Origin of the sequence: Streptomyces viridiviolaceus, from assembly GCF_014650995.1 — a bacterium.
Taxonomy (GTDB): domain Bacteria; phylum Actinomycetota; class Actinomycetes; order Streptomycetales; family Streptomycetaceae; genus Streptomyces; species Streptomyces viridiviolaceus.
This window is the reverse complement of record NZ_BMWA01000015.1, coordinates 113,781-168,179: the sequence shown is the minus strand read 5'-3', so window position 1 is coordinate 168,179 and position 54,399 is coordinate 113,781. Positions and strand designations below refer to the sequence as shown.

Genomic DNA, 54,399 nt, shown 5'->3' with positions numbered 1-54,399 from the left:
AGGTCGCTGCGGCCGTACAGCAGGTCGTCGATGAACTCCCGGCGCGCGGCCTCCTCCTGACGTACGGCGAGCTGCTGCGCCCGTTCGTAGCCCTCGGCGAAGGCGTCGACGGCCTGGGCGACGGCGGCGAGCACGCTCTCCGTGGTGCCTGGGCCGTGTGCACCGCCGGGCCAGTGGGCGCGCGTGGCGTCCAGATGCCCGCGGACGAGGCCGCGCAGAGTGTGGCCCGCCTCCGCGGCCTGCTCGCCGAGCAGCCGCCGTTCCTCCAGTTCGTCGCGGTTCAGCCGCCGCCCCGTGCCGGCGACCTCCGCGAGGATCTCGGCGTACCCCGTCAGATACGTCTCGTGCCGCTGTGTCACCCCGCGCCTCCCCTGCCGGTCCCGCCCGGTGCGCGGCCTCCGGCAACGGGAGGGTAGTCAGGGCTGCCGGAAACCGGCAATGCGGAACCTGCGGACTGCCGGGTCGGGCGGGCCCTGTGTGTCACCTGTGACGTTTCCGGCTGGCGGTGCGCTGGGGCTTGCATGGACCTGAAAATCGAACTGGTGCCCGATATGGCCCGTCGTCTCGCCCTTGTTCTCGCCGTCGCCGCCGTCCCCGTCGCCGCCCTGCCCCCGGCCGCCCACGCCGAGGAGACGGTGGACCCCGCGGGCCTCGTGCTGTCCGCCCCGGACCGCTACACGCCGGTGCAGGACGTGCTCTACGCGGCCGGTGACACCGGCTACCTGCACCGCAGGGACACGAGCGACGGTTCCACCGCGCCGTACCAGTGGCGGGGTTACGACGGCATCGAACGCACCGTCGAGGGCTTCACCGGCCGGCTGCCGGGACAGCAGGGTCACTACGCCGCCGGTACGGACATCCTGCCGGTGCCGGTCGACGCGAGCGGGGTCGTGCAGCTGCGCGACCCGGCCACCGGGGAGTCGACTTCGCTGACCGTGCCGGAGGGACAGTACACCGTCGCGTCGTTCGGGCGGACGGTGCTGACGGTCTCCTACAACGACGTCTGGCAGGTGGACCGGCTGCACATCCTCCGCGTCCAGGACGGGACGACCACGGACACCCCGGTCGCCCCGCCGGAGGGGCTGCGGTTCGAGCGGTACCCGGTCGCGGCCGGGGACGGGCGGCTGGCCGTCGTGAAGTTCACCCGCGGGCACACCCTCGGCGTCGTCGACCTGACCACCGGTGTGCTCACGCCCGTCGGCACCGGTGTGTCGGTCGACGATCCGGCGCACCTCCAGGCCGCCGTCTCGCCCACCCACGTCGCCTGGTACCAGGAGGGCATGAGCCAGGCCCGGGTGCTCCGCCGCGACGACCTCGCGGGCACGGCCGTCTCCGTCCCCGTGCCGACGTCCGCCGAGGGCACGCCCGTCATCGGCCTGGCCGGCGACTGGCTGCTCACCACCCACCGGCCCACCGCCCCCACCGAGCAGAACCCGCCGCTGCGCCGTGGCGGCCCGCTGCGGGCCACCCCGATCGGCGGCGGCTCACCGGTCACGCTGCTGAACGCCGCCCAGTCCGACCTGTCCCAGATCCCCGGCGGCGGCGCCATCACCGTCGGCGGCGCGGACGCCGGTGACTGGGCGGTGCGCCGGATCGAGCTCGGGGCGGACGGCCGCCCGGTGCTGCGCACCCTCGCCGAGGTGCCCGCGCGACCCGCCCAGCTGCGCGGCATCGCGCTGGCCGGCGGCCAGTTGGTCACCAAGGAGGAGGACAGCGCACCGCGCCCCGCCTACCAGACGCGGAAGGTGACGCTCACCGGCGCTCCGTCGGCGGGGGAGCGCACCGAGGTCACCACCGCGCCCCTCGGCACCGCCTACGGCCAGCCGCTGGGCGCCGGGGACGGCTCCGTCGTGCACGTCCGGTACGACGAGGCCACCCAGCGGGACGTCCTCGTACGCGCCACGGCGACCGGCGCCCGCACCGAGGTCGTGCCGTTCGACCGCGCCGCCCCGTCGAGCTCCGGCCGCGGGCTGCGCGACGCCGCCGGCCGGTACGCGGTGTACGGCGGCGGTGACGAGCGGGTGGTCGTCGACTTCGATGCCCCCGGTGGCGGAGCGGTCGTGAGCCGGCTGAACACCCCGGCCGCCGCGCTGTCGGGCTCCACCCTGTGGACCACGGACGGCACCGGCGGCCGGATCGAGGCCCGCGACCTGGCGACCGGCACGGTCACGTCGTACTCGGTGGGCGCCTCCTGCGTGATCCGGGACCTGCAGACCGTCGGGCGCTGGGTGTACTGGGACTGCCTGGGCCAGGACATCGTCGGCGGCGACCCGGCCACCCCGTTCGGCGTCCACGACCTGGAGACCGGGACGAACATCGACCTGCCGGCACGCGGAAAGCTCGGCGACGGCTTCGTCGTCAACCACGACACGAGCGCGGGCAAGCTGCTCCTCACCGACTTCCACACCGGCACCGCGACCGCTTCCCGGGCGCTCACCGACCTGCCCGCCGTGTCCTTGTGGAAGAACTACGACGTGGACAAGTTCGGCGGCGGCGTCGCCTGGCTGGACGCCGCCGGGTCGGCCCACGTCGTCCCGAGCGGCGTCCCCGCCCAGCCGCTCACGGCGACCGCCACCTCCGCCGACACGGCCTGGACCCGCACGCCCGGCACCACCTGGAACCCGGTCTGGCAGCTGTCCAAGCCGGCCGCCGGCGGGGCCCGACTCGTCATCAGCAGCAAGAAGAAGACCGTCCGCACCCTCGACGCCACGTCCCTCGGCGCCACCCTCTCGGCACACTGGGACGGCACCCTCACCGACGGCACCCCCGCCGCCCCCGGCACCTACACCTGGCACCTGACGGCCGCTCCGGAGGACGGCACGGGCCCCGCCCTCACCCTGACCGGCAGCGTGACGGTGACCGACGGGGCCTGACGGCCGTCCGGGACGGGGCGGGGCCGCAGCGGGTCCCGTGCCAGGCCGCCGGCGTCACCCGCCGGCGGCCTCCCCGTCCTGACCGGCCTCCCAGCGCAGCAGATCCCCCGGCTGGCACTCCAGTACTTCGCAGAGCGCGGCGAGCGTCGAGAAACGCACCGCCTTGGCGCGGCCGTTCTTGAGCACGGCCAGGTTGGCGGGCGTGATGCCGACGCGCTCCGCGAGCTCGCCCACGGACATCTTCCGCTTGGCCAGCATCACGTCGATGTCGACGGCGATCGGCATCAGATCACCTCGGCCAGCTCGGCCTGCATCCGCGCCGCCTCGACGTCGCGGGCGACGGCCTGGGCGAGCAGCATCCGCAGGACGAGGACGACGAGCGCGACCCCGAGGACCGCCACGACGACGCCGCCGACCAGCAGGACCACCCCCGGGGCGACGGCCTCGCCCGGGGCCAGCATGACCCCGAGGGCGAACACCAGGAGCGCGGCCGCCACGAAGGCACCGATCATGATGTGCACGTACCGGAAGGCGCCGTGGGAGAACACGGTCCCGCGTCGCACCATCGTCAACAGCCGCCATACGCAGACGAGAACGACCTGGGCCGTCACGACGCCCAGGATCACGACCACGAGGAACGCGGCGACCGGGTACGCGAGGTCCGCGTCGATCCCCTCCAGATCCGAGCCCAGCAGCGGCACCATCACCGCCTGCACGAACAGGGAGCCGGCGAGCAGCACCCCGAGCACGATGCGCAATGCCACCACGGTCAGCTTGCCCATCACCCCTCCTCCAATCGAGCGACGATGGAAATCTATCGAAACTCGATAGGTGTGGCAAGCGTTGAGCCGATCGGTCGCTCAGGTGACACTCATGGCACGCGGTGCGCTGGAAGTGGTGACCCGACAAGCGGGTCGGGGCGCCCGCTCTCTCGGGGAGGCACGCGGGAGCCTGTCGCGGCTCGGGTGTCCCACGTGGCAGTGGCGCCCGAGCCGCCGAAGGGGCGGCACGGACGCCACTGTCTCGCGTCAGCGGCTCGGCCGGGTCAGCCGAGGCACAGGACGAGCAGGCAGACCTGCGTCGGCGAGGTGTCCGCCCGCGACGGCTCCGTACCGCTGGTGCCGCCGGTGGGACTGGTGTCGCCGGCCGGGGCGGGCGTGGACGCCTGCGTGTCCGTCGTGTCCGTCGTGCCCGCCGTGTCCGCCGTGTCGGTGGTGCGGTCGGGCGCCGTCTGGCGGGCGGCCGGCGCGGTGCTCTGCCGCGGCGGGGCCGACGTCACCGTCGCACGGGGTGCGGCGGCGGCCTCCTGCCGGGCGGGCGGCGGCGTGGCGCGCTGCGACTCCGCGGCGGGCTGCCGGTGCGGGAGGCCGGGCGCGGGCGTCCGGGCGGGCGGCGTGGACGGCGAGCGGTGCGCGTCGGTCCGCACCGGACCCGGAGGGCGTACGTCCTGCGCGGCCCCGTCCTCGGCTTCCGCGACGGCGTTCGCGCCCGGGTCCTGCGGGGCCGTGGCCGCCTGGGCCCGGTCCCCGGACTGCCGGTCCACGGCGGACAGGGTCAGACCGCCCGCGACGAGCGCGACCGCGGTCGCGACCACGGCCCGACGCTGGTTCTTCTTCCAGCGAGCGCGCTGACGCCGTCGTGCCGCCCGCCCCTGCGGTGCCGGCGGCACCTCCCCGGGATCACCGTTCTCGTGCCAAGCGGCCGGGATCGCCGACTCCGCCGCGGTGACCGCGCCCACCGGCGTGGCACCCGAGGCCGGGCCCACGCTCCCACCGGCGGCGGCCGGGTCGATGTCGGGGGCGTAGGCGCCGCACCCGGGGCACACCAGGGCGCCGTTGAGATGCCGACGGCACGACGAGCAGTAGTCCATGTCCGGTCTTCCTGAGTCGACACACCGCGGCCCCACCGGACCCACGGCCCGGTCACGTTCGCACACGGAATCGAGCGGCCAGCAACGCTAACGAGGCTTTCGAAAGACTGTGTGCAGCACGTGTGAGGCTCTTGCGGGAATTCCCCGGCAGCCCCTCCAGCCGACCTGTGAACGCCGCCCAGGACCCGCTTCAGCCCTGCGGCTCGATGATGTTGACCATCCAGGGGATGCCGAACCGGTCCGTGCACATGCCGAACACGTCGCCCCACATCTGCTTCTCCAGCGGGACGGACACCGAGCCGCCGGCGGACAGCTTCTCCCAGTAGCCGCGCAGCTCGGCATCGTCGTCGCCGCTCAGGCTCACGGAGAAGTTGTTGCCGGTGGTGTGCTCCATGCCGGGCGGTGAGTCGGAGCCCATCAGGGTGAAGCCGCTCGGAGTCTCGAGCATGCCGTGCATGATCTTGTCGGCCTCGGGCGCATCCGGTCGGCCGAAGTCACCGTAGGTGTTGAGGTTCAGCGTGCCGCCGAAGACCTCCTTGTAGAACTCCATCGCCTGCCGGGCGTCACCGCCGAAGCTGATGTACGGATTGAGTCGTGATGCCATGGAGTCCTCCCGGAACGGGATGAAGGTCGATTGTGCGGAGGTTAGCCCGCGACACCGACGACGGCACTCCGGGCGGCGCCGCTCAGCGCCTGGATGACGGGAGTCCACCTCGGTGCCCGGTCAGGCGGGGGTGAACTGCTTCCAGACCTGGGCGCCCGTGCCGTTGCACTCGTGGATCTGGACCCGGACCCCGTTGGTGAAGTCGCCGTTGGGCACATCCAGGCATTTCCCGGACCGGGGGTTGGTGAAGGCGGCCGGGGTCGGCTGGTCGTAGCGCCATTGCTGGGCGCCGGTGCCGTTGCAGCTGTAGATCTGCACCTTGGTTCCGTTGGCGGTTCCGCCGTCGGCCACGTCCAGGCACTTGCCCGAGTTGGGGTTCACCAGGGTGCCCTCGGGGGTGGCCTTCCAGGTCTGGCCCAAGGAGCCGTTGCAGTCCCACAGCTGCACCGGCGCGGCATTCTCCTTGCTGGCACCGCCCACATCCAGGCAGTGCCTGCCCCCGTCGGGGCTGTAGGTGAACTCCGTGGGCGTGGACGCCGAGCCGGTCACCGTGAACGTGCACCACGCGGACCACGCGGACGGGCCGTCGGGACCCTCGGCGCGGATACGCCACTGGTAGTCGCCCACGCTGAACGTGCTGGTGGGGATCTGGATGCCCCACTCGTGGCCGACCGGCCCCGTGTTGACCGAGTAGGAGCGGAACGGCTGCTCGTTCGCGCGGGCGAGCTCTATCGTTCCGTCCAGATCGGGCTGAGGGTCGATCCCCTTCACCGAGGCGGCGAACAGCGGCCCGAATTCGTTGGCGGTGCTGAACGTCGGCGGGGTCGCGGCACCGCAGAACTGGAAGCCCGCCATCGGCCCGTCCGAGATCCGCAGCGTCTCGGGGACGTCGGGGGTCGCGGCCCACGCGGGCGTCGGGACGCTGAGGAGGGCGGCGGCCAGGCCCACGGCCGTGGCGCCCATGGAACGAATCCGTGTCATGTCGACTCCGTCGCGAGATCGATAATTCGGACGCCCATGAGTCCACACCGCCGAACGCCCCCACGTCAGTCCACAGACGTCGACGTAAGCATTACGTCACATCTACGGGTCCCGTCCTGTTCGGGCCCGGTGACCGTGCCCGCGAGCGGTTCGGCCGGCGGATCGAACGGCCCGATCGCGAGTGAAGACCCCCCAAACGATCACCTGAAACGCGCGATGGGCCTGATCCTCACTGAGGATCAGGCCCATCGCGTGGTGTTTCTCTGTCGGGGTGGCGGGATTTGAACCCACGACCTCTTCGTCCCGAAGCAACTTGGGTGGGCGCTCGACCTTGGGCCAACGTGCCTCTCACCTGCGGCGACAGTCCGCAGCCGTCCGCGCTCGTCCGCCGCTGTCCGTCGGCGTTGTCACGCAGTTAGACACTCATCGGTTGCTGTTCGAGTCGAGCCCGGGAGGGTCCGCCTCGATGACTCTGAGATGACAGTCCGGCTCATTCACTGCGTTCGATCGGCTACTCCGCTGTTCCTTGCCTCGTCCCGCCGCGCACACGGTTACGAAGCCTCCGAGCACGGCCGCAGCTGTACTGAGGGGAGCCGCGAGGTCGGGGACCACCCACACACCTAGTACGACACCGAGCGCGAGGCCCGCGAGGAGGGCCCAGGGCGGGCGGCTAGCGGCCTGGGATGTCCTACCCCCGAGGCGTACATTCATGGAGACACCTTCTTCGTGAGATGCGTTGACGAACTTGGGTGTGAGAGCGGCCCCTCGTTGCCCCGGGGGGCCGCTCGCCGTTCGGTGCTGCCACTTTGCTGTATCTGCCGCAGATTTGAGGGTTCGTCCATCAAACCCTTTGGCCCGCATGTAGCTTGTAGCGGCGTACGAGGCTTTCGCAGATGAGGGGCTGGGCCCTTTGCGGGCCAGAGGGTCAGATGACACTGACTCCAAGATCCGAACCCTTTGGCCCGCATGTAGCTTGTAGCGGCGTACGAGGTTTCCGCAGGCCGAGTGGCAGATGCTTTGCGGGCCAAAGGGTCGGGGAGGAGATGACGTGCCCAGGAACGCAGAGCGCCGCGCCCGCCGTGTGCAGGTCCTGGACGCTTTATCGGAGCGGATCGAGCAGACCTCGCGCACTGTTCGCGATCTACATGGGCGCGGTGGGCCTTGGCCGGCACAAGTTCGGGTTCGAGCTCCACTCTTCACTGGCCCCCCGTTCGCTCCGCCGCCAATCGCTCGCATCTCCGCGCCGCGCGGGGTGAATCTCCAGGTGTACCTCTTGGCAGTATTTGAAGCGCAGAGCAGAAAACGGAGTGGAGTGGCAGGACCATGCCCGATTCCGGTTTCAGGAGGTGAGATATCCTGGACGGATCTGATTGTCTCAGAGGCCAAGCAAAACACGCAGGCCAAGGTGCCGGTCACTGCAACCCAAAACCGAGTTCGCCAAGTAAAGTCAGCCATCAAGAGGCTCGCTGATGAAAATCTAATTTTGAGGAATGTCGGGGAGCCGGGTAATACATTCTCCCTCATGTTGCTGCATGAATCCGGGTCGGCCGAATCAGAGAAGCGCGGATACCTCATCCCCGAGTATTACGAAGGGGCGCGAACTGTAGTAACTCTTCCGGTGCAGTTCTTCACCAACGGCTGGGTCTACGCCCTAACGGATTCCGAGATCCGGATGTATATGATCTTGAAGCACCTAGCTGCTAGATTTCCCGACTCTCATGCTCTCCGTGGCGTCTACTTATCGGAGAGGGACCGGGAATGGCTCTATGGCATCTCGCGTGACGTTTATGAGGCCCACTTGATGTTGGCGAAATTCGGCCTTATCCAGTTGGTGCCCAATCCGCTGCGGCACCGCGATGGCAAAGTGGTGGAGTTCGATAACTTCCTAAAGAAGGGAGGCGTCATTCCGCCGCATCGGTTCTTCGTTATGGGCGATTCCCCCTTCTTTGAATCTCCGCTCGGGAAGATGCGAAGGGCGTTGCTCAACTACCCTCCTAGTAGGGACCAAATGATGCGCCAAAAGAGCTGACGCTATCCGTTGTTGGGCAGTTTATGCCTGGGGCGTTGTGTCGCAGAGAACGGCAAAGGGGAGCGGACGTGGGGTCAAATCCTGATATTGGCGAGCTGGCTCTTGTATTCGAAGAGATGGCGCAAAACCCGATCACCGGGGAAGTGCGGATCAAATACCGGAACGGGCGAGTGGTAGAGGCTCGTTTAAGTGATGGCGATCGGGAAAGCATGCTTAGAGAGGTTGCGTTTAGCTTCACTAGCGGAGTGATCCGACTTGAATCGTTAAGGGGTGATCGATTCGAGGTGGAAGCAGAGCTAAAGAGTTCGATCCCGGATCACCGACCTGTCGTTTACCTGGATCAATGCCACTGGAGCACTGTATCTAACTCGATCTTTGATCGCGCGCGGGTGAATGGGCGGGACTATGATGCCGCAGTGCAATTGGTCGAACTGGCCGAGAGTGGGAGAATAATAATTCCAGTCTCGTCGGCGCATGCGCTTGAAACTTCGGCGCTTTTTGACGCCAAGCGCCAGAATCTTGCTGCCACCATTCTCAAGCTTTCTCGTGGATGGCAGATGCGGAGTCCGGTCACAGTCAGAATGAACGAGATGGCCACTGTGCTTTCGCGCCGATACGGCATTTCGGTAACTCCGCCCGAACTGGATGTCTTCAGCTTGGCCGCGGGCGCCATGGAGACAGACAGGCGTGCTTACGATACCTCCGGCCTTGCGCCCGGTATAGCTGCACTCGTCGACAGGATGACGTCATTTTCTGCGATCTATGACGTGCTAATGAATCCAGAGAAAGTTCCGTCCCCTAAGCCCGGTTGGCATGAGCACTTTAACAAGGTGTCTCAAGATCCGGAGTTTCAGGCTCGGAAGGCTAGGCAAAAAATAATTGATGGGCGTGCCATGGCGATCGTAGATGTAGCGCCTGAAGCTCTCTCAGTTTCCCAGCGCCTCGGAATACCTGCCCCGGAATATGTCTCAGTTGCACTCTATGAAGAGATCGATTCCATGCCGTTCATGCGGTTGTATGGGGACGTGATTGGCCACCGCCTGGCGAATCGTGCAAGGTGGGAGGCGAATGACCTGGTAGATATATTGTTCCTGGGATGTGCTGCCGCGTACGCAGACGTTGTTGTGGCGGAAAGAGCGGCGACGAACTACCTGCAAAGGGCGTGGGGAGAAAGAGAAACGGAATGTCCTGTGGTTGCCAAGCTCCCGGATGCCATTGGTGCCGTCTCTCAATTGCTGGCGTGACCTTGTTAGGTCGGCGGAGCGGCTTTGGGCTGGAGCTGCTTTGGGGCGAGTGATCTTGGCCCCGTAAGCTGATGGCGAGTCGGGCAGTCTGTGGACCTGCCCGTTAAAGCACGACGTTGGGGCCAAGATCTTAGAGGCTCGCCCCAAAGTGGCTGCCTAAAGCCGTGGAGCCGACCGCCCCAGCCACAGAGGGTTTCCTACCTCAGCCCGCATGCACGCAGCGCGCCGCCGGGCGCGGCCAGCCGGGGCGAAGACAGGAGGCAGGCCGCGCCGCAGAGGCGGCGCGCGCCCGCGCCGTGCGCGGGCCTTGATGAAGTAGGGAAAGTCTTACCGCGCTCTGGCCGGCGACCGCTCGATCGTGGCCTGTCGGCTCACTGCTCGGCTCGGCTACCGTTCCATCCATGCCTTCTGCACTGGACACGCCCCAGGGAGCGGCCGAACTCGCCGAGTCCCTGCTTCCTCCGCTCGGGAACCGCTGGCTGCACACCCAGGCCGTGGCCGCTCGGGCTCGCGAGGCTTCCACGGCTGTGTCCGAGGCGGACCGGGATCTCCTCGTCGCTGCCGCCTGGCTGCATGACATCGGTTACGCACCCGAGCTGCGTGACACCGGGTTCCACCCCCTCGATGGTGCCCGGCACCTCGAATCGCTGGGTGCGCCGGCGCGCCTGGTGCAGCTGGTCGCTCATCACTCCGGAGCCGTGTACGAGGCGGAGCAGCGTGGACTCTCAGCAGAGCTGGCCGTCTATGAGCGGGAAGACTCGCCGGTGCTGGACGCCCTGATCTTCGCTGACATGACGACCGGCCCTGCCGGGCAGTCCTTCGACTTCGACACCCGGATCGACGAGATCCTTGTTCGCTACGAGCCGGGCAGCGAGGTGCACAACGCGATCAGCAAGGCGCGGCCGTACCTCCGGGGCGCTGTCGAGCGGACCCGCGACCGCATGGCGCATCAGCCGATGTAGGGCTCTGCCCGGTCGGCCAAGCCGTGCTCGATCCGCATGCGCATCGACGGGTGGATGTTCAGCTCGTCCAGTTTGCTCGGGTTGACGAAGGCCACTTCCTTGCTCTCGCTGCTCGTCCGCAGCTCGCCGCCGGTGATGCGGGCGTGGAAGCAGATGGAGAACTGCTGACGGACCTCGCCGTCGTCGTACGCCATGACGTGCCCGGGGTTGGTGTAGATGCCGACGAGGCCGGTCACCTCCACGTCGAAGCCGGTCTCTTCCTTCGTCTCCCGTACGGCTGCGTCGGGCGCTGACTCGCCCAGGTCGATGCCGCCTCCGGGCAGGGCCCAGAGGCCGTTGTCGGTCTTGTGGATCAGTAGGACTTCCCCGGCCTCGTTGCGGGCCACGGCGGTCACGGAGGGGACGAGGCTGTTCGCCTTCGGAGCGTTGGGATCGTTGAAGTAGTCAACACGGGCCATGTGTTCAGCGTTGCACGTCCAGGGCTTGCTATGCCGTCCGGCCCCGCTCCCATGCGTAGTCGAAGCTCCGCATGTAGTGCCGGAAGGTCCGCGCTCCGGGGAGGTAGCGGAAGTGCATCACCGGGTTCTGGCCGGCGGGAGCTCCGAGGACGTGCGGGTTCACGAGAACGTCCTCGTCGAACCGGTAGATCGAGTTGTAGAGGATCGTGTCGTGCAACCGGACTTCGACACCGGGCGTCGACATGGCGGGCTCGAGGTAGCGCCGGGTGATCCGGGCACGTGCGGCCAGGTCGCCGCCGATGCCCTCCTCTTCGCCACGCTGACGGACCGCTTCGGAGTCGGGATCGCCGAGCAGGATGCGGACCTGGGCGCCGGCCTTCGCCTTCTCGGCTAGATGGTCGGGCAGGTCCGGATTGCTGTCGAAGAGGAACAGTCCGGCGTACACGAGGATGTCGACCTGGTCCGTCGCCTTCTCGATCAGGGATGACCAGAGCGGGGCGGGCACCGCGCCACGGTGCGGGTAGTACGTGATCAACTCGGACGTGCTGGCCTTCTCCGCCTGCTTCTCCACGGCCGGCCAGAGGTAGACCTCGTCGACTCCGAGGAGGCTCGCCGCCTTCCAACGGTGCCCGCGGTGCGGAGTGCGGCCGGTGGTGATCCACCGCTCGACGCTCTTGGGGTCCACCCCGACGTGCTCGGCAACGGACTGGATCGTCTCGCCCCTCGCTGAAATCGCCGCGCGCAGACGCTCGTTCGCCATGACGTGCCCTTCACTGGGACCGCTAGGGACGTTTTGACGGTAGCTCAGACGTCCCTAAACGTCCATACGGACGGTGATGCGTCCACCCTCCCTCACGGTCTCCTGATCTCACCGACGGGATGTCGGTCAACACCTCACCTCAGCAGGAGACAAGACGATGCGTCAGATCCCCGTGGACACCGCAAACGCCACCGTGATGGTCGCCAAGGCACCGCAGCCCAAGGTGAAGGACCGCCGGACCGGTGAGATCGCCCTCGACAAGGACGGCGCCACCCTGATGGTCGTGGAGGTCATGTTCTCCACGCCCGACGAGGTGGAGATCCTCAAGCTCACCGTTCCGCAGTCCGGCGTCTCCGAGGACCTGGCCATGGGCACCCCGGTGGTCCTGACCGGTCTGGTCGCCTCGCCGTGGGAGAACGAGTTCAACGGCCAGAAGCGGCACGGGATCGCCTTCCGCGCGGTCGCGGTGACCTCGCTGGCCGCTGCGGGCTCGGCCTCGAAGGCGGTCTGAGCCATGGCGTGGCTGATCGTCGCTCTGGTGCTGGTCGTCGCCGCTGCGGGTCTCCTGCTGTGGCGGCGTCCCGCCTGGTACTGGCTGACCTTCGGGGTCACCCTCGCCGCGGTGCGGGTCCTGGTCCGCTACGGCTCGGTCATGGACGCCTGCGGCCTGACGGTCCCGGCGCCGCGCTGGCGCTTGACCGTGGCCCGGATGACCAATCGGCCGGTGCCTGGCCCGCGGGCCCCGCGCATCCTGCGGCTGCGGGTCACCCGCACCGGTCTGGTGTTACGGCTGAAGCTCCGGCCCGGTCAGGACGCCTTCGACGTGGCGGCCTCGTGTGACCGGCTGCGGCACTCGTTCGCGATGTACGGCGTCACCTCGCGTGAGCTGCGCTCGGGTGTGGTGGAGCTGCGGATGACCGGCTATGACGTGCTCAAGCGGGTGCAGATGCCGGCGCACGTGGACTCTCGGCCGATGCGGGTGCCGGTGGCTCTGCGCGAGGACGGTGCCGTGCACTACCGCGACTACCGTGCCGTGCCGCACGGGCTGGTCATCGGTGCCACGGAGTCCGGCAAGTCGGTGTATCAGCGCAACCTGGTGGCCGCGCTCGCGCCGCAGCGGGTTGCCCTGGTGGGGATCGACTGCAAGCAGGGGGTGGAGCTGTTCCCGCTGGCCCGTCGGTTCTCTGCGCTGGCCGACAACCCCGACACCGCTGCCGAACTCCTCGACGCCCTCGTGTCCCACATGCAGGACGTCTACCAGCTCATCCGGGCTGAGCAGCGGATCACCGCGGATGTGCCGGATGCGGAGATCGCCGCCGACATCTGGGACCTGCCCGAGGACCTGCGCCCGGTGCCGATCGTGGTCTTGGTCGACGAGGTTGCCGAACTCGCCCTCTTCGCCACCAAGGATGAGGAGAAGCGCCGGGACCGGATCATCACCGCCCTGGCCCGCCTCGCCCAGCTTGGCCGTGCCGCGGGGATCTATCTGGAGGTCTGTGGGCAGCGCTTCGGCTCGGAACTCGGCAAGGGCATCACGATGCTCCGTGCCCAGCTCACCGGTCGCACCGCGCACCGGGTCAATGACGAAGCCTCGGCGAACATGGCCTTCGGGGACATCGCCCCGGACGCTGTCCTCGCCGCGATCTCGATCCCCACCGACACCCCCGGCGTCGCCATCGCCGCCGACTCCGCCGGCGGCTGGGCCCGCGTCCGGACCCCGCACACCTCGCTGCGGCACGCCGTGAACGTCTGCAACCGGCACGCCGACCTGACCCCGGATCTGCCCGCCCTGGCCCCGTTCCGGCCCGCCCTCGGCACCCTCGCCCCGGTTCCGGCCCCGGCTGTCGAGTCGACCCCGGCCGCCGCCTGACTCCGGAAAGGAGGACACCGCGATGCGCACCGCCCTTCGCCCGGACGCCGTGCTCGTACAGGCTGTGATCGCCGGTGCCCTGTCCTTCGCCCACCTGCACGACCTCGCCGCCGCCGCGGGACAGGACGGCTGGAAAGCCTGGGCCTATCCGATCTCGGTGGACCTGCTCTTCGTCGCCGCCTGGCGCCGACTGCGCACCGACGGGCCGTCCCGGCTGGCCTGGTGCTGGTTCCTGATCGCCCTGGCCGCCTCGCTCGGCGCCAACATCGCCACCGCTGGACTCCTCGACCTGAGCGACGTCCCGGCCTGGCTGTGCATCCTCGTCGCCGGATGGCCCGCCCTCGCCTTCCTCGGCGGCACCCTTCTCGCCCACTCACCCACCGGCCACACCCCGGCATCGGCTACCCCGGACCCGGATCCGGCGACCGAAGTCGAGCGCGAACCGGAGTCCGTGCCCGAATCGGAGCCGGAACCTGCGGCCGTCCCGGCACCCCAGGAAACCCCGGCTCTGCCGGTCGCCGAACCGGCCCCGGTTCCGGCCTCGCCGCCGGCGGTTCCGGTCCCGGCCGCGCTGGTCGACCACGCCCGCAAGGTCGCCGCCGACCACGAACACCGCACCGGCACCCGGATCGACACCGACACCCTCCGCGCCCGCCTCGGCGTCCCGCCGCACCTGGCCGACGCCATCGCCGCCCAGCTCGCCTAACCCCGAAGGAGAACCCTCGTCATGCCTGCCCGTGACTTCTTCCACTCCGTGATGCGGATCGGCCCGGTGCAGATCGGCACCCACCGCGACCGCCACGGCACCACCAAGCACGCCGCCGTGTGCAGCAACGACGGCTGCGGCTGGTCCGCCGACTACACCAGCCAGTCCGCCGCCCAGCTCGCCGCCCGCACCCACCGCTGCAAGGTCCGCTAGGAGGCCCTCCGTGGACGTCCCGCTCTGGTTCGCCCTGCTGTGCGTCGGAGTCCTCGGCGTCAAGCTCATCCGCCCGCCCTGGTGGCTCATCGTCGTACTCCTGCTCGGCGGCTACCTCCTCGCCGACAGCCTCCTCGCCCCGGTCATCGACACCGCCGTCAAGTAAGGAGATCCGCCCATGTTCCGGCCCAAGCTCCCGACCATGCCCCAGCCCACTGGCATCGTCACCCAGCCCGCTGTCATCGAGCCGACCACCATCACCCCGGGCACCCCGGCCCCGCCGCCGGCCCCCATCGCCCCGGCCCCGGTGTCGGCCCGGCCCATGGTGCAGCTCACCCCGGGTACCGCGCTCGCCCTCGTCGGCGGCGGCACCGCCGTCGTCCTGGTCGTCGGCGCCGTCCTGGTCTCCATGCTCCTGGCGGTCGCCATCACCGCCGCCTCGGTCGCCGTCTGCGCCGTCGTCCTGCGCTCGCTGCTCGCCTCCGACGCTAAGCGTCGCTGACCGGTCCCGGGGGCGACGCACAAGCCGCCAGCACGCCGCCGTCTCTGGGACCGCACTCCGCCAACCGCCATCGCCAAAGGGGAATGTCATGGATCTGCAGATAGCCGCCGCTCTGGTGCCGTTACTGGGCTGGGCCGTGCACGGAAGCGTCCTCGCCCACCGGCTCGCCTCCGCTCGCCGTGACCCGCTGACCGGTCTGCACACCCGCGCCGGATGGACCGCCCGCGCCGAACACCTCGTCCGCCGGCACCCGACCGCGGCCGTCCTCCTGGTCGACCTCGACCACTTCAAGAACCTCAACGACACCCACGGCCACGCCACCGGAGACGCAGCCCTCGTCGCCACCGCCGACCGGCTGCGCACCTGGTGCGGACGCAAGGGCGCCGCCGGCCGTCTGGGCGGGGAAGAGTTCGTGGCCGTCGTCCAGGACCTGGCCGCCGCCGATCTGGATGCGCTGATCGCCGCGCTGCACCGGCCGCTGCACTATGCCGGGAGGTCGCTGCCGATGGCTGCGTCGGTCGGGGTCTGCCGTCTCGCCGAGCTGCCGGTGCCGCTGCTGACCGATGCGCTCGCTGCCGCCGATGCGGCCATGTACGCGGCCAAGGGCCGTGGTCGCCGGGGCTCGCGCCTGTCTCGCTGACCGGCCGCCGGGTGGCGCACAAGCCGCCAAGCACGCCGCCACCCGGGGCCGTTCCTTCCAACCGCAATCGAAAGGAACCACCATCATGGCCCAGCACACCCCGCCCGCGCCGCGAATCTGCCCGGCCTGCGACGGCTTCGCCACCGTCGCCGTCACCCTCGGCGGCCGCGACCGGCACGGTCACCTGCGCACCATCACCGTCCACTGCCCGGCCTGCCACGGCACCGGTACCGCCCTCGCCCGCCGCGCCCGGGAGGGTGCCCGTGCCTGACGCACTGCTCGACCGTGCCACCCTCGGGGACCTGCTGAGGGTGGCTTCGGCCTCCGACTACCACCGCTGGGAAGAGCAGATCCGCCGCACCGGCGGCTGCTCCGACCCGATCCACCTGACCGGTTGGACGATCCACAAGGACAAGACCACCGGCCAGACCCTGCACCACTACTCGACCGAGAAGGAGCCGGGCGGACGGCTCCGTGTGGCCTGCGGCAATCGCCGCGCCTCGCGCTGCCCCGCTTGCGCCTGGACCTACGCCGGCGACACCTACCACCTGATCCGAGCGGGGCTGGCCGGTGACGACCGCCGCGACATCCCCGCCACGGTCCGGGATCATCCGCGGGTCTTCGCCACCCTCACCGCCCCGTCCTTCGGCCCGGTCCACAACCGGCCCGACCGCGGCACCTGCCGCTGCGGTGCTCGCCACGCCCCGGACGCTCCGGAGCTTGGCACCGCCCTCCACCCGGACACGTACGACTACGCGGGCGCGGTGCTGTTCAACAACCATGCCGGGCAGCTCTGGCAGCGTTTCACCAACCGGCTGTGCCGCGAGATCGCCGCCCGCGCTGGCCTCGCCCAACGAGAACTCAAGGAGTGCGCCCGGCTGTCGTACGGCAAGGTCGCCGAGTTCCAAAAGCGCGGCGCCGTGCACTTCCACGCCGTGATCCGCCTCGACGGCCCCGACGGGCCCGACACCCCGCCGCCGTCCTGGGCCACCGTCGGCCTCCTCGCCGATGCGATCCGCGCCGCCGCCGGCCACTCCTACACCTCGGTGTCCGTCCCGGCCGCCGAAGACCAACCAGCCCGCACCTTCCGCTGGGGCACCCAGCTCGACGTCCGCCCCATCAAGGCGTTCAGGGACGGCTCCGACATCACCGAACAGGCCGTCGCCTCCTACGTGGCCAAGTACGCCACCAAAGCCGCCGAGAACACCGGCACCCTTGACCGCCGCATCGGCGAGCTGTCCGAACTCGACCGCCACGGCGTCCCCGACCACGCCCGCCGCCTCATCGAAGCCTGCAAGCGGCTCGACCCGCTGTATCCCGACCGGCGGCTGTGGGCCTGGGCGCACATGCTCGGCTTCCGCGGCCACTTCTCCTCCAAGTCCCGCCGCTACTCCACCAGCCTCGGCGCCCTGCGCCAGGCCCGCGCCGACTACCGCGCTGCCCAGGAACGCGCCGCCCTCGGTCTGGACGACGTCGAGCCGGACACCGTGCTCGTCCTCGCCGACTGGCAGTACGCCGGCCACGGCCACACCCCCGGCGAATCCGTCCTCGCCGCCACGATCGCCCGCGGCCTCCAACTCAACCGCGAGACAGCTCGTGAAGCCCTACGCGACCAACTCGACCAGGAAGGAACCGCTGCATGACCACCGTTACTCCAGAGCTGCTGACCGTGCCGGAAGTCATGGCGCGGCTGAAGGTCGGGCGCAGCAAGGTCTACGACCTCATCCGCACCCGTCGGCTTGCCTCCATCAAGATCGACGGAGCGCGTCGAGTGCCCGCCGACGCCGTACGTGACTTCATTCAGGGCCAGTTGGGAGCGGCCGCCTGATGACCAAGCGTCGTAGTCGCGGTGACGGTGGCCTCCACTGGGACGAGAAGAGACAGCGATGGATCGCCACGGCGAATCTGGGCTTCGATCCGAGCGGCAAGCGGATCGTCAAGCGGGGGAGTGGCAAGACCAAGACGGAGGCCAAGAACAAGCTCAAAGAGGTGCTGCGCGACCATGAAGACGGTCTTGCGATCGCACCCACGGGCTACACCGTCGCCGACGCCGTGAACGACTGGCTTGCGTACGGTCTCGCGGGTCGTGATCAGCGCACCGTCGAGAACTGCACCTACCTGAGCCAGAAGCACGTCATACCGGCTCTCGGTGCCCGGAAGCTGCGTGACCTCAGCGCAGAGGACGTCGACCGTTGGCTGGCCGCCAAGGCTCAGGCGCTGAGCACGCGCAGCCTTCAGGCGGTCCACTCGTGCCTGAACCGGGCGGTCAAGCGGGCCATGGCGCGGGACAAGGTGAAGCGCAACGTGGTGGAGCTGTGCTCCGTGCCCCAGGGCAAACCGGGGCGGCCGTCGAAGGCGCTGACCTTCGCCCAGGCCGAGGCTGTGCTGAAGGCTGCCGAGGGCACCTCGATGCATGCCTACATCGTCGTTGCCCTGCTGACTGGTGCGCGTACCGAGGAGCTGCGGGCGCTCAGCTGGGACCACGTCTTCCTGAAGGGGAAGCCGGACGCCGACCCGCCGCAGCCTCCGCACATCGCCGTCTGGCGCTCGGTTCGGCGCGGTGGAGACACGAAGACCCGGAAGTCTCGGCGAACCCTCGCCCTGCCGGCGCGCTGCGTGGAAGTCCTCTGGCAGCACTTCGAGGACCAGGGCTGGGAACGGCTGGCCGCCGGTGACAAGTGGGAGGAACACGGGCTCGTCTTCTCGTCGGCTGTGGGCAAGCCGCTCGACGCCACGAACGTCCGGCGCGCTTTCCGCCAGGCGCTCAAGGACGCTGAGGGCATCAACGCCGACGAGTGGACCCCCCGGGAGCTCCGGCACAGCTTCGTGTCCCTGCTCTCCGACCGTGGCGTCCCGCTGGAGGAGATCTCTAGGCTCGTTGGCCACTCTGGAACGGCCGTGACTGAGGAGGTCTATCGGAAGCAGATCCGGCCCGTGATCCAGACCGGCGCGGTGGTCATGGACGGCATCTTCAAGCGGGGTCCGGAGCGGTAGTCACGCAGATAGACACGCACACGAAAACAGGTGAGGCACCTAGGAACGTTCCTAGGTGCCTCACCTGCTGTTTCGGCTGTCGGGGTGGCGGGATTTGAACCCACGACCTCTTCGTCCCGAACGAAGCGCGCTGCCAAGCTGCGCCACACCCCGATCGTCGCTGCTCGTCGCGGCGACGTCGTTTACTTTAGCCCACCGGGGGCCGGAGACGAAATCCGGTTTATCGGCGGCGGAGGAGGGGCCTCGGGCGGGCGTGGTCCAGGGCGACGACGAGGACGGCCAGGGCGTAGCAGGCGAGGCCCAGGAGGAGGGCGTTGCCGAGGACGACCTTGTAGCCGTGCTGGTCGACGTCGAGGAAGGGGTAGAGGTAGCGGTCGGCCGTGCCGGGGAGGAGCAGTTCGCCGCGGGCCAGGGAGAAGGCCAGGTAGGCCAGGGGACAGAGCATCCACGCGGCGGCCTGGCGGAGGTGCAGCCGGCCCGGCGTGGTCAGGAGGAGCCAGTCCAGGGCGGCGGCGACCGGGGTCACTGTGTGCAGGATGTGGCTCGCGGCCGTCTGCCCGGCCGACGGGGCGGCGGTGCCGCCGGGCGTGGTGAGGGGGCCCGCCGTGTCGGACAGGAGCAGGTGGTGGACCAGGCCGGCGATGAGCACGTAGAGCAGTGCCGCGCCCGTCAGGGCGCCCGGCAGGGGTCGGCGGGCGGTCCAGGCGCGGCGGGCCGACAGGGCGAGGACCAGCGCCAGCAGGATGTTGCTCTGGACGGTGAAGTGGCTCAGGGCTCGGGTGGGTGTGTCGGCGAGGGCCAGTTGGATGCTCACGCCCGCCGTGGCCAGCAGGGCGGTCAGCAGACGGAAGGCGGCGGCCAGGGGGCGGCGTGCGGGTGTGACGACGGCCGTGGCCGGGACGGGGGAGGGCAGCAGCGTGGGCGCCTTCGCGACTGCGGGCAGGTCCGGGATGTCCCTCGGTAGCGGGGCTGTCATGGCCTCACGCTAGGCAGACCGGACAAAACGGGCCATACGGGTGGGCCGTGCGGGTTATCCGCCCCGCCGGTCCCCGGTCCACAACCGTCGGCCCTCGGTCCACAACCGCGGGCTCTCGGGCCGCAACCGCGGGCTCTCGGGCCGCAACCGCGGGCCTTCGGTCCGCAACCGCCGGCCCTCGGCGGCCCAGTGCCCCGCCTGCTGTCTCCGCCCCACCACGTCCGCCTGCGCCCGCCCCGCCAAGATCAGCGCGGCTCGCCCCCGCCGATGTCAGCGCTGCTCCCGCCCCACCAGCGTCAGCAACGTCGCCTCCGGCGGGCAGGCGAAACGTACCGGCGTGTAGCGGTTCGTGCCGCAGCCCGCCGAGACGTGGAGGTAGGCCGTACGGTCCTGGGCCGTGTGCGTGGACAGGCCCTTCACGCGGTCCGTGTCCAGGTCGCAGTTGGTGACCAGCGCGCCGTAGAAGGGGATGCAGAGCTGCCCGCCGTGGGTGTGGCCGGCGAGGATCAGGGGGTAGCCGTCCGACGCGTACGCGTCGAGGACCCGCAGGTAGGGCGCGTGCACCACGCCCATCGAGAAGTCCGCCGAGGACGACGGGCCGCCCGCCACCTCCGCGTACCGGTCCCGCTTGATGTGCGGGTCGTCCAGGCCGGTCAGCTCCACCGACACGCCCTCGACCTTCAGCGTGCCGCGCGTGTTGGTCAGGTTGAGCCAGCCCGCGGCGTCGAAACCGTCGCGCAGGTCCTCCCACGGGTTGTGGACGACCCCCACGGCGGGCGCGTTGCCGTTCAGGCCGTGGCGGCCCTGGGCCTTCTCGATCAGGTAGCGGGCGGGATTGCGGAGCCTGGGGCCGTAGTAGTCGTTGGAGCCGAAGACGTAGGCGCCGGGGAAGTCCATCAGGGGGCCGAGGGCGTCCAGGGCCTCCGGGACGGCCTCCGGGTCGGACAGGTTGTCGCCGGTGTTGATCACGAAGTCGGGGCGCAGGCCGGCCAGCGAACGCAGCCAGCGCTGCTTCTTGCGCTGGCCCCCGACCATGTGGATGTCGGAGACCTGCAGAACGCGCAGGGGGCGCATCCCGGAGGGCAGGACGGGGATCGTCACCCGCCGGAGGCGGAAGGAGCGGGCCTCGAAGCCCGCCGCGTAGACCAGACCGGCGGCGCCAACCGCCGCGACTCCCAGGGGAACTCCATATCGCGCGCGCATACGTCCATCGTGTCAGAAGCCGGGGAGAGCGCCGACAGCACGCCCGTGTCCGGTCGCCCGCGGTCCGGGGCCGGGGCACCGCGGGGAACTGCGCCGCCGCGCCCCGTAAATGGACGGGCGCCGTCCCTCCCGCACCTGCGACAATCGGACCCATGACCACGCTCAAGTCGAAGCTGCAGGATGACCTCAACGCCGCGATCAAGGAGCGCGATGAGCTCCGCTCCTCGACGCTCCGGCTGACGCTCACCGCGATCACCAAGGAAGAGGTCTCGGGGAAGGAGAAGCGGGAGCTCTCCGACGACGAGGTGCAGAAGGTGATCACCCGCGAGGCGAAGAAGCGCCGTGAGGCGGCCGAGGCCTTCGCACAGGGCGGCCGTGCCGAGCAGGCCGAGCGGGAGAAGGCGGAGGGCGAGCTGCTCGCCGCGTACCTGCCCAAGCAGCTGTCCGACGAGGAGCTGGACGCGATCGTCGCCGGAGCCGTCGAGGAGGCGAAGGCCGCCGGTGCCGAGGGCCCGCGGGCCATGGGCGCCGTCATGAAGATCGTGAACCCGAAGGTGGCCGGCCAGGCCGAGGGCGGCCGGGTCGCCGCCGCGGTGAAGAAGCTGCTCGCGGGCTGACCCGCAGCCGCGCGGACGTCCACGACGACTGGCGGCCCCCCTTCCGCACCGGAAGGGGGGCCGCCAGTCGTCGTCGGCCCCGGTGGACCGGCGGCCTCAGCCGCGCCGCCCCCCGTTGCCGTTGCCGCCGTTGCCCTGGCCCTGGAAGAGGTCGCCGAACGCGCCGCCGTTGCCGGTGCCGCCGTCGATCAGGCCGCCGATGAGCCCGCCGTCGCCGTCGCCGTTGCTGTCGTCGTCCTCGTCGCCCCGGCCCTTGTCCCGGTCCTTGTCCTTGTCCTTGTCGCCGTCAGGGATGTCGACGAGGTTGAAGGACGGGGCGTCCTTGCCAGCCAGGGCGCCGGACATGGCGTCCTTCCAGATGGGGCCCGGGACCGCGCCGCCGAAGACGAGGGAGTGGTACCGGCCGCCGATCGTGATGTTCTTCATCTTGACCTGCTGCGTGGCGCTGCCGACCCAGACGGCACCCGACATGTTCGGCGTGTAGCCGACGAACCAGGCGTTCTTGCGCTCGTCCGTCGTACCCGTCTTACCGGCGTTGTCGCGGTCGCTGAGGCCGGCCTGCTGGCCCGTGCCGGAGTCGACCACACCCTGCAGCAGCGTGTTGATGCTGTCGGCGGTCTTCTCGGACATGGCCCGCGAGCACGTCGACTTCGGGACCTCCAGCGACTTCTGCTTGCTGCCGACCTTCTGGGTGATCGACTCGATGGCGACCGGCGAGCAGTACATGCCGCGGGAGGCGAAGGTCGCGTAGGCGCTCGCCATGGTCAGCGGGGAGATGCCGATCGAGCCGAGCGCGATGGACGGGGTCTGCGGCAGCTTGTCGCCGTTGCCCTGCCGGACGTGCAGCTTGTCGGTCATGCCGGCCACGGGGCACAGGCCGATGTCGGAGATCATCTGGACGAAGTAGGTGTTGACCGACTTCTCCATCGCCTCCTTCATGCGGTACGGGCCGACCTCCGACTCGTTCTCGTTCTCGACCTTCTCGCCGCTCGTGTTGACCCACGGACTGCTGTCACACGTCTGCACCGGGCTCGGGTACGCCATGTCGTACGGCGACGAGTACTCCTTCGTCGCCGGCACGCCCTGCTCCAGCGCGGCCGCCGCCACGAACGGCTTGAACGTCGAACCGGTCGGGAAGCCGTAGTTGGAGCCGCCGTAGGCCGCGTCGACCGAGTAGTTGTACTCGGTCTCGTTCTTGCCGTAGCCGTACGGCTTCGACTGGCCCATGGCGACGATCCTGCCGGTGCCCGGCTCGACCAGCGTGGTCGCGGCGGCCACCGAGTCCGACTTGTTGACGTGGTCCTTGAGCGAGGCCTGCACCGACTTCTGGGCCTTCGGGTCCAGCGTCGTGCGGATGGTCAGGCCGCCCTGGTTCCAGACCTTCGCGCGCTCCTCCTTGGTCTTGCCGAAGACCGGGTCGCGCAGGAACACCTTCTCCACGTACTTGCAGAAGAAGCTGGCGCCCTCGACCGCGGTGATGCAGCCGTTCTTGGGCCGGCTGACCTTCAGGCCGAGCGGTTCCTCCTTGGCCTCGTCGGCGTCCGCCTGGGAGACGTCGCCCACGTCGGCCATGCGCTGCAGCACGATGTTGCGCCGCTTGGTGGCCTCCGCCTCGTCGTTGACCGGGTCGTAGCGGCTGGGCGACTGGACGAGGCCGGCCAGGAGGGCGGACTCCTGGAGGTTGAGGTCCTTGGCGTGCTTGGAGAAGTAGCGCTGGGAGGCGGCCTCGACGCCGTACGCCTGCTGGCCGAAGAAGGTGATGTTCAGGTAGTTCTCGAGGATCTTCTTCTTGCCCAGCTCCTCCTCGACCTGGATCGCGAGCTTCAGCTCGCGGATCTTGCGGCCGATGGTCTGCTGGGTGGCCTGCGCGACCTTCGTCGGGTCGTCGCCGGCCTCCTCGACGAAGACGTTCTTCACGTACTGCTGCGTGAGGGTGGACGCGCCCTCGGAGACCCCGCCGCTGCGCGCGTTCTTGTTGAGCGCGCGCAGTACGCCCTTCAGGTCGACCGCGCCGTGCTGGTAGAAGCGCGAGTCCTCGATGGCGACGATCGCCTTCTGCATGTAGGGCGAGATGTCCTTCAGGCCCACCACCGTGCGGTCGCGCGAGTAGACCGTGGCGATGGTGCCGCCCTCGGCGTCGAGGATGGTGGTGCGCTGGCTCAGCGGGGGAGTCTTCAGGCTGACCGGGAGTTCGTCGAAACTCTCGACCGAGCCCTTGGCGGCCAGCCCCAGCGCGCCCACGGCGGGCAACGCGATGCCGGCCAGGACGGCTCCAGCGAGCACACTGACACCGAGGAACTTGGCGGCCTGTTGCGTTGGCGACAGACCACCGCCCGAGCGCTTCTTTGGCATGGAGGCAGCCTACGTTCTCATTCGCCGGACACGCGTATAGGCCTTGGCCTAAGCTGCTCTCAACTGTCACAGCAGTGAGGCCACGTATCAATACGTCCGGCGACCCCGAATCGTTCCGGATCTGCTCGACTTTTTTCTGTCGTGATGCTGTCGGGCTCCTGCCGTGCTCCTCCGAGGGGGCGCGTTGGTGTGTACGGGCGTGCGTCACGGAGTGTGGGATGCGTGCCCGAATCCGCCTTGTGTGTCATTTGGTGTCCGTTGTGGCGCAACAGGGTTGAACCGAATGCCGGGATAGTCGCGTATGTCGTCAGCTCACTCCCCCGGGTGATCTGCCGCTTACCCATAGTCCGTTCGGGCCATTCAAGATTGGGCCCGAAGGGGGTGTTGCGCTGTGCCCACCTTCCGTAACGTCCTCAACTGGCGGCGGTGAATATGCCGCTGCCGCCGTGGGGGAGCCTCGATTCGGGAGAGGACGGCGCCGGTATGGGCTGGGTAACCGACTGGAGTGCGCAGGCTGCCTGCCGCACTACCGATCCGGACGAACTGTTCGTTCAGGGAGCAGCGCAGAACAGGGCCAAGGCGGTGTGCACCGGATGCCCGGTGCGGACCGAGTGCCTGGCCGACGCGCTCGACAACCGCGTCGAGTTCGGCGTGTGGGGAGGCATGACGGAGCGGGAACGCCGCGCACTGCTGCGCCGGCGCCCCACCGTGACCTCCTGGCGCCGACTGCTGGAGACGGCGCGGACGGAGTACGAGCGAGGGGCCGGCATCGTGCCCCTCGACGACGACGAGGTGTACGAGAACTACGCGGCCGTGAGCTGAGGCCGGGCGGCCTCCTCAGACGCGCGCGTCGGGCAGCTCCGGGCGGTCCGTCGCGAGGCGGTCCCCGATGTCCCGCAGCCCCGCGAGGTCGTGCACGTCGCCGGGCAGCGCGGCCACTTCGGTCACCGCCACCTCGGGGTGACGTGCGGTGAAGCGATCGCGCGTGCGCTGCTCGCGGGAGAGCAGGTGCATCCGGTCCGCGTGCAGCCTCAGCAGGCCCGCCGCGAGCTGGTCGACGGATCGCTCCGGCGTGTCCGGGGTCTCGGGAGCGTCGGGGGTGTCCACGGAAGCCGTACCGGCCGGGGCCGCGGACGTCGCGTCAGCCGGTGGGTCGGAATCGGGAGAGTCTGAACTGCCGTACGTGTCGGGAGAGTTACGAACACCAGCTTTCCCGCCGTCCTGATCCACAATGCGGGGATCCTCAAGATTTTCCGCGGCGGCGAGTGCCCGCTCGGCCGACAGCCGGTCGGCGCCGCTGCCGTGGACCCGGTTGAGCACCAGACCGGCGAGCGGCATGCTCTCGGCCGCCAGCCGCTCCACGAAGTACGCGGCCTCGCGCAGCGCGTCCCGCTCCGGGGCCGCGACCACCAGGAACGCCGTGCCGGGGGCTTGGAGCAGCTTGTACGTGGCGTCCGCGCGCGTACGGAACCCGCCGAACGTCGTGTCCATCGCGGCCACGAACGTCTGGACGTCCTTCAGCAGCTGTCCGCCGAGCAGCTTGCCGAGGGTGCCGGTCATCATCGACATGCCGACGTTCAGGAACTTCATCCCGGCGCGACCGCCCAGCTTCGCCGGGGCGGTCAGCAGCCGGATCAGCCTGCCGTCCAGGAAGGACCCGAGACGCTTGGGGGCGTCCAGGAAGTCCAGCGCCGAGCGGGACGGCGGCGTGTCGACGACGATGAGGTCCCACTCGTCCCTCGCCCGCAGCTGCCCCAGCTTCTCCATCGCCATGTACTCCTGCGTGCCCGCGAAGCCCGCCGAGAGCGACTGGTAGAAGGGGTTTCCCAGGATCGCGGCCGCCCGATCCGGATCCACGTGCACCTCGACGATCTCGTCGAAGGTGCGCTTCATGTCGAGCATCATGGCGTGCAGCTCGCCGCCCGCCGAGTCGTCGATGCCCTTCACCCGCCGCGGGGTGTTGTCCAGGGAGTCGATGCCCATGGACTGCGCGAGCCGCCGCGCCGGGTCGATGGTGAGGACGACCACCTTGCGGCCCATCTCGGCCGCGCGCAGCCCCAGGGCCGCCGCGGTGGTCGTCTTGCCGACCCCGCCCGAGCCGCAGCACACCACGATGCGGGTCTCCGGGTCCTTCAGCAGCGGATCGATGTCGAGCACGCGCGCGGGCGAGAGGGGGCGGGCCCCCTCCTGGGCGTGGGCCCGTGCCTTGCTCCGGGGGCCGGCCTGCGGCCGGTTCTGGGCCTGGGTCCCGTCCGGACTCATGCGATCCCCTGCTTCCGCAGCTCGGTGGCCAGTTCGTACAGGCCCGCCAGGTCCATGCCCTCGGCGAGCAACGGCAGTTCGTGCAACGGCAGGCCCAGCTCGCCCAGCACGGCCCGCTGCTCCTGCTCCAGCTCGTACCGCGCGGCGTACTCCTCGGCCTGCTCCAGCAGCGGGTCCACCAGCCGCTCGGCGTGCCCGCCGCGCCGCGCCCCGCCGAGCCCGGCCCCGGACAGGGACCGCGCGAGTGCCGTGCGCGGTGTGCTCCGTACGAGTGCCAGTTCGTCGGCGTCCAACACCTCGGGCCGGACCATGTTCACGATGATCCGCCCCACGGGCAGCCGCGCCCCGCGCAGCTCGGCGATGCCGTCGGCGGTCTCCTGGACGGGCATCTCCTCCAGCAGCGTCACCAGGTGCACGGACGTCTCCGGCGACTTCAGCACCCGCATCACCGCCTGGGCCTGATTGTGTATCGGGCCGACCTTCGCGAGCCCGGCCACCTCGTCGTTGACGTTGAGGAACCGGGTGATGCGTCCGGTCGGGGGAGCGTCCATCACGACGTAGTCGTACGCGAACCGTCCGTGCCGGTCCTTGCGCCGCACCGCCTCGCACGCCTTGCCGGTCAGCAGGACGTCTCTGAGACCGGGCGCGATGGTGGTCGCGAAGTCGATGGCGCCGAGTTTCTTCAGGGCCCGTCCGGCGCTGCCCAGCTTGTAGAACATCTGGAGGTAGTCCAGAAGGGCCAGTTCGGGGTCGATGGCGAGGGCGTACACCTCCCCGCCCCCTGGAGCGACGGCGATCTTCCGCTCCTCATAAGGCAGCGCCTCCGTTTCGAAGAGCTGCGCGATGCCCTGGCGGCCCTCGACCTCGACGAGAAGCGTGCGCTTCCCTTCGGTGGCAAGGGCCAGCGCGAGGGCCGCGGACACCGTGGTCTTGCCGGTTCCGCCCTTGCCGCTGACGACCTGGAGCCTGCTCACGTCTTCGAGCGTAACCAGTCCGGGTGCGGGCCACACGAGAGGCTGTGGACAACGCGGCTGCGGTCGGCCGTCCGACGGCCCTCGGGCAGCGGCTAGAGTCGGCCGCATGACCAAGTGGGAATACGCAACCGTGCCGCTGCTCGTCCACGCCACGAAGCAGATTCTGGACACCTGGGGCGAGGACGGCTGGGAGCTCGTCCAGGTCGTGCCCGGGCCGAACAACCCCGAGCAGCTCGTGGCCTACCTGAAGCGGGAGAAGCAGGCATGAGCGCCGTCGAGGCGAAGCTGGCCGAACTCGGCCTGAGCCTGCCGGAGGTCGTCCCGCCGCTGGCCGCGTACCAGCCGGCCGTGCAGTCCGGCCCGTACGTGTACACCTCCGGCCAGCTCCCGATGGTCGAGGGCAAGCTCCCCGTCACCGGCAAGGTGGGCGGCGAGGTCACGCCGGAGGAGGCCAAGGAACTGGCCCGTACCTGCGCGCTGAACGCGCTGGCCGCCGTGAAGTCCGTCGCCGGTGACCTCGACCGCGTCGCGCGCGTGGTGAAGGTCGTCGGTTTCGTCGCCTCCGCGGCCGATTTCACCGGGCAGCCCGCGGTGATCAACGGTGCCAGCGAACTCCTCGGCGAGGTCCTGGGCGACAAGGGCGTGCACGCCCGCAGCGCCGTCGGTGTGGCCGTGCTGCCGCTGGACGCGCCGGTCGAGGTCGAGATCCAGGTGGAGCTCACCCAGGCGTAGGACCGTGGCTCCGCGCGCGGAAGGCCCGTCTCCGGGGCGGGAGCCCGTGCGCCGGCCGCCGGTCCGGACGGGCGGGAGCCTGTTGCCGGGCCGGCAACAAACCTCGCCCCGGCGGGGCGGCCGTCGCAGGATCGCTGCCGGTGCCCCGCGCGGAGCCGGCAGCTGCCGGCCCCGCCGTCCCGGCACCGGACCGACCGCACATGCCCGGAGGAGCCATGCCGCAGCCGCCCGCGACCGACCACGCCGTCCACCGTCTGGTGCCCTCACCGGCGGGCCGGACCCACCTGGTGGAACAGGGCACGGGACCCCTGGTCCTGCTCGTCCACGGCTTCCCCGAGTCCTGGTACTCCTGGCGCCGCCAGCTGCCCGCGCTGGCCGCCGCCGGTTTCCGCGCCGTCGCGATCGACGTGCGCGGCTACGGGCGCTCCTCCCGGCCCGACGCGGTGGACGCGTACCGGATGCAGGACCTCGTGGCGGACAACGTCGCCGTGGTGGAGGCGCTGGGCGAGCGGTCCGCGGTGGTCGTCGGCCACGACTGGGGCGCGACCGTCGCCGCGACCTCCGCGCTGCTGCGGCCCGACGTGTTCCGCGCGGTCGGACTGCTGAGCGTGCCCTACACCCCACCCGGCGGCCCGAGGCCCAGCGAGGTCTTCGCGGGCATGGGCGGCGCGTCCGCCGAACAGGAGTTCTACATCTCCTACTTCCAGGAGCCCGGCCGGGCCGAGGCCGAGATCGAGCCCGACGTGCGCGGCTGGCTGGCCGGCTTCTACGCCGCCCTGTCCGCCGACACCATGCCCCCGCCCGGCGCTCCCGACCCGCACTTCGTCTCCCGCGGCGGCACGCTGCGGGACCGGTTCCCCGCCGGCCGGCTCCCGTCCTGGCTCACCGAGCGGGACCTGGACGTCTACGCCGGGGAGTTCGAACGCACCGGCCTGACCGGCGCCCTCAACCGCTACCGGAACATGGACCGGGACTGGGCCGACCTCGCCGGCCACCACGGCGCACCCCTCACCCAGCCGTCCCTGTTCCTCGGCGGCGCCCTGGACGCCTCCACCACGTGGCTGGCCGACGCGATCGCGGCGTACCCCACCACCCTGCCGGGCCTGACCGCCTCGCACCTCCTCGACGGCTGCGGCCACTGGATCCAGCAGGAGCGCCCCGAGGAGACGAACCGGCTGCTGACCGACTGGCTGGCCGCCCTTCCGGCGTGACGGGACCCGGCCGGGAACAGGGGCCACTCGAACATCCGCCCGTCACCGGATAGCCTCCGGCCATGGCGAATGGGCAGTGGTATCCCGCGGAGTGGCCGGAGCGCATCCGCGCGCTGGCGGCCGGCACCCTCACCCCGGTCACCCCCAAGCGCGCGGCGACCGTGATGCTCCTGAAGGACACCGGCACCGGCCCCGTCGTCCACATGCTGCGCCGGCGCGCCTCCATGGCGTTCGCGGGGGGCGCGTACGCCTACCCGGGCGGCGGGGTCGACCCGCGCGACGACGACCGTGACATCGGCTGGGCGGGTCCCACGCGCGCGTGGTGGGCGCGGCGGCTCGGCGTCGACGAGACGGGCGCCCAGGCGATCGTCTGTGCGGCCGTACGGGAGACGTACGAGGAGGCGGGTGTCCTGCTCGCCGGTCCGACCCCCGGCTCGGTTGTCGGCGACACCACGGGCGCGGACTGGGAGGCGGACCGCGCGGCCCTGGTCGCCCGCGAGCTGTCCTTCGCGGAGTTCCTGGACCGCCGGGGGCTGGTCCTGCGCTCCGACCTGCTGGGCGCCTGGGCCCGCTGGATCACCCCCGAGTTCGAGGACCGCCGCTACGACACCTGGTTCTTCGTGGCAGCCCTCCCCGAGGGCCAGCGCACGCGCAACGCCTCCACGGAGGCCGACCGCACCGTGTGGATCTCCCCGTCCGAGGCGGCGGCCGGCTACGACAAGGGCGAGCTGCTGATGATGCCGCCGACCGTCGCGACCCTGCGCGCGCTGACGGCGTACGGCACGGCGGCCGAGGCGCTCGCGGCGGCACCGGGCCGGGACCTGGCCCCCGTGCTGGCCCGCGCCCGCCTGGACGACGACGAGATCGTGCTCTCGTGGCCGGGGCACGACGAGTTCACCAAGCACGTCCCGGTCACCGCGACCGCAACCGACCCGACCGGGGGATCCTCCGCATGACGGACGCAAGCGCACTGCCCGGCCAGCCGCGGGGCGGGGTCCTTTCCGGACCCGCCACCGCACGGGCCGTGAACGTCCTCGCGCCGAACGCCTCGGCGATGACGCTGGACGGGACGAACACCTGGATCCTCGCCGAGCCGGACTCGGACCTGGCCGTCGTGGTCGACCCGGGTCCGCTGGACGACGCCCACCTGCGGCACGTCGTCGACACCGCCGAGCGGGCGGGCAGGCGGGTCGCCCTGACCCTCCTGACGCACGGTCACCCCGACCACGCGGAGGGCGCCGCGCGCTTCGCCGAGCTGACGCGTACGAAGGTCCGGGCGCTGGACCCGGCGCTGCGGCTGGGCGACGAGGGGCTGGCCGCCGGAGACGTGGTCCGGGTAGGCGGCCTGGAGCTGAGGGTCGTACCGACCCCCGGGCACACGGCGGACTCGCTGTGCTTCCATCTCCCGGCCGACCGCGCGGTCCTGACGGGAGACACGATCCTGGGGCGCGGCACGACGGTCGTGGCGCACCCGGACGGCCGCCTCGGCGACTATCTGGACTCCCTGCGGCGGCTGAGGTCGCTCACCGTCGACGACGGCGTGCACACCGTGCTCCCGGGCCACGGTCCCGTCCTGGACGACGCCCAGGGCGCCGTGGAGTACTACCTCGCCCACCGCGCCCACCGCCTCGCCCAGGTGGAGACGGCCGTCGAGGACGGCTACCGGACCCCGGCCGAGGTCGTCGCCCACGTGTACGCGGACGTCGACCGTTCACTGTGGCCGGCGGCGGATCTGTCGGTGCGGGCGCAGTTGGAGTACCTGAGCGAGCACGGGCTCATCTAGCGGGCGACGGATCACCCGGGGCCCGGGTCACCGGGAGCGCTTGGCCAGCCGCTCCACGTCCAGCAGGATCACGGCACGGGCCTCCAGGCGGAGCCAGCCGCGCTGGGCGAAGTCCGCCAGCGCCTTGTTGACCGTCTCGCGGGACGCGCCGACCAGCTGGGCCAGCTCCTCCTGCGTCAGGTCGTGCACGACGTGGATGCCCTCCTCGGACTGCACGCCGAAGCGGCGGGAGAGGTCCAGCAGGGCGCGGGCGACACGGCCGGGGACGTCGGAGAAGACCAGGTCGGACATGGCGTCGTTGGTCTTGCGCAGCCGGCGGGCGACGGCGCGCAGCAGCGCGGTGGCCACCTCGGGGCGGACGTTCAGCCAGGGCTGGAGGTCTCCGTGGCCGAGGCCGAGGAGCTTGACCTCGGTCAGCGCGGTCGCGGTCGCGGTGCGCGGGCCCGGGTCGAAGAGGGACAGTTCGCCGATCAGCTCGCCGGGGCCGACGACGGCCAGCATGTTCTCGCGGCCGTCGGGGGACGTGCGGTGGAGCTTGACCTTGCCTTCCGTGACCACGTACAGGCGGTCACCGGGGTCGCCCTCGTGGAACAGTGAGTCGCCACGGGCGAGGGTCACCTCACTCATGGAGGCGCGGAGCTCCGCGGATTGCTCGTCGTCGAGCGCCGCGAAGAGCGGGTTGCGCCGCAGAACGTCGTCCACGAGTTCTCTCCTTGTCGACCTGCTCAGGGGATCTTGCTCCCCCGTCTACCAGGGGACCGTGGTGCCCATTTTGCCGGACAGTCCAAACAGTGTGATCTGTCACAAGGATGCCGCACAGGTGTCCCGGGGTACGCGGCAGGGGTCCAATTGGACGCTGATCTTCAGGGTCCGGGGCGGATGTCGGTGCCGGGCCGTAGGCTTGGCCGAGTGTCCAAATCGCCGGTGAGAGCACAGGCCTAGGGGGCTGCGCGGGTGGTTGTACGTCGCAATTCCGCCGTGGGCGAACAGGGTCCCGATGGCGGCAAGAAAACGGCGAAAGCGACAAAAAGGGCGGCGCCTGTCAAGAAGGCGACCGCGGAGAAGGGTGCCGTGAGCGAGAGCGCCGCGAAGAAGACGGGCGCCGCGAAGAGGACCGGCGTCGCGAAGAAGACCGGCGTCGCGAAGAAGACGGCCGACGTGGAAAAGACGGGCGCCGCCGAGAAGCCGGCATCCGCGGCGTCCGCCAGGAAGGCGCCGCTCGCCAAGAAGTCCGCGCCGCCGAAGAAGGTCACCGTCGCACCCAAGAAGGCCACCGCCGCCGTCAAGGGCGTCGCCCCGGCGAAGACCGTGGCCGCCAGGTCGCCGCGCGACGAGTCGCGCACGGCCCTGGTCCGCCGCGCCCGTCGCATCAACCGCGAACTCGCGGAGGTCTATCCGTACGCCCACCCGGAGCTGGACTTCGAGAACCCCTTCCAGCTGCTGGTGGCCACGGTGCTGTCCGCCCAGACCACCGACCTGCGCGTCAACCAGACCACGCCCGCCCTCTTCGCCAAGTACCCCACCCCCGAGGACCTGGCCGCCGCCAACCCCGAGGAGGTCGAGGAGATCCTCCGCCCCTGCGGGTTCTTCCGGGCCAAGACCAAGTCGGTCATAGGGCTGTCCAAGGCCCTCACGGAGGACTTCGGCGGCGAGGTCCCCGGCCGGCTCGAAGACCTCGTCAAGCTCCCCGGGGTCGGTCGCAAGACCGCCTTCGTCGTGCTCGGCAACGCCTTCGGCCGCCCCGGCATCACCGTGGACACGCACTTCCAGCGTCTGGTGCGCCGCTGGCAGTGGACGGAGGAGACCGACCCCGACAAGATCGAGGCCGCCGTCGGCGCGCTGTTCCCCAAGAGCGACTGGACGGACCTCTCGCACCACGTGATCTGGCACGGCCGCCGCATCTGCCACGCCCGCAAGCCGGCCTGCGGCGCCTGCCCCATCGCCCCGCTGTGCCCGGCGTACGGCGAGGGCGAGACGGACCCGGAGAAGGCGAAGAAGCTGCTGAAGTACGAGAAGGGCGGCTTCCCCGGCCAGCGTCTGAAGCCCCCACAGGCATACCTGGACGCGGGCGGCACCCCGGCGCCGCCGCTGGGGGCCGGATGACGGAACGATCTCGGGCACGTCGGGCGTTGGACATGGCAGAACGGGGGTGGCGATGACGCACGCGAGCAACACACAGGGCGTGGCGCTGAGCAAGGACGGTCTGCCGGGGTGGCTGGAGCCGGTGGCGCGGGCCGTGGAGACGGTGCAGCCCCGCCAGCTGAGCCGCTTCCTGCCGCCGGCCGACGGCGCCGGACGGCAGTCCGCCGTGCTGATCCTCTTCGGCGACGGTGAGCGGGGTCCCGAGCTGCTGCTCATGGAGCGGGCCAGCTCCCTGCGGTCCCACGCGGGCCAGCCGTCCTTCCCCGGAGGCGCCCTCGACCCCGAGGACGGTGACCCGCAAGGGGACGGCCCGCTGCGGGCCGCCCTGCGGGAGGCCGAGGAGGAGACCGGGCTCGACCCGGCCGGCGTGCAGCCCTTCGGCATCCTGCCCAAGCTCTACATCCCGGTCAGCGGCTTCGTCGTCACACCGGTGCTGGCCTGGTGGCGCGAGCCCAGCCCGGTCGGCGTCGTCGACCCGAACGAGACGGCCCGGGTCTTCACGGTCCCCGTGGCGGATCTCACGGACCCCGCCAACCGAGCCACCACGGTCCACCCCAGCGGTCACCGCGGCCCGGCATTCCTGGTCGAATCGGCGCTGGTGTGGGGCTTCACCGCCGGGGTCATCGACCGGTTGCTGCACTTCGCGGGCTGGGAGCGGCCCTGGGACAGGGACAGGCAGGTCCCGCTGGACTGGCGATCATGACAGGGTGGGCGCCGTACGGTGCTCTTCCGGGGGAGGCCGTGTCCGACGGCCGCCGCGGGGTGCGCCGGACCCCCGGCAGGGCCGGTGTGAGCGGAAGACGACGAGGCGAGGGCCTGAATCGGTGAACGTGCTGGACATCCTGCTGCTGCTCGCCGCCGTCTGGTTCGCGGTCGTCGGCTACCGCCAGGGCTTCGTCGTCGGCATCCTGTCGGTGATCGGCTTCCTGGGGGGCGGGCTCGTCGCGGTCTACGTGCTGCCGGTGATCTGGGACGCCCTGACGGACAACGCGGAGGTGAGCACGACCGCCGCGGTCGTTGCGGTCGTCGTCGTCATCGTCTGCGCCTCCGTCGGCCAGGCCCTGACCACCCACCTCGGCAACAAGCTGCGCCGGTACATCACCTGGTCCCCGGCCCGCGCCCTGGACGCCACCGGCGGCGCCCTGGTCAACGTCGTCGCCATGCTCCTGGTGGCCTGGCTGATCGGCTCCGCCCTCGCGGGGACCACGCTGCCCACGCTCGGCAAGGAGGTCCGCAGCTCCACGGTGCTGCAGGGGGTCTCCCGGGCGCTGCCCGAGCAGGCCGACACCTGGTTCGCGGACTTCTCCTCCGTCCTCGCGCAGAACGGCTTCCCGCAGGTCTTCAGCCCGTTCTCCAACGAGCCGATCACCGACGTCCAGCCCCCCGACCCGGCCCTGGCGGGCAGCGCCGTGGCGACCCGCGCCCAGCGCTCCATCGTCAAGGTCACCGGCACCGCCGCCGGCTGCGGCAAGGTGCTGGAGGGCACCGGCTTCGTCTTCGCCGAGCGCCGCGTGATGACCAACGCGCATGTCGTGGGTGGCGTCGACGAACCCACCGTGCAGATAGGCGGCGAGGGCCGCAAGTACGACGCGACGGTCGTCCTCTACGACTGGCGGCGCGACATCGCCGTGCTCGACGTCCCCGACCTGAAGGCACCCGCGCTGCGGTTCACGGCCGAGGACGCGGACAGCGGCGACGGCGCGATCGTGGCCGGCTTCCCGGAGAACGGGGCGTACGACGTGCGCGCGGCGCGGGTGCGCGGGCGCATCACGGCCAACGGCCCGGACATCTACCACCGCGACACCGTCCGCCGCGACGTCTACTCCCTGTACGCGACCGTCCGCCAGGGCAACTCCGGCGGTCCGCTGCTCACGCCCGAGGGCGAGGTCTACGGCGTGGTCTTCGCCAAGTCCCTCGACGACGCCGAGACCGGCTACGCGCTGACCGTGGACGAGATCCGTGAGGACATCGCCCAGGGCCGCAGCGCGAACCAGGAGGTGGACAGCGACAGCTGTGCGCTGTGATCCGGGCCGGGCGGCCGGGGTTCAGCCGCGCGGGTGGCGCAGGCGTACGGAGACCCAGCGGGCACGGCGGCGCAGGATGCGCGGGATGCCTACCCGGGGGTCCGAGCCCGGCAGTTGCGAGGTGCCGCCTCGTCGGTGCGTGCTCACGCCGCTCGTGGAGCGGCCGTCGCGTGCTACGTCACTGTAGTCGTGCGTCCAGCCCATACCTCGACGTGTGCCCCTGCCCCAAGGTCGATAACCGCTCTCGGCGCCCCCAATTGGCCTATGCGCCGGGCATTTGGCTGTTCGTAGGACAAGCGTTCCGGTCCGGATACCGGGCGCGATCGCTCGGTCACCGATCGGGCTCGGGATGCTTCCGGCAATTGACCGGTTCGGTGGAAAAGGCGACCGCCCCGGACCCCGGCCGACTCGGCGCACCTCTGCGTCAGCGGTCGGGTTCGGGGTCCTGCAGCCAGTTGATGAGCTCGGTCGAGAACGCCGCCGGGTCCTCCTCGTGCGGGAAGTGTCCGAGTCCGTCGAACAGGCGCCAGCGGTACGGCGCTTCGACGTACTGTCCGGACCCGGCCGCGCTCCGCGTCCGCATCACGGGGTCCAGCGAGCCGTGCAGATGCAGGGTCGGTACCCGCACGGGCGGCTTCATGCGGCGGTAGAACTGGATGCCGTCGGGCCGGGCCAGGGACCGCACCATCCAGCGGTACGGCTCGATCGAGCAGTGCGCCGTGGAGGGGATGCACATGGCGCGGCGGTAGACCTCCACGGCCTCCTCGTCGGGCAGGCGCGGCCCGGACCAGTCGCGGATCAGCCGGCCCACGAGCTCGCCGTCGTCCGCGGTCAGCTGCCGTTCCGGGATCCAGGGCCGCTGGAACCCCCAGATGTAGGAGCCCGCGCGCGTCTGGCGGACGTCCCCGAGCATGGCCGAGCGCCAGCGCCGCGGATGCGGCATCGACGCCACCGCGAGCCGCCGGACCAGCTTGGGGCGCATCGCGGCGGCCGTCCAGGCCAGGTAGCCGCCCAGGTCGTGGCCGACCAGCGCGGCGTCCGGCTCGCCGAGCGAGCGGACCACGCCGGTGATGTCGAGGGCGAGGCCCGCGGGGTCGTAGCCGCGCGGGGTGCGGTCACTGCCGCCGACGCCGCGCAGGTCCATGGCGACCGCGCGGAAGCCCGCGTCGGCGAGCGCCACCAGCTGGTGCCGCCAGGTCCACCAGAACTGCGGGAAGCCGTGCAGCAGCAGCACCAGCGGCCCGTCGCCCAGCTCCGCGATGTGGAAGCGGGCGCCGTTGGCGGCGACGTCCCGGTGGATCACCTCGCGTCCGCCGGGGACGTCGAGTCGCACGACCGAAGCGGGTTGCGGCGAAGGGGTGGCGGGGTCCGTCATGAGGACGAGCGTGCCACAGCCTCGATGGCCTCCGGGGCCCGGTCCGCGGGCAGCTCCGCACGCGGGTGCGGCTTGGCGTTCTGCAGCACGCCCGCCGACTGCTTCATGGAGGCGGCCACCTTCTGCGGGCCCCGGCCCTTCTTGGCCTTCTTCGCGAAGACGATGCCGATCAGCGCGAGGCCGCCCGCGACCAGGACGTTCGCCGCGAAGGAGAGCAGGAAGCAGACCGCGAGGTTCCACCCGCTCCAGGTCCGGATGCCGTAGGCCAGCGCGAAGTTCAGCATCGGCAGCGAGAACACCAGGACAGCGCCCGCCAGCGAGAACGCGCCCCCGCTGGTCGCCCCGCGCTTGACGTCCTGTTTGAGCTGCGCCTTGGCCAGCGCGATCTCGTCGTGCACCAGCGCCGACAATTCGGTGGTCGCCGAGGCGAACAGCTGGCCGATGCTGCGTTCGGTGCCGACCGGGCTGCCGTCGGGTGCGCTCATCGCGGTCTCCCTCTTCTGCTGATCTGCCTACGGTTCCGTGGCGGTCGTCGTCTGCCCGACTGCGTACGGTCCCGTCTTTTGTACCGTCTCGTCAGATCATGCCGGACCGTCGCCCTCGTCGCCTTCCCCGCCCGCCACCTCGGCAAGCCGCAGCGACTCCTTCTCCTCGGCGATCCGGCGGTGTTCGGCGGCCTTCTTCTCGTAGATGGCGGCCATGCGCAGGTGGTACGCCGGGTCGTCCTCCTCGTAGATGTCCGGGACGCCGCTGAGGTCCTCGTCGCGCTCCTCGGCCTCGGTCAGCCTGCGGTACTTGACGTTCCGTAGCTTCAGCAGCACCGTCGCCAGGGCCGCCGCGATGAGGGAGCCGCACAGGACGGCGGCCTTGACCTCCTCGGTCATCGCCGTGTCGCCCTCGAAGGCCAGCTCGCCGATGAGCAGCGAGACGGTGAACCCGATGCCGGCCAGGGTCGCCACCGCGAACACGTCCGCCCAGGCGAGGTCGTCGCTGAGCGAGGCCCTGGTGAAGCGTGCCGTCAGCCAGGTGCCGCCGAAGATGCCGAGCGTCTTGCCCACGACGAGTCCGAGGACGACGCCGAGGGTCTCCGGCCTGGTGAACACGTCGACGAGCGCGCCGCCCGAGACGGACACGCCCGCGCTGAACAGTGCGAACAGCGGCACGGCCAGTCCCGCCGACAGCGGGCGCACCAGGTGCTCGATGTGCTCGCCGGGGGCGTGGCGCTCACCCTCGCGCCGGTGGCAGCGCAGCATCAGGCCCATCGCGACACCGGCGATGGTGGCGTGGACGCCGCTGTTGTACATCAGCGCCCAGATGACGATGCCGAGCGGGACGTACAGGTACCAGCCGCGTACGCCCTTGCGCAGCAGCAGCCAGAAGACGACGAGGCCGGCGGCGGCGCCGCCGAGCGCCGCGAAGTCGATCGTCTCGGTGAAGAAGATCGCGATGATCAGGATCGCGAACAGGTCGTCGACGACCGCGAGCGTCAGCAGGAAGGCGCGCAGGGCGCTCGGCAGGGAGGTGCCGATGACCGCGAGCACGGCGAGGGCGAAGGCGATGTCGGTGGCCGTGGGCACGGCCCAGCCGGCCAGGGAGCCGCCGCCGGCGGTGTTGGTCAGGGTGTAGACGAGCGCGGGGGCGGCCATGCCGCACAGGGCCGCCACCACCGGCAGCGCGGCGGCCTTCGGGTCCTTGAGATCGCCGGCGACCAGCTCGCGCTTGAGCTCGATACCGGCGACGAAGAAGAAGATCGCCAGCAGCCCGTCGGCGGCCCAGTGCGCGACCGACAGGTTCAGGCCGAGGGCCGCGGGGCCGAAGTGGAAGTGGCTGACGGTCTCGTAGCTGTCGTGGAGTGCCGGTACGTTCGCCCAGACCAGTGAGGCGATCGCGGCGAGCAGCAGCAGGACGCCGCCGACGGTCTCGGTGCGCAGCGCGTCCGCGACGTAGGTCCGCTCCGGCAGGGAGAGACGGGCGAAGAGCTGACGGGCGGTGCGGGGCGCGGTCACGAGGAAGACCTCCGGTCGATGGGCAGCACGGAACACGTGCCGACCAGACTTCCCGGCGCACCATGAGGATCTTGTTGTGTCTTTTACGCGTTCCTTAGCTTACCTAACGTGGCGCGAGCGGGCTGGCTGGGCTCGCGCCCCCGGGTGCCCCCACGCGAAGGGCACCCGGCATGTCGCTCGCCGGGTGCCCTCGGAACCGGAGGTTCAGTCCTCGCTCGGCGCCGCCGGGAGCTTGGACTGGATGAGGTCCATGACCGTCGAGTCCGTCAGCGTCGTGACGTCTCCGAGCTGCCGGTTCTCCGCCACGTCCCGCAGCAGGCGCCGCATGATCTTGCCGGAGCGGGTCTTCGGCAGCTCCGCCACCGGCAGGATCCGCTTGGGCTTGGCGATCGGACCGAGCGTGGCGCCCACGTGGTTGCGGAGCTCGGCGACCAGGTCCTCGGTCTCCGCCGCCGTACCGCGCAGGATCACGAACGCCACGATGGCCTGGCCGGTCGTCTCGTCCGCCGCGCCGACCACGGCCGCCTCGGCGACCGACGGGTGGGAGACCAGCGCCGACTCGACCTCGGTGGTGGAGATGTTGTGCCCGGAGACGAGCATCACGTCGTCGACGCGGCCGAGCAGCCAGATGTCGCCGTCGTCGTCCTTCTTGGCGCCGTCACCGGCGAAGTACTTGCCCTCGAAACGCGACCAGTACGTGTCGATGAACCGCTGGTCGTCGCCCCAGATGGTGCGCAGCATCGACGGCCACGGCTCGGTGAGGACCAGGTAGCCACCGCCGCCGTTCGGCACCTCGTTCGCCTCGTCGTCGACGACGGTGGCGGAGATGCCGGGCAGCGGGCGCTGGGCGGAGCCCGGCTTGGCCTCGGTCACGCCCGGCAGCGGCGAGATCATCATCGCGCCGGTCTCGGTCTGCCACCACGTGTCGACGACCGGGGTGGCGTCCGCGCCGATGTTCTTGCGGTACCAGACCCAGGCCTCGGGGTTGATCGGCTCGCCGACCGACCCGAGGACCCGCAGCGACGACAGGTCGAACTTCGCGGGGATGTCGTCGCCCCACTTCATGAACGTCCGGATCGCGGTGGGCGCGGTGTAGAGGATCGTCACGCCGTACTTCTGCACGATCTCCCAGAAACGGCCCTGGTGCGGGGTGTCCGGTGTGCCCTCGTACATGACCTGCGTCGCGCCGTTCGCGAGCGGGCCGTAGACGATGTACGAGTGGCCGGTGACCCAGCCGACGTCGGCGGTGCACCAGTAGACGTCGGTCTCCGGCTTGAGGTCGAAGACCGCCCAGTGGGTGTAGGCCGTCTGCGTGAGATAGCCGCCGGAGGTGTGCAGGATGCCCTTCGGCTTACCCGTCGTCCCCGAGGTGTAGAGGATGAAGAGCGGGTGCTCGGCCTCGAACGCCTCCGGCGTGTGTTCCGCGGACTGCCGGTCGACGGTCTCGTGCCACCACTTGTCCCGGCTGTCGTTCCAGGCGACGTCCTGGCCGGTGCGGCGGACCACGAGCACGTGCTCGACGTTGCCCGCGCGCTCGACGGCCTCGTCGACGGCCGGCTTGAGGGCGGACGGCTTGCCGCGCCGGTAGCCGCCGTCGGCGGTGATGACGACGCGGGCGTCGGCGTCCTGGATGCGGGTCGCCAGGGCGTCCGAGGAGAAACCGCCGAACACGACCGAGTGGGCGGCGCCGATCCGGGCGCAGGCCAGCATCGCGATCGCCGTCTCCGGGATCATCGGCATGTAGACGGCGACCCGGTCGCCCTTGCGCACACCCAGCTCCAGCAGGGCGTTGGCGGCCCTGGAGACCTCGTCCTTGAGCTCGGCGTACGTGATGGCGCGGCTGTCGCCGGGCTCACCCTCGAAGTGGATGGCGACGCGGTCGCCGTTCCCGGCCTCCACGTGCCGGTCCACGCAGTTGTACGCGACGTTGAGCTCGCCGTCCTGGAACCACTTGGCGAACGGCGGGTTCGACCAGTCGAGGGTCTCGGTGGGCTCCTGGGCCCAGGTCAGCCGGCGGGCCTGCTCGGCCCAGAAGCCGAGCCTGTCAGCCTTGGCCTGTTCGTACGCCTCCGCCGTGACGTTGGCGTTCGCGGCCAGGTCGGCGGGGGGTGCGAACCTGCGCTCCTCCTTGAGCAGGTTGGCCAAGGATTCATTGCTCACGACATCTCCCTTTCTCAGGGTTGTCCGTTGTGTCCCAGGCCACAGCTCATCAGACCCGAGGGGCCGATGACAAGGGTCGACGGCCAACTGGTTTAGACCTATCCGCACTGGCCGCTTCCGTGGCCGGTGGTCATCCGTACCCACGGAAGCCGGCGGCCCCGGGTTCAGCGTCTGTAACGCCTCTCACACTCCGGAGCCGCCGGCTTTCCCGTACGCAGCGGCTCAGGCGGGATCCGTTTCCCGCACCAGGTCGAACAGGCCGTCCCCGGCGTCCTCGGTGAGCAGGTACGCCTGGGCCTCGCCCACGTGGAAGTACATGCCGTGCAGCTCCAGCTCTCCCGCGGCCAGGGCCCGGGACACCGATTCGTGGGCGCGCAGGTGCTCCAACTGCTGGACCACGTTGGTCAGGCAGAGCTGCTCGACCGCGTCGGCGGGCCGGCGCCCGGCCAGCGGAGCCCAGGAGCCGTCGTCGTCGGTCATCCGCTCCAGGCTGGGCAGCCCGTGCCGCAGCCAGCGCCTGAGCGGGGTCCGCGCGTCCTCCGGCTCGGAACTGAGCAGCGCCTGCATGGCGCCGCATCCGGAGTGCCCGCACACCGTGATGGACCGGACCTTCAGCACGTCCACCGCGTACTCGATCGCGGCGGCCACCGAGTCGTCGCCGCTCTCCTCGCCGGGCAGCGGCACGAGATTGCCCACGTTGCGCACGACGAAGAGGTCGCCGGGACCACTGGAGGTGATCATCGACGTGACCAGCCGCGAGTCGGCGCAGGTCAGGAACAACTGGGAGGGCTGTTGTCCCTCGCGCGCCAGACGGGCCAGCTCGCCGCGCACCAGCGGAGCGGTGTTGCGCTGGAACGCGCTGATGCCGCGCGCCAGTTCCTGCCCGCTCGGGCCGCTGCGCCCGCTCGGACCGCCCTGACCGGCCGGCTCACCGTCCACGTCCTGCCGGTCGTCGGACGGGAGCGGGGACTGCGGGCGGTCGCACTGGTGGTTGCGCCAGGGCGTCCAGGGACGGCAGCGGCAGCCGGCCAGGTCTCCCGGCTCCGAGATGCGCGTGCCGGGGCGGCGGCCGGTGACGTCGACGGAGCCGCCCTGCGAGGTGTGGGTCTTCTGCCAGTCCTGGAGCGTCTCGTACGCCGCGTGGTCCATGAACGACCCGTCCAACTCCACGACCGCGTCGGCGCCGTGGGGAACGAGATGCAGGACCCGGCTGAGCCGTGGCACCGCGAGGAACGTCAACTGGCCTCGGACATGGACGTGATGGACTCCTTCCCTCTCCTCGTACGTGATCCGGGTGCGGGTCAGGCGGTGCAGGGCAACGGCGACCGCCACGGCGATGCCGAGCGCGACGCCCTCCAGGACGCCGAGGAACACCACACCGCCGGTGGTGACCGCGTAGACCAGCACCTCACGGTGGCGGGTCACCGTGCGGATGTGGTTCAGCGACACCATCTTCAGGCCGACGGCCATGACCAGGGCGGCGAGCGAGGCGAGCGGGATGAGCTCCAGGGCCGGGACCATCAGCAAGGTGGCGATCACTACGAGAACGCCGTGCAGCATCGTGGAGTTCCGGCTGACGGCGCCCGCGTGCACATTCGCGGTGCTGCGCACGGCCACACCTGCGATGGGCAGTCCGCCGAGGGACCCGGAGACGATGTTCGCGGCGCCCTGTCCGAGCAGTTCGCGGTCGAGGTCGGAGCGGCCGACGTGCCGGGTCGGACCCGGCCGGGCGGCGGCCAGCTTGTCCACGGCGACCGCACCGAGAAGGGACTGCACACTGCACACGAGCGTGGTGGTGAGCACGGCGGCGAGGAGGCCGAGCACCGGCCCGTCGGGCAGCGTGGCCAGGGCGTGGCTGCTCCAGGACGGCAGGTCGACCTTGGGTAGCCGCAGCCCGGCCAGGGCGGCGACCGCGGTGGCGCCGGCGACGGCGATCAGGGCGGCCGGGACCTTGCCCAGGACCTGTCCGGCCCGGCCGGGGATCTTCGGCCAGAACAGCAGCAGGGTCAGGGTCAGCACGCTCATCGACACGTCGGCCGGATGCAGGTCGGCCAACTGGGCGGGCAGCGCGAGCAGGTTGTCGGGGACGGAGCTCTGCGGTGTGCCGCCGAGGACGATGTGCAACTGGGCGACGGCGATGGTGACGCCGATGCCGGCGAGCATGCCGTGGACGATGGCGGGGCTGACGGCGAGCGCGGAGCGTGCCACGCGCAGGCAGCCCAGGCCGAGCTGGGCGATCCCGGCGAGCACGGTGATGGCGCAGGTCGTACGCCAGCCGTAGCGCTGGATGAGGTCGGCGGTGACCACCGTGAGACCGGCGGCGGGGCCGCTGACCTGGAGCGGACTGCCGCCGAGCCAGCCGGCGACGATTCCGCCCACCGCGGCGGCGACGAGGCCGGCCTGGAGCGGGGCGCCGGTGGCGAGGGCGATGCCCAGGGACAGGGGGAGCGCGATCAGGAAGACCGCGATCGAGGCGGACACATCGGCGCCCGCGACGCGGAAGCGCCGAGGCCCGTGGTGCGGCGGGCTGTGCGGTGGGTGGACGTGCTTGGTCGCGGTCGAGTCGGCGTGGGTGGGGACGCAGGCGGACATGTTTTCCCGTCTCCTCCGGGGCTGCGCGGTCGCGGTCATGGGGGGTCCGCCCCTCGGTGGGGGGCGGGGTCGCGGCCGTGGGTCACGGCGTACAGCGGCGGGATCGGCGCGTGAGGTTGCGCTCAGTAAATAGATCGTAATTCGGAGTAAAGAGCAGGAATAGATTTTTAGCGCAAATGGAGTACCTGTCTGCTCAAGAGAGTGAAGCCGCATTTTTATCGGCTTGTCGTACTAATTCCTTCTCGCTCGCGTGCGACCTTGGCGGCGCTGACGGCACGTCCCGGCTCAGCACCCGACATCGCCCTCATCGGCGTTGGCCCGAGAGAAGGAAGAAGGTGGGCGGAACATGGTCGCCACCCACAGGCTCGCCGCGGGCGCCGCGGGCGCCGCGATCGCCGCGGTCTGCGCCGCGTCGCTCGCCGGTTGCGCAACCGGCACCAGCGGTTCCGATCCCGGCGAAGGGGCGTACGGCCCACAGAAGGGGAATGCGGCGCCGCCCCGGAAGGTGCTCCGGCTGATCGGCGACGGCTCCACCGCGTTCACCGGAGCGCAGCCCCACCTGCCCCGGCCCGAACGGCTCAAGCCCGGCCAGAAGCCTCCGCAGTTCGTGGTGTTCTCCTGGGACGGTGCCGGCGAGGACAGCCAGAAGCTGTTCTCGCACTTCCGCAAGGTGGCCAGGGACAACAACGCGACGATGACGTACTTCCTGAGCGGCGTGTACCTGCTGCCGGAGGAGAAGCGGGGCCTCTACCGGCCGCCGCAGCACTCGCCGGGCCGCTCCGACATCGGCTTCAACGACGAGCAGGGCATCACCGACACCGTCAGGCAGTTGCGCCAGGCGTGGCTGGAGGGCAACGAGATCGGCACCCACTTCAACGGCCACTTCTGCGGCAGCGGCGGCGGGGTCGGCGAGTGGACCGTCCAGGAGTGGAAGGACGAGATCGACCAGGCCAAGCAGTTCGTGAAGACCTGGAAGACCAACACCGGGCTGAGGAACGCCGCGCCGCTGCCCTTCGACTACGACAAGGAGCTGATCGGCGCCCGCACCCCCTGCCTGGAGGGCCAGGAGAACTTCATGAGGGCCGCCGGTGAGATGGGCTTCCGCTACGACAGCAGCGGCGTCAACAACCAGGTCTGGCCGAAGAAGAAGCAGGGACTGTGGGACCTGTCACTGCAGCTGGTGCCGTTCCCCGGGCACACCTTCGAGCAGCTCTCCATGGACTACAACTTCATGGTCAACCAGTCCGGCACCGAGACCCAGGGCGACCCCGCCAAGCACGACTACTGGGGTGCCCAGATGCGCGACGGCCTGCTCCAGGGCTTCCAGCGTGCCTACGACGGCAACCGCGCGCCGCTGATCATCGGCAACCACTTCGAGTCCTGGAACGGCGGCGCCTACATGCGCGCCGTCGAAGAGGTCATCGAGCGGGTGTGCACCAAGGACGAGGTCCGCTGCGTCTCCTTCCGGCAGCTCGTCGACTGGCTGGACGCCCAGGACCCGAAGACCCTCAAGAAGCTGCGCACCCTGGGCGTCGGGCAGGCGCCGAAGAGCGGCTGGGCGTCCTTCCTGTCGGCGCCCCCGGCACCGGCCCCCAAGGGCGTGCCGGGGGCGCCGGCGGGCAGGCCGTAGCCACCGGTCAGGCCGGGGCTACGACCTCCTCGCCGAGAACGAAACCGGGGTCGACCTGCGCGGCCAGGTCGGCCCCCGTGCGCTCGTTGCCCCAACTGCGGGCGTTCTTGAGGTGGAAGTGCACCATCTGCCGTGTGTAGCGCTCCCAGTCCCGCAGCTCGTACGTCGCGTCGACGGCCGTGTGCAGGGCGCTGAGCGCACGGCGGTTGGCGTCCTCCAGGAGTTCGAACCGGGGCGGCCGGCCCTTCTCCATGGCGCGCACCCAGTCCGAGTGCCCGACGGTCACCAGCAGGTCGTCCCCGGCCTCCGCGCGGAGGAAGTCGAGGTCGTCCTCACCCTGCACCTTGTTGCCGACGACCTTGAGGGTGACGCCGAAGTCGCGGGCGTACTCCTTATACTGGCGGTAGACGGAGACTCCCTTCCGGGTCGGCTCGGCGACGAGGAACGTCATGTCGAAGCGGGTGAACATGCCGGAGGCGAACGAGTCCGAGCCGGCCGTCATGTCGACCACGACGTACTCGTCGCGGCCGTCGACCAGGTGGTTCAGGCACAGCTCCACCGCTCCCGTCTTGGAGTGGTAGCAGGCGACTCCGAGATCGGCGTCCGTGAAGGGCCCGGTGACCATCAAACGGACGGCCCCGCCGTCGAGTTCCACCGGTCGCGCGCAGGCGTCGTAGACCGGGTTGTCCTCGCGCACCCGCAGCAGGCGCGAGCCCTCGCCGGGCGGCGTCGTCTTGATCATCTTGTCGGCGTGGGCGATGCGCGGGTTGGTCCCGCGCAGATGGTCCTTGATCAGCGGAAGGTGCTCACCCATCGCGGGCAGCCCGGCCGCCTCCGCCTCGTCGAGGCCCAGCGCGGCCCCCAGGTGCTGGTTGATGTCGGCGTCGATCGCGACGACGGGCGCGCCGGTGGCGGCCAGGTGGCGGATGAAGAGGGAGGACAGGGTGGTCTTGCCGCTGCCGCCCTTCCCGACGAAAGCAATTTTCATGTTCACCAAGCGTAGTGGTGCGATAGCTGTACGTCGCATGAGGAAGTGAAGAAGACCACTCCTTCGTGGGGTGGGTGGCCGGGGTGCGTAGGGTCGTACCCATGAGTACGACAGGCGCGACCGCCGACCCGCTCGCGGCCCTGGGCGCACTGCCCGGCGTGGCCGAGTCCGTGGAGTCCGTACGCAAGGCCGTGGACCGGGTCTACGGTCACCGGATCATGCGGCGGCGCAGCAACGAGATCACCTCCGAGGCGGCGCTGCGCGGCGCGCGGGGCTCGGGGGCGCTGTCCGGTGCCGACTGGGCCCTGGAGGAGGTGCGCCGGCGCACCGACTTCAGCGGTGACGACGAGGCGCGCACGGTGGGTGCGGCGCTGCGCCTGACCGCCGAGGCCGGCCAGCTGCTGTCCATCTGGCGGCAGTCGCCCCTGCGGGTGCTGGCGCGGCTGCACCTGGTGGCTGCGGCGGACAAGGCCGACCAGGTGGGTCGGCCGCGCCAGGAGGGCGAACCGGTCGACGAGCCCCTGATCGAGCTGCCGCTGCCGGGCGCCGCCGAGGCGCACGGCCGCCTGGAGGGCCTGGCGGAGCTGATCATCGCGGGCGGTTCGGCTCCGGCGCTGGTGACGGCCGCCGTCGTGCACGGCGAGCTGCTCGCGTTGCGTCCCTTCGCCTCGCACAACGGGCTCGTCGCGCGCGCGGCCGAGCGCATCGTCCTGATCGGCAGCGGTCTGGACCCGAAGTCGGTGTGCCCCGCGGAGGTCGGCCACGCCGAACTCGGCCGGGCGGCCTATCTGACGGCGCTGGACGGCTACGTCTCCGGCACGCCGGAGGGCATGGCCGCCTGGATCGCCCACTGCGGCAGGGCGGTGGAACTCGGCGCACGCGAGTCGACGGCGGTGTGCGAGGCGCTGCAGCGCGGAGCGGCGTAGCCGCAGCGGGGCGCGGCGCAAGAAATGCGGCGGTACGAGGGCTCGTACCGCCGCTGGCATGGCCACCGAGTTACCAAGCGTCCTCGATATGTTGCCCATCAGGTCGGGAACTTCGCCCGTCACCTGGTGCGGCTGGCCCGTAATCGACGGGTCGACGTCGCGTGGGTGCCCGGTTTTCATGCTCGGTCCGTGGGGCCAATTGCGTTCTTAAGGTGATCCTTTCGGATGTCCTTGGTCTCGCGGGCCGTTAAGTCCTTTGTACTCCCCGTCAGGAGCAAGCGGAAGTCCTCACCGCACTTTTTACTTTTGGGTTCAAACATGCTCGGAACGGGCGTCGCCCCCGACGGGACGGGCGGCCGCCGGTGGAGCGGCGGTCAGGCCACGGGCGTCCGGCGCCGGCTCGCGTACCAGACGAGGCCCGCGGTGGCCGCCGCGGCGCCTATCGCGGCGACGGCGACCAGTGCCGGACGCGGCGGTACGGAGAGGGCGGGGATCCGCTGCTTGAGCCGGACGGGCCGGTGGAAGTCGAGAATCGGCCACTCGCGCGCGAGGGCCTCGCGGCGCAGCGCGCGATCCGGGTTCACGGCGTGCGGATGGCCGACGGCCTCGAGCATCGGCAGGTCCGTCGCCGAGTCGCTGTAGGCGTAGCAGCGGGCGAGGTCGTACCCCTCGGACGCGGCCAGCTCCCTGATCGCCTCGGCCTTGGTCGGGCCGTACGCGTAGTACTCCACCTCCCCGGTGAAGCAGCCGTCGTCGCCCACCACCATGCGGGTGGCCACCACCCGGTCCGCGCCGAGCAGCTCCCCGATCGGTTCGACGACCTCGGCGCCCGACGTGGAGACGATCACGACGTCGCGGCCGGCTGTGTGGTGCTCCTCGATCAGGGAGGCGGCCTCGTCGTAGATGATCGGGTCGATCAGGTCGTGCAGCGTCTCGGCGACGAGCTCCTTGACCTGCTGGACGTTCCAGCCACGGCAGAGCGCGGACAGGTACTGGCGCATCCGCTCCATCTGGTCGTGGTCGGCGCCCCCGGCGAGGAAGACGAACTGGGCGTACGCGGTGCGCAGGACGGCCCTGCGGTTGATCAGCCCGCCTTGGTAGAACGACTTGCTGAAGGTGAGCGTGCTCGACTTCGCAATGACCGTCTTGTCCAGGTCAAAGAAGGCCGCTGTGCGGGGCAAGGAGTGGTTTTCCACGCCCCAGAGCATAGGTGCAGCCCATTCGGCGTAAGGTGGGGCGCGTGGGTTTGCCTGAGAGGGCTCTCGGGTACACCATGGAAGTCACGGATCGTTCGCGACCGTGCTAACCCGGTCCGACTCCTCCCCCCCCGAGTCGGCCGTGGAGACGACCCCCGCTCTCCCCCCCGGCGGGGGTCGTCGCATGTCCGGGTGGGTTTTCCTCTTGTCCGCGTGGTTCAGGTGTCGTGCTCGGCGCCCATGGGTCGCGGCTTTGCCATGCTCCTGATCGTTCACTCTGTGTAGTCACAGGGCTGCTCTGCGGATGGTGTGCGCGGGGCGTGGCGGGCTTGCGTGGGCTCACCGGTATGGGTGATGGCGATATTCACAACTGTCGAGTTGTCCACAGTTATCGACCAAGATCCACACGATTTCCCGGATCGCTGCACCGTGATTCCCACGCGTCCGGCCGTGCCGACTTCACGACCGGTTCCGTTTGTCGGACGCCTATGGCCGGATTTGGTCGGCCGTTCATATGGAGACCGTCACCGGGGCTTCACACGTCGGGGAACCGCGGGGCCGCAGGGGCCGCGCGAGAGGCAGCGAAGGGGGACGCAGGACATGGCTGGAAACGTGACACACGATCCACCGCCCGCCGCCGGAGGGCGGCAGAGCGGACCGCTGATCGTCACCGAGGACACCGAACTCCTGGACGACCTACTGCGCCTGTGCGCCGCTGCGGGAGCCACCCCGGAGGTGCACCACTCGATGCCCTCGGCGGCCGACGGCCGGGGCGGCTGGGAGGGCGCGCCGCTCGTCCTGGTCGGCGACGACGCCGCACGGCGGGTACGCGGGGCCGCGCGCAGACGCGGCGTGGTCCTCGTCGGCCGCGACCAGGACGACCCGGGGGTCTGGCGGCGGGCCGTCGAGATCGGCGCGGACCACGTCCTGATGCTGCCCGACGGAGAGCAGTGGCTGGTCGACCGCATCGCCGACGTCGCCGAGGGAGTCGGCCGGCCCGCCCTCACCGTCGGCGTCATCGGCGGCCGGGGCGGTGCCGGGGCGTCCACGCTGGCGTGCGCGCTCGCCGTCACCTCCGCGCGGGAGGGTCTGCGCAGCCTGCTGGTGGACGCCGATCCGCTGGGCGGCGGACTCGACGTGCTCCTCGGCGGAGAGACGGCCGAGGGGCTGAGGTGGCCCGCGTTCGCCGCCTCGCGGGGCCGGGTCGGCGGCGGCGCCCTGGAGGAGTCACTGCCCGAGCTGCACTCGTTGCGGGTGCTGAGCTGGGACCGGGGGGACTGCGTCGCGGTGCCGCCGCAGGCCGTGCGGGCGGTCCTCGCCGCGGCCCGGCGCAGGGGCGGCACGGTCGTGGTCGACCTTCCGCGCCGGATCGACGACGGGGTCGCCGAGGTGCTCGCCCAGCTCGACGTCGGGCTCCTGGTCGTCCCGGCCGAACTGCGCGCCGTCGCGGCCGCCGGGCGGGTGGCCTCCGCGGTCGGCATGGTGCTGCGAGACCTGAGGATCGCGGTACGCGGGCCGTACGCGCCCGGGCTCGACGACCGCGAGGTGGCGAGGCTGCTCGGACTCCCGCTCGCCGGTGAGGTCCCTGCGGAACCCGGGCTGCTGCGCGCGGCCGGGGGCGGTGAGCCGCCGGGCGCGGCCCGGCGGGGGCCGCTGGCGCGCTTCTGCCGCCAGTTCTGGGAGCGGGCGCTGGTGGAGGCGGGTGGGGCCGGATGAGGGCGTCGGTGGTTGTCGCGCGGGAGGGAAGCGGGGCAGTGGGAGGCTTTGCCGGGGCGGGTGCCGAGACGTCCCCAGAGGCCGGCTCCGGGCTGCTCGACGGTGTGCGGAGGTGGCTCGCCGAGCGCGGGGCGGAACCGACGCCCGCGCGCGTGGCGCAGGCGCTGAGGGAACAGGGGCGGGTGCTCGGGGACGCGGAGATCCTCGGTGCCGCCGAGCAGTTGCGGTCCGAGCTCGTCGGCAGCGGGCCCTTGGAGCCACTGCTCGCCGATCCGTCGGTGACCGACGTGCTGGTGTCCGCCCCGGACCGGGTCTGGGTGGACCGGGGCGGCGGCCTGGAGCTGACGCCAGTCTCCTTCGCGGACGCCGGGGCGGTGCGGCGGCTCGCGCAGCGTCTCGCCGCGGTGGCCGGACGCCGGCTCGACGACGCCCGGCCCTGGGTGGACGCCAGGCTGCCCGACGGCACCCGGCTGCACGCGGTGCTGCCGCCGGTCGCCGTCGGCTGCACGTGCCTGGCGCTGCGGGTGGTACGGCCACGCGCGTTCACGCTCGACGAACTGGTGGCGGCGGGCACCGTGCCGCCGGGCGGGGACCGCGTGCTGCGCGCGCTGCTGGGCGCGCGGCTGTCGTTCCTCGTCAGCGGCGGTACCGGCAGCGGCAAGACGACGCTGCTGAGCGCGCTGCTCGGGCTCGTCGGGCCGGGAGAGCGGATCGTGCTCGCCGAGGACTCGGCGGAGCTGCGGCCGGACCATCCGCACGTCGTCCGGCTGGAGACCAGACCCGCCAATCAGGAGGGCGCGGGCCTGGTCACCCTGGAGGACCTCGTGCGTCAGGCGCTGCGGATGCGGCCGGACCGTCTCGTCGTCGGCGAGGTGCGCGGCCCCGAGGTGGTCCATCTGCTCGCCGCGTTGAACACCGGTCACGAGGGCGGCTGCGGCACGGTGCACGCCAACGCCGCAGCGGACGTACCGGCACGACTGGAAGCGCTCGGTACGGCCGCCGGACTGGACCGGGCCGCGCTGCACAGCCAGCTGGCGGCGGCCCTGTCCGTGGTCCTGCATCTGGTCCGCGACCGCGCGGGGCGCCGGCGGATCGCCGAGGTGCACGTCTTGGAACGGGACCTGTCGGGGCTGGTGCGGACGGTGCCGGCGCTGCGCTGGGAGGCGGAGGCGTTCGCCCGTGAACGCGGGTGGGAGCGGCTGCGGGAGCTGTTGCGCGGGACGGGCCTCGACGCCCGAGCCCTACGAAGGGAGATGTGCAGGTGACGGGTACGGGGCAGTGGGCGACGGGGGCGGCCCTGGTGTGCCTGGGGGCCGCGGCGTGGCTGACCGACGGACGGCATCCACAGGCGCGGCGCGCGCGGCTGATGCTGGCGGGCGGCGGGACGTTCGGGACCGGGCCGCCTGTGACGCGCCAGGTGTCGGACCGGCTGCGGCGTGTCCGGGGGCGGCTGCGGGCCGAGTGGTGGTCGCTCGCGGCCGGGCTGGTGCTGGCCGTGCTGGGCAATTCGGTGGTTCCGGTCGTCGCGGGGGCGGCCGGGGTGCCGGTGCTGCGGCGGATGCGGCTGGCGGGGCAGGCCCGGCGGGCCCGCGAGATCCGGCAGGACGCGGTGATCGCGCTGTGCGGTGCGCTCGCCGGCGAAGTGCGGGCGGGGCGGCAGCCGGGCGAGGCGCTGCTGTCCGCCGCACACGACTCCGGAGGGCTCGGCGACGCGCAGGCGGCGGTGCTGGCGGCCGCCCGGTTCGGCGGGGACGTCCCGGGTGCCCTCGCGGCGGCGGCGGGGCAGCCGGGCGCCGACGGGCTTCGGGGCCTCGCGGCGTGCTGGCAGGTGGCCGTCGACCAGGGCGCCGGCCTCGCGGCCGGGCTCGACCGGCTGGAGGGGGCACTGCGCGCCGAACGGGATCAGCGTGCCGACCTGCGGGCCCAGTTGGCGGGCGCGCGTGCCACGGCGGTGATGCTCGCCGGCCTGCCGGTCCTGGGGCTCCTCCTCGGCGTCGCGCTCGGCGCCGACCCGCTGCACGTGCTGCTGCACACCGGAGCGGGGCTGGGCTGCCTCCTGGCCGGCGCGGTGCTGGAGGGCCTGGGGGCGTGGTGGGTCGTGCGGATCGTGCGGCGAGCGGAGGCGGCGGCGTGAACGGGGACGTTGTCCACAGGCTGGGGGCAGTGGTGGGGACGGTGCTGGCCGTCGGCTGGCTGGTGCGCCGGATCGGAGCCGTCCGGCGGGAACGGAGGGTGCGCAGGAGGCTCACCGGCCTGCTGGCCCCGGAGCCGGCGCGCACGGCCCCGCGCTTGGAGGTGCTCGGCGTCGCACGCGACGGGCTGCCCCTGGTGGGCACGGTGTGCGCCGGCTGGGTGCTCGTCGGTGGTGTCGCCGGTGTCCTGGTGGGGCTGGCGGCCGCGGCCGGGCTGTGGCGATGGCACAGGCGGCGGTCGGTGGCCGACAGGACCGCTGCGGAGACCGTGGCCGCGGAGGCGGCCCGCCGGCTGCCGCTTGCGGCCGACCTGCTGGCGGCCTGCATCGCGGCGGGCGCCGGTCCGGTACTCGCGGCGCGGGCCGTGGGCGACGCCCTCGGCGGTCCCGTCGGGGAGGCGCTGGCGCACGGTGCGGCGGAAGTACGCCTTGGCGGGGAACCGGGGGGCGCCTGGCGCGGGCTGGCCGCGATTCCCGGCGCCGGGCCCCTGGCGCGGCTGCTGGAACGGGCCGCCGTGTCCGGCCTGCCCGCGGCCGGACCGGTTGCCCGGATCGCCGCACAGGCCCGCGCCGACTGGGCGCGCGCCACGACGGCCCGGGCCCGCCGGGCGGCCGTGCTGATCACCGCACCGGTGGGGCTGTGCTTCCTGCCCGCGTTCATCGCCGTGGGTGTGCTGCCGGTGGTGATCGGGCTCGCGGGCGGAGTGCTGGGAGGGGGAGGAGGTGGTGGATGACGGGGTGCCGGCAGGTGAGCGACCGACGGACGAGCGAGTGAGTGACAGGACCGGATTCCTACGGGGGTTGTGATGTATCAGGCGGTACGGGCACGGCTGCGTGCCCTGGTGTGCGGGGCACGGGCGGCGCGGCGACGGGCCGCGCGGAGGGACGCGGGAATGGTGACGTCCGAGTACGCGATGGGCATCGTCGCGGCGGTGGCGTTCGCGGTGGTCCTCTACAAGGTGCTGACGAGCGGGGCGGTCAGCGCGGAACTGCAGGCCATCGTGAAGCAGGCGCTCGATGCGCGGATGTGAGCGGAAGTGGCGCAGAGGAGCCGACCGGGGTTTCGTGACCGCGGAGACGGCTGTGGTGCTGCCGGTACTAGCGGTGTTCGCGATGGGGCTGGTGTGGGCGCTGCTGGTCGTGGCCGCCCAGATCCAGTGCGTGGACGCGGCCAGGACGGGCGCCCGTGCGGCGGCCCGGCAGGACCCGGCCGACGCGGTCGTCGAGGCCGCCCGGGAGGCGGCACCGCGCGGAGCGCAGGTCACGGTCGAAAGGGAGGCGGACCGGGTCCGCGTGGTCGTCGTGGCCGCGCCGCCGCTGCTGCAGGGCCTGCCGTTCGAGGTGCGGGAGGAGGCCGTGGCGGCCGTGGAGGGCACGGCGGGGGCGGCGACGTGATGCGGGGGGAGACGAGCTGATGGGCGGACACTCGTGCCGTCCGGCGATCGGACGGGGGTCGGATCGCGGGTCCGCGACCGTGTGGAGCATGGGGGCAGTCGCCGTGCTCTGCCTGGTGTTCGGTGTGGTGCTGGCCCTGGGGCAGGCCGTCGTGGCACGGCATCGCGCGGCCGGCGGCGCCGATCTCGCGGCGCTCGCGGCGGCGGACCACTGGGCCCGGGGCGGTGAGGCCGCGTGTGCCCGGGCGGACGGCATCGCGCGGGCCCAGGGGACGCGGCTCGTGCGGTGCGTCCTGACCGACCGGATCTCGGACGTGACGGCGGCGTCGGGACGGGGGCCCTTCGCGGCGGAGGTCCGGGCGAGAGCGGGGCCGCCCGCACCTGCCGGCCCCCCGCCCGCCGCCGGCCTTCGGCCTGCTGGCTCTCTCCCCGCCGGCTCTCTGCCTGCCGGTCCTCTGCCTGCGGGGCCACCGGTCGACGGCCTTCGGGCTACTGACCGTCCGTCTGCAGGCGTTCCCCCGCCTCCGCCCCCCGCAGCAGCTCCGTGAGGAGACGCACGGCTCCCCTCTTGTGCAGTGGCTCGTTGCCGTTGCCGCACTTGGGGGACTGGATGCAGGACGGGCAGCCCGCGTCGCACTCGCAGGATGCGATGGCCTCGCGGGTGGCCGCGAGCCACGCGGAGGCCGTGTGGAAGGCGCGCTCGGCGAAGCCCGCGCCGCCGGGGTGGCCGTCGTACACGAAGACCGTCGGCAGCAGCGTGTCCGGGTGGAGCGGCACCGACACGCCGCCGATGTCCCAGCGGTCGCAGGTCGCGAACAGCGGCAGCATGCCGATCGACGCGTGCTCGGCGGCGTGCAGGGCCCCGCCGAGGATCTCCGGGTTCACCCGGGCCGCGTCCAGCTGGTCTTCGGTGACCGTCCACCACACCGCGCGCGTGCGCAGCGTCCGAGGAGGGAGGTCGAGCTTCGACTCGCCCAGGACCTCGCCGGTGATCAGGCGCCGGCGGAGGAAGGAGACGACCTGGTTGGTGACCTCGACCGAGCCGTAGCACAGGCGGCCGTCGCCCCACGGGACCTCGACGTCCGTCTCCAGGACGGAGATCGTCGTCGTGTCGCGGGCGACCGTCGAGTACGGCGGGGAGGCCTGCTCCACCAGCGCGACGGAGTTCTCCAGGTCCAGGGAGCGCACGAGATACGTGCGGCCCTGGTGCAGGTGCACGGCGCCCTCGTGGACCGCCGTGTGG

General features: G+C 71.1%; 57 protein-coding genes and 1 tRNA gene (2 of these 58 running past the window's edge). 34 read left to right on the top strand and 24 right to left on the bottom strand.

Annotated features, from left to right (window positions below):
- Nucleotides 1-359 carry the 5' portion of a PucR family transcriptional regulator gene (locus IE260_RS23160; RefSeq protein WP_189874912.1) on the bottom strand. It extends 703 nt beyond the left edge of the window, so the window shows 359 of its 1,062 coding nt (coding positions 1-359); it begins with the start codon at nucleotides 357-359; the stop codon falls past the left edge of the window.
- Nucleotides 360-521: 162 nt separating this feature from the next.
- Here IE260_RS23160 and IE260_RS23155 point away from each other — a divergent pair, with 162 nt between their 5' ends.
- A complete protein-coding gene (locus IE260_RS23155) occupies nucleotides 522-2,873 on the top strand; it encodes a flagellar hook assembly protein FlgD (protein ID WP_189874910.1) in 2,352 nt (783 codons plus the stop codon).
- Nucleotides 2,874-2,927: 54 nt separating this feature from the next.
- Here the strand turns inward: IE260_RS23155 and IE260_RS23150 are convergent, their stop codons facing one another.
- From IE260_RS23150 to IE260_RS23130, 5 genes are all read right to left on the bottom strand, one after another.
- Nucleotides 2,928-3,158 (bottom strand): helix-turn-helix domain-containing protein, encoded by a 231-nt coding sequence (locus IE260_RS23150; RefSeq protein ID WP_189874908.1) that lies wholly within the window; start codon nucleotides 3,156-3,158, stop codon nucleotides 2,928-2,930.
- Nucleotides 3,158-3,655 carry a DUF2975 domain-containing protein gene (locus tag IE260_RS23145; protein ID WP_189874906.1) on the bottom strand — a complete coding sequence of 166 codons (498 nt, stop codon included), beginning with the start codon at nucleotides 3,653-3,655 and terminating at the stop codon, nucleotides 3,158-3,160. Before IE260_RS23145 ends, IE260_RS23150 begins: the two co-directional genes overlap by 1 nt.
- Before the next feature lie 263 nt (nucleotides 3,656-3,918).
- Entirely contained in the window at nucleotides 3,919-4,743 is an 825-nt protein-coding gene (locus IE260_RS23140) for an SCO2400 family protein (protein WP_189874904.1), read from the bottom strand.
- Between the two features lie 190 nt (nucleotides 4,744-4,933).
- Nucleotides 4,934-5,347: a VOC family protein gene (locus IE260_RS23135; RefSeq protein WP_189874902.1), complete on the bottom strand. Its 414-nt coding sequence runs from the start codon at nucleotides 5,345-5,347 to the stop codon at nucleotides 4,934-4,936.
- Nucleotides 5,348-5,467: 120 nt separating this feature from the next.
- Nucleotides 5,468-6,328, bottom strand: a complete 861-nt coding sequence (locus tag IE260_RS23130) for an RICIN domain-containing protein (protein ID WP_189874900.1) — start codon at nucleotides 6,326-6,328, stop codon at nucleotides 5,468-5,470.
- A 1,273-nt stretch (nucleotides 6,329-7,601) separates the two neighbouring features.
- Between IE260_RS23130 and IE260_RS23125 the strand changes: the two genes are divergently transcribed.
- From IE260_RS23125 to IE260_RS23115, 3 genes are all read left to right on the top strand, one after another.
- Nucleotides 7,602-8,357, top strand: coding sequence for a hypothetical protein (locus IE260_RS23125; protein ID WP_229881104.1), 756 nt, complete (start codon nucleotides 7,602-7,604; stop codon nucleotides 8,355-8,357).
- A 68-nt stretch (nucleotides 8,358-8,425) separates the two neighbouring features.
- On the top strand, nucleotides 8,426-9,601 hold the full coding sequence (locus tag IE260_RS23120) for a hypothetical protein (RefSeq protein WP_189874896.1): 1,176 nt from the start codon (nucleotides 8,426-8,428) through the stop codon (nucleotides 9,599-9,601).
- 401 nt (nucleotides 9,602-10,002) lie between these two features.
- Nucleotides 10,003-10,563, top strand: coding sequence for an HDIG domain-containing metalloprotein (locus IE260_RS23115; RefSeq protein ID WP_189874894.1), 561 nt, complete (start codon nucleotides 10,003-10,005; stop codon nucleotides 10,561-10,563).
- Here the strand turns inward: IE260_RS23115 and IE260_RS23110 are convergent.
- Nucleotides 10,551-11,021 carry an NUDIX hydrolase gene (locus IE260_RS23110; RefSeq protein WP_189874892.1) on the bottom strand — a complete coding sequence of 157 codons (471 nt, stop codon included), beginning with the start codon at nucleotides 11,019-11,021 and terminating at the stop codon, nucleotides 10,551-10,553. The genes IE260_RS23115 and IE260_RS23110 overlap by 13 nt on opposite strands.
- Before the next feature lie 28 nt (nucleotides 11,022-11,049).
- Nucleotides 11,050-11,781, bottom strand: coding sequence for an XRE family transcriptional regulator (locus IE260_RS23105; RefSeq protein WP_189874889.1), 732 nt, complete (start codon nucleotides 11,779-11,781; stop codon nucleotides 11,050-11,052).
- Between the two features lie 157 nt (nucleotides 11,782-11,938).
- Here IE260_RS23105 and IE260_RS23100 point away from each other — a divergent pair, with 157 nt between their 5' ends.
- The 11 genes from IE260_RS23100 to IE260_RS23050 all read left to right on the top strand — a co-directional run bounded on the left by IE260_RS23100 (nucleotide 11,939) and on the right by IE260_RS23050 (nucleotide 18,706).
- Complete coding sequence (locus IE260_RS23100; RefSeq protein ID WP_189874887.1) at nucleotides 11,939-12,292, top strand: SCO3933 family regulatory protein; 354 nt, start codon at nucleotides 11,939-11,941, stop codon at nucleotides 12,290-12,292.
- A 3-nt stretch (nucleotides 12,293-12,295) separates the two neighbouring features.
- Nucleotides 12,296-13,651, top strand: coding sequence for an FtsK/SpoIIIE domain-containing protein (locus IE260_RS23095; RefSeq protein WP_189874885.1), 1,356 nt, complete (start codon nucleotides 12,296-12,298; stop codon nucleotides 13,649-13,651).
- Nucleotides 13,652-13,673: 22 nt separating this feature from the next.
- Nucleotides 13,674-14,357: a DUF2637 domain-containing protein gene (locus IE260_RS23090; RefSeq protein WP_189874883.1), complete on the top strand. Its 684-nt coding sequence runs from the start codon at nucleotides 13,674-13,676 to the stop codon at nucleotides 14,355-14,357.
- A gap of 21 nt (nucleotides 14,358-14,378) precedes the next feature.
- Entirely contained in the window at nucleotides 14,379-14,570 is a 192-nt protein-coding gene (locus IE260_RS23085; protein WP_086878647.1) for a mobile element transfer protein, read from the top strand.
- A gap of 10 nt (nucleotides 14,571-14,580) precedes the next feature.
- Nucleotides 14,581-14,736, top strand: a complete 156-nt coding sequence (locus IE260_RS23080; protein WP_189874881.1) for a hypothetical protein — start codon at nucleotides 14,581-14,583, stop codon at nucleotides 14,734-14,736.
- A gap of 12 nt (nucleotides 14,737-14,748) precedes the next feature.
- On the top strand, nucleotides 14,749-15,072 hold the full coding sequence (locus IE260_RS23075) for a SpdD-like protein (RefSeq protein ID WP_189874879.1): 324 nt from the start codon (nucleotides 14,749-14,751) through the stop codon (nucleotides 15,070-15,072).
- Nucleotides 15,073-15,160: 88 nt separating this feature from the next.
- Nucleotides 15,161-15,712, top strand: a complete 552-nt coding sequence (locus IE260_RS23070) for a GGDEF domain-containing protein (RefSeq protein ID WP_189874877.1) — start codon at nucleotides 15,161-15,163, stop codon at nucleotides 15,710-15,712.
- An 85-nt stretch (nucleotides 15,713-15,797) separates the two neighbouring features.
- Nucleotides 15,798-15,983 (top strand): hypothetical protein, encoded by a 186-nt coding sequence (locus tag IE260_RS23065; RefSeq protein ID WP_189874875.1) that lies wholly within the window; start codon nucleotides 15,798-15,800, stop codon nucleotides 15,981-15,983.
- Nucleotides 15,976-17,355 (top strand): replication initiator protein RepSA, encoded by a 1,380-nt coding sequence (gene repSA / locus IE260_RS23060; RefSeq protein WP_189874873.1) that lies wholly within the window; start codon nucleotides 15,976-15,978, stop codon nucleotides 17,353-17,355. The genes IE260_RS23065 and repSA overlap by 8 nt, the downstream gene beginning before the upstream one ends.
- A complete protein-coding gene (locus tag IE260_RS23055; protein WP_189874871.1) occupies nucleotides 17,352-17,540 on the top strand; it encodes a helix-turn-helix domain-containing protein in 189 nt (62 codons plus the stop codon). Before repSA ends, IE260_RS23055 begins: the two co-directional genes overlap by 4 nt.
- A complete protein-coding gene (locus IE260_RS23050; RefSeq protein WP_189874869.1) occupies nucleotides 17,540-18,706 on the top strand; it encodes a site-specific integrase in 1,167 nt (388 codons plus the stop codon). The genes IE260_RS23055 and IE260_RS23050 overlap by 1 nt, the downstream gene beginning before the upstream one ends.
- A gap of 79 nt (nucleotides 18,707-18,785) precedes the next feature.
- On the opposite strand, the gene IE260_RS23045 is transcribed toward IE260_RS23050, so the two are convergent.
- The 3 genes from IE260_RS23045 to IE260_RS23035 form a co-directional block, all read right to left on the bottom strand.
- Nucleotides 18,786-18,859, bottom strand: a tRNA-Pro gene (locus IE260_RS23045).
- A 67-nt stretch (nucleotides 18,860-18,926) separates the two neighbouring features.
- Nucleotides 18,927-19,682 (bottom strand): Pr6Pr family membrane protein, encoded by a 756-nt coding sequence (locus IE260_RS23040; protein ID WP_189874867.1) that lies wholly within the window; start codon nucleotides 19,680-19,682, stop codon nucleotides 18,927-18,929.
- 270 nt (nucleotides 19,683-19,952) lie between these two features.
- Nucleotides 19,953-20,885, bottom strand: a complete 933-nt coding sequence (locus IE260_RS23035) for a metallophosphoesterase (protein ID WP_189874865.1) — start codon at nucleotides 20,883-20,885, stop codon at nucleotides 19,953-19,955.
- A 152-nt stretch (nucleotides 20,886-21,037) separates the two neighbouring features.
- On the opposite strand from IE260_RS23035, the gene IE260_RS23030 reads away from it, so the two are divergent.
- Complete coding sequence (locus tag IE260_RS23030) at nucleotides 21,038-21,502, top strand: GatB/YqeY domain-containing protein (protein WP_189874863.1); 465 nt, start codon at nucleotides 21,038-21,040, stop codon at nucleotides 21,500-21,502.
- Between the two features lie 96 nt (nucleotides 21,503-21,598).
- Here the strand turns inward: IE260_RS23030 and IE260_RS23025 are convergent, their stop codons facing one another.
- On the bottom strand, nucleotides 21,599-23,854 hold the full coding sequence (locus tag IE260_RS23025; RefSeq protein ID WP_189874860.1) for a transglycosylase domain-containing protein: 2,256 nt from the start codon (nucleotides 23,852-23,854) through the stop codon (nucleotides 21,599-21,601).
- Between the two features lie 483 nt (nucleotides 23,855-24,337).
- On the opposite strand from IE260_RS23025, the gene wblA reads away from it, so the two are divergent.
- Entirely contained in the window at nucleotides 24,338-24,676 is a 339-nt protein-coding gene (gene wblA, locus IE260_RS23020; protein ID WP_189874859.1) for a transcriptional regulator WblA, read from the top strand.
- Nucleotides 24,677-24,691: 15 nt separating this feature from the next.
- On the opposite strand, the gene bagB is transcribed toward wblA, so the two are convergent.
- Entirely contained in the window at nucleotides 24,692-26,116 is a 1,425-nt protein-coding gene (gene bagB / locus IE260_RS23015; protein ID WP_189874857.1) for an ATPase BagB, read from the bottom strand.
- Nucleotides 26,113-27,090, bottom strand: coding sequence for an ATPase BagA (gene bagA / locus IE260_RS23010; protein ID WP_189874854.1), 978 nt, complete (start codon nucleotides 27,088-27,090; stop codon nucleotides 26,113-26,115). The genes bagB and bagA overlap by 4 nt, the downstream gene beginning before the upstream one ends.
- A 106-nt stretch (nucleotides 27,091-27,196) precedes the next feature.
- Between bagA and sp36 the strand changes: the two genes are divergently transcribed.
- The 5 genes from sp36 (at nucleotide 27,197) to IE260_RS22985 (ending at nucleotide 30,816) form a co-directional block, all read left to right on the top strand.
- The gene (gene sp36, locus IE260_RS23005) at nucleotides 27,197-27,358 is read left to right on the top strand and encodes a Sp36 family protein (protein ID WP_003975360.1); all 162 of its coding nucleotides are present in this window, start codon (nucleotides 27,197-27,199) and stop codon (nucleotides 27,356-27,358) included.
- Nucleotides 27,355-27,822: a RidA family protein gene (locus IE260_RS23000; RefSeq protein ID WP_189874852.1), complete on the top strand. Its 468-nt coding sequence runs from the start codon at nucleotides 27,355-27,357 to the stop codon at nucleotides 27,820-27,822. Before sp36 ends, IE260_RS23000 begins: the two co-directional genes overlap by 4 nt.
- A gap of 215 nt (nucleotides 27,823-28,037) precedes the next feature.
- Nucleotides 28,038-29,033 (top strand): alpha/beta fold hydrolase, encoded by a 996-nt coding sequence (locus tag IE260_RS22995; RefSeq protein WP_189874850.1) that lies wholly within the window; start codon nucleotides 28,038-28,040, stop codon nucleotides 29,031-29,033.
- Nucleotides 29,034-29,095: 62 nt separating this feature from the next.
- Entirely contained in the window at nucleotides 29,096-29,989 is an 894-nt protein-coding gene (locus tag IE260_RS22990; protein ID WP_189874848.1) for an NUDIX hydrolase, read from the top strand.
- Entirely contained in the window at nucleotides 29,986-30,816 is an 831-nt protein-coding gene (locus IE260_RS22985) for an MBL fold metallo-hydrolase (RefSeq protein ID WP_189874846.1), read from the top strand. Before IE260_RS22990 ends, IE260_RS22985 begins: the two co-directional genes overlap by 4 nt.
- A gap of 27 nt (nucleotides 30,817-30,843) precedes the next feature.
- Here IE260_RS22985 and IE260_RS22980 read toward each other — a convergent pair whose 3' ends face one another.
- Complete coding sequence (locus IE260_RS22980; protein WP_030422469.1) at nucleotides 30,844-31,518, bottom strand: Crp/Fnr family transcriptional regulator; 675 nt, start codon at nucleotides 31,516-31,518, stop codon at nucleotides 30,844-30,846.
- 276 nt (nucleotides 31,519-31,794) lie between these two features.
- Between IE260_RS22980 and nth the strand changes: the two genes are divergently transcribed.
- The 3 genes from nth (at nucleotide 31,795) to IE260_RS22965 (ending at nucleotide 34,982) form a co-directional block, all read left to right on the top strand.
- Entirely contained in the window at nucleotides 31,795-32,919 is a 1,125-nt protein-coding gene (gene nth, locus IE260_RS22975) for an endonuclease III (protein WP_189874844.1), read from the top strand.
- Between the two features lie 52 nt (nucleotides 32,920-32,971).
- The gene (locus IE260_RS22970) at nucleotides 32,972-33,661 is read left to right on the top strand and encodes an NUDIX hydrolase (protein WP_189874842.1); all 690 of its coding nucleotides are present in this window, start codon (nucleotides 32,972-32,974) and stop codon (nucleotides 33,659-33,661) included.
- Between the two features lie 121 nt (nucleotides 33,662-33,782).
- Nucleotides 33,783-34,982 (top strand): MarP family serine protease, encoded by a 1,200-nt coding sequence (locus tag IE260_RS22965; RefSeq protein ID WP_189874840.1) that lies wholly within the window; start codon nucleotides 33,783-33,785, stop codon nucleotides 34,980-34,982.
- Between the two features lie 21 nt (nucleotides 34,983-35,003).
- On the opposite strand, the gene IE260_RS41780 is transcribed toward IE260_RS22965, so the two are convergent.
- From IE260_RS41780 to IE260_RS22940, 6 genes are all read right to left on the bottom strand, one after another.
- Nucleotides 35,004-35,186: a hypothetical protein gene (locus tag IE260_RS41780; protein WP_229881100.1), complete on the bottom strand. Its 183-nt coding sequence runs from the start codon at nucleotides 35,184-35,186 to the stop codon at nucleotides 35,004-35,006.
- Nucleotides 35,187-35,406: 220 nt separating this feature from the next.
- Entirely contained in the window at nucleotides 35,407-36,357 is a 951-nt protein-coding gene (locus IE260_RS22960) for an alpha/beta fold hydrolase (RefSeq protein ID WP_189874838.1), read from the bottom strand.
- Nucleotides 36,354-36,842 carry a phage holin family protein gene (locus IE260_RS22955; RefSeq protein ID WP_189874836.1) on the bottom strand — a complete coding sequence of 163 codons (489 nt, stop codon included), beginning with the start codon at nucleotides 36,840-36,842 and terminating at the stop codon, nucleotides 36,354-36,356. The genes IE260_RS22960 and IE260_RS22955 overlap by 4 nt, the downstream gene beginning before the upstream one ends.
- Nucleotides 36,843-36,938: 96 nt before the next feature.
- Nucleotides 36,939-38,363, bottom strand: a complete 1,425-nt coding sequence (gene nhaA, locus IE260_RS22950; RefSeq protein WP_189874834.1) for a Na+/H+ antiporter NhaA — start codon at nucleotides 38,361-38,363, stop codon at nucleotides 36,939-36,941.
- A 204-nt stretch (nucleotides 38,364-38,567) separates the two neighbouring features.
- On the bottom strand, nucleotides 38,568-40,523 hold the full coding sequence (gene acs / locus IE260_RS22945; RefSeq protein WP_189874832.1) for an acetate--CoA ligase: 1,956 nt from the start codon (nucleotides 40,521-40,523) through the stop codon (nucleotides 38,568-38,570).
- A gap of 222 nt (nucleotides 40,524-40,745) precedes the next feature.
- On the bottom strand, nucleotides 40,746-43,115 hold the full coding sequence (locus tag IE260_RS22940; RefSeq protein ID WP_189874830.1) for a SulP family inorganic anion transporter: 2,370 nt from the start codon (nucleotides 43,113-43,115) through the stop codon (nucleotides 40,746-40,748).
- Nucleotides 43,116-43,461: 346 nt separating this feature from the next.
- Here IE260_RS22940 and IE260_RS22935 point away from each other — a divergent pair, with 346 nt between their 5' ends.
- Nucleotides 43,462-44,745 carry a polysaccharide deacetylase family protein gene (locus tag IE260_RS22935; protein ID WP_189874828.1) on the top strand — a complete coding sequence of 428 codons (1,284 nt, stop codon included), beginning with the start codon at nucleotides 43,462-43,464 and terminating at the stop codon, nucleotides 44,743-44,745.
- Nucleotides 44,746-44,752: 7 nt separating this feature from the next.
- Here the strand turns inward: IE260_RS22935 and IE260_RS22930 are convergent, their stop codons facing one another.
- Nucleotides 44,753-45,733, bottom strand: a complete 981-nt coding sequence (locus tag IE260_RS22930; RefSeq protein WP_189874826.1) for an ATP-binding protein — start codon at nucleotides 45,731-45,733, stop codon at nucleotides 44,753-44,755.
- Nucleotides 45,734-45,834: 101 nt separating this feature from the next.
- Here IE260_RS22930 and IE260_RS22925 point away from each other — a divergent pair, with 101 nt between their 5' ends.
- Complete coding sequence (locus IE260_RS22925) at nucleotides 45,835-46,659, top strand: Fic family protein (RefSeq protein WP_189874824.1); 825 nt, start codon at nucleotides 45,835-45,837, stop codon at nucleotides 46,657-46,659.
- 374 nt (nucleotides 46,660-47,033) lie between these two features.
- On the opposite strand, the gene IE260_RS22920 is transcribed toward IE260_RS22925, so the two are convergent.
- Nucleotides 47,034-47,867, bottom strand: coding sequence for an HAD family hydrolase (locus IE260_RS22920; RefSeq protein ID WP_189874822.1), 834 nt, complete (start codon nucleotides 47,865-47,867; stop codon nucleotides 47,034-47,036).
- Between the two features lie 588 nt (nucleotides 47,868-48,455).
- On the opposite strand from IE260_RS22920, the gene ssd reads away from it, so the two are divergent.
- From ssd to IE260_RS22885, 7 genes are all read left to right on the top strand, one after another.
- Nucleotides 48,456-49,571 (top strand): septum site-determining protein Ssd, encoded by a 1,116-nt coding sequence (gene ssd, locus IE260_RS22915; protein ID WP_189874820.1) that lies wholly within the window; start codon nucleotides 48,456-48,458, stop codon nucleotides 49,569-49,571.
- Nucleotides 49,568-50,836 carry a TadA family conjugal transfer-associated ATPase gene (locus IE260_RS22910; RefSeq protein WP_373303386.1) on the top strand — a complete coding sequence of 423 codons (1,269 nt, stop codon included), beginning with the start codon at nucleotides 49,568-49,570 and terminating at the stop codon, nucleotides 50,834-50,836. Before ssd ends, IE260_RS22910 begins: the two co-directional genes overlap by 4 nt.
- Complete coding sequence (locus IE260_RS22905) at nucleotides 50,833-51,705, top strand: type II secretion system F family protein (protein ID WP_189874818.1); 873 nt, start codon at nucleotides 50,833-50,835, stop codon at nucleotides 51,703-51,705. The genes IE260_RS22910 and IE260_RS22905 overlap by 4 nt, the downstream gene beginning before the upstream one ends.
- Nucleotides 51,702-52,496 (top strand): type II secretion system F family protein, encoded by a 795-nt coding sequence (locus IE260_RS22900; RefSeq protein WP_189874816.1) that lies wholly within the window; start codon nucleotides 51,702-51,704, stop codon nucleotides 52,494-52,496. Before IE260_RS22905 ends, IE260_RS22900 begins: the two co-directional genes overlap by 4 nt.
- A 72-nt stretch (nucleotides 52,497-52,568) precedes the next feature.
- Complete coding sequence (locus IE260_RS22895) at nucleotides 52,569-52,793, top strand: DUF4244 domain-containing protein (RefSeq protein ID WP_189874814.1); 225 nt, start codon at nucleotides 52,569-52,571, stop codon at nucleotides 52,791-52,793.
- Nucleotides 52,780-53,157: a TadE family type IV pilus minor pilin gene (locus IE260_RS22890; RefSeq protein WP_189874812.1), complete on the top strand. Its 378-nt coding sequence runs from the start codon at nucleotides 52,780-52,782 to the stop codon at nucleotides 53,155-53,157. Before IE260_RS22895 ends, IE260_RS22890 begins: the two co-directional genes overlap by 14 nt.
- Before the next feature lie 19 nt (nucleotides 53,158-53,176).
- Nucleotides 53,177-53,704, top strand: coding sequence for an Rv3654c family TadE-like protein (locus IE260_RS22885; protein WP_189874810.1), 528 nt, complete (start codon nucleotides 53,177-53,179; stop codon nucleotides 53,702-53,704).
- Here the strand turns inward: IE260_RS22885 and sftH are convergent.
- Nucleotides 53,646-54,399, bottom strand: the 3' end of a protein-coding gene (gene sftH, locus IE260_RS22880) for a DEAD/DEAH box helicase (protein ID WP_189874808.1). The gene runs 1,724 nt beyond the window's last position; only the last 754 of its 2,478 coding nucleotides appear in the window; the start codon falls outside the window, past its right edge; the stop codon is at nucleotides 53,646-53,648. The two genes, IE260_RS22885 and sftH, sit on opposite strands and share 59 nt — an antisense overlap.

Excerpts from the sequence above, each read along its gene's own strand:
- IE260_RS23155 (WP_189874910.1), top strand. The coding sequence starts at position 522 with ATGGACCTGAAAATCGAACTGGTGCCCGATATGGCCCGTCGTCTCGCC.
- IE260_RS23150 (WP_189874908.1), bottom strand. The coding sequence starts at position 3,158 with ATGCCGATCGCCGTCGACATCGACGTGATGCTGGCCAAGCGGAAGATG.
- IE260_RS23145 (WP_189874906.1), bottom strand. The coding sequence starts at position 3,655 with ATGGGCAAGCTGACCGTGGTGGCATTGCGCATCGTGCTCGGGGTGCTG.
- IE260_RS23140 (WP_189874904.1), bottom strand. The coding sequence starts at position 4,743 with ATGGACTACTGCTCGTCGTGCCGTCGGCATCTCAACGGCGCCCTGGTG.
- IE260_RS23135 (WP_189874902.1), bottom strand. The coding sequence starts at position 5,347 with ATGGCATCACGACTCAATCCGTACATCAGCTTCGGCGGTGACGCCCGG.
- IE260_RS23130 (WP_189874900.1), bottom strand. The coding sequence starts at position 6,328 with ATGACACGGATTCGTTCCATGGGCGCCACGGCCGTGGGCCTGGCCGCC.
- IE260_RS23115 (WP_189874894.1), top strand. The coding sequence starts at position 10,003 with ATGCCTTCTGCACTGGACACGCCCCAGGGAGCGGCCGAACTCGCCGAG.
- IE260_RS23110 (WP_189874892.1), bottom strand. The coding sequence starts at position 11,021 with ATGGCCCGTGTTGACTACTTCAACGATCCCAACGCTCCGAAGGCGAAC.
- IE260_RS23105 (WP_189874889.1), bottom strand. The coding sequence starts at position 11,781 with ATGGCGAACGAGCGTCTGCGCGCGGCGATTTCAGCGAGGGGCGAGACG.
- IE260_RS23100 (WP_189874887.1), top strand. The coding sequence starts at position 11,939 with ATGCGTCAGATCCCCGTGGACACCGCAAACGCCACCGTGATGGTCGCC.
- IE260_RS23095 (WP_189874885.1), top strand. The coding sequence starts at position 12,296 with ATGGCGTGGCTGATCGTCGCTCTGGTGCTGGTCGTCGCCGCTGCGGGT.
- IE260_RS23090 (WP_189874883.1), top strand. The coding sequence starts at position 13,674 with ATGCGCACCGCCCTTCGCCCGGACGCCGTGCTCGTACAGGCTGTGATC.
- IE260_RS23085 (WP_086878647.1), top strand. The coding sequence starts at position 14,379 with ATGCCTGCCCGTGACTTCTTCCACTCCGTGATGCGGATCGGCCCGGTG.
- IE260_RS23075 (WP_189874879.1), top strand. The coding sequence starts at position 14,749 with ATGTTCCGGCCCAAGCTCCCGACCATGCCCCAGCCCACTGGCATCGTC.
- IE260_RS23070 (WP_189874877.1), top strand. The coding sequence starts at position 15,161 with ATGGATCTGCAGATAGCCGCCGCTCTGGTGCCGTTACTGGGCTGGGCC.
- IE260_RS23065 (WP_189874875.1), top strand. The coding sequence starts at position 15,798 with ATGGCCCAGCACACCCCGCCCGCGCCGCGAATCTGCCCGGCCTGCGAC.
- IE260_RS23055 (WP_189874871.1), top strand. The coding sequence starts at position 17,352 with ATGACCACCGTTACTCCAGAGCTGCTGACCGTGCCGGAAGTCATGGCG.
- IE260_RS23050 (WP_189874869.1), top strand. The coding sequence starts at position 17,540 with ATGACCAAGCGTCGTAGTCGCGGTGACGGTGGCCTCCACTGGGACGAG.
- IE260_RS23040 (WP_189874867.1), bottom strand. The coding sequence starts at position 19,682 with ATGACAGCCCCGCTACCGAGGGACATCCCGGACCTGCCCGCAGTCGCG.
- IE260_RS23035 (WP_189874865.1), bottom strand. The coding sequence starts at position 20,885 with ATGCGCGCGCGATATGGAGTTCCCCTGGGAGTCGCGGCGGTTGGCGCC.
- IE260_RS23030 (WP_189874863.1), top strand. The coding sequence starts at position 21,038 with ATGACCACGCTCAAGTCGAAGCTGCAGGATGACCTCAACGCCGCGATC.
- IE260_RS23025 (WP_189874860.1), bottom strand. The coding sequence starts at position 23,854 with ATGCCAAAGAAGCGCTCGGGCGGTGGTCTGTCGCCAACGCAACAGGCC.
- wblA (WP_189874859.1), top strand. The coding sequence starts at position 24,338 with ATGGGCTGGGTAACCGACTGGAGTGCGCAGGCTGCCTGCCGCACTACC.
- bagB (WP_189874857.1), bottom strand. The coding sequence starts at position 26,116 with ATGAGTCCGGACGGGACCCAGGCCCAGAACCGGCCGCAGGCCGGCCCC.
- sp36 (WP_003975360.1), top strand. The coding sequence starts at position 27,197 with ATGACCAAGTGGGAATACGCAACCGTGCCGCTGCTCGTCCACGCCACG.
- IE260_RS23000 (WP_189874852.1), top strand. The coding sequence starts at position 27,355 with ATGAGCGCCGTCGAGGCGAAGCTGGCCGAACTCGGCCTGAGCCTGCCG.
- IE260_RS22995 (WP_189874850.1), top strand. The coding sequence starts at position 28,038 with ATGCCGCAGCCGCCCGCGACCGACCACGCCGTCCACCGTCTGGTGCCC.
- IE260_RS22990 (WP_189874848.1), top strand. The coding sequence starts at position 29,096 with ATGGCGAATGGGCAGTGGTATCCCGCGGAGTGGCCGGAGCGCATCCGC.
- IE260_RS22985 (WP_189874846.1), top strand. The coding sequence starts at position 29,986 with ATGACGGACGCAAGCGCACTGCCCGGCCAGCCGCGGGGCGGGGTCCTT.
- IE260_RS22970 (WP_189874842.1), top strand. The coding sequence starts at position 32,972 with ATGACGCACGCGAGCAACACACAGGGCGTGGCGCTGAGCAAGGACGGT.
- IE260_RS41780 (WP_229881100.1), bottom strand. The coding sequence starts at position 35,186 with ATGGGCTGGACGCACGACTACAGTGACGTAGCACGCGACGGCCGCTCC.
- IE260_RS22960 (WP_189874838.1), bottom strand. The coding sequence starts at position 36,357 with ATGACGGACCCCGCCACCCCTTCGCCGCAACCCGCTTCGGTCGTGCGA.
- IE260_RS22955 (WP_189874836.1), bottom strand. The coding sequence starts at position 36,842 with ATGAGCGCACCCGACGGCAGCCCGGTCGGCACCGAACGCAGCATCGGC.
- IE260_RS22940 (WP_189874830.1), bottom strand. The coding sequence starts at position 43,115 with ATGTCCGCCTGCGTCCCCACCCACGCCGACTCGACCGCGACCAAGCAC.
- IE260_RS22935 (WP_189874828.1), top strand. The coding sequence starts at position 43,462 with ATGGTCGCCACCCACAGGCTCGCCGCGGGCGCCGCGGGCGCCGCGATC.
- IE260_RS22930 (WP_189874826.1), bottom strand. The coding sequence starts at position 45,733 with ATGAAAATTGCTTTCGTCGGGAAGGGCGGCAGCGGCAAGACCACCCTG.
- IE260_RS22925 (WP_189874824.1), top strand. The coding sequence starts at position 45,835 with ATGAGTACGACAGGCGCGACCGCCGACCCGCTCGCGGCCCTGGGCGCA.
- IE260_RS22920 (WP_189874822.1), bottom strand. The coding sequence starts at position 47,867 with ATGCTCTGGGGCGTGGAAAACCACTCCTTGCCCCGCACAGCGGCCTTC.
- ssd (WP_189874820.1), top strand. The coding sequence starts at position 48,456 with ATGGCTGGAAACGTGACACACGATCCACCGCCCGCCGCCGGAGGGCGG.
- IE260_RS22910 (WP_373303386.1), top strand. The coding sequence starts at position 49,568 with ATGAGGGCGTCGGTGGTTGTCGCGCGGGAGGGAAGCGGGGCAGTGGGA.
- IE260_RS22895 (WP_189874814.1), top strand. The coding sequence starts at position 52,569 with ATGTATCAGGCGGTACGGGCACGGCTGCGTGCCCTGGTGTGCGGGGCA.
- IE260_RS22890 (WP_189874812.1), top strand. The coding sequence starts at position 52,780 with ATGCGCGGATGTGAGCGGAAGTGGCGCAGAGGAGCCGACCGGGGTTTC.
- IE260_RS22885 (WP_189874810.1), top strand. The coding sequence starts at position 53,177 with ATGGGCGGACACTCGTGCCGTCCGGCGATCGGACGGGGGTCGGATCGC.